Source organism: Candidatus Methanoperedens nitratireducens (assembly GCF_900196725.1).
GTDB classification, from domain to species: domain Archaea; phylum Halobacteriota; class Methanosarcinia; order Methanosarcinales; family Methanoperedenaceae; genus Methanoperedens; species Methanoperedens nitroreducens_A.
On sequence record NZ_FZMP01000009.1, the window covers coordinates 1 to 57671 of the forward strand.

The 57671-nt window shown below is 46.7% G+C and carries 46 protein-coding genes and 1 pseudogene (1 of these 47 running past the window's edge); 29 read left to right on the forward strand and 18 right to left on the reverse strand.

Annotated elements, in window-relative coordinates:
* A partial coding sequence (locus tag MNV_RS00840; RefSeq protein WP_143311553.1) for an EFR1 family ferrodoxin occupies positions 1 to 812 on the reverse strand: 812 nt, incomplete at its 3' end.
* A gap of 10 nt (positions 813 to 822) precedes the next feature.
* A complete protein-coding gene (locus tag MNV_RS00845; RefSeq protein ID WP_096203533.1) occupies positions 823 to 1782 on the reverse strand; it encodes a tyrosine--tRNA ligase in 960 nt (319 codons plus the stop codon).
* Positions 1783 to 1914: 132 nt separating this feature from the next.
* On the opposite strand from MNV_RS00845, the gene MNV_RS00850 reads away from it, so the two are divergent.
* Entirely contained in the window at positions 1915 to 4365 is a 2451-nt protein-coding gene (locus tag MNV_RS00850) for a DUF5814 domain-containing protein (protein ID WP_096203468.1), read from the forward strand.
* A 62-nt stretch (positions 4366 to 4427) separates the two neighbouring features.
* Positions 4428 to 5102 carry a type I 3-dehydroquinate dehydratase gene (aroD, locus tag MNV_RS00855; protein ID WP_096203470.1) on the forward strand — a complete coding sequence of 225 codons (675 nt, stop codon included), beginning with the start codon at positions 4428 to 4430 and terminating at the stop codon, positions 5100 to 5102.
* Between the two features lie 12 nt (positions 5103 to 5114).
* Here aroD and MNV_RS00860 read toward each other — a convergent pair whose 3' ends face one another.
* Positions 5115 to 6041 (reverse strand): helix-turn-helix transcriptional regulator, encoded by a 927-nt coding sequence (locus MNV_RS00860; protein WP_096203472.1) that lies wholly within the window; start codon positions 6039 to 6041, stop codon positions 5115 to 5117.
* Positions 6042 to 6123: 82 nt separating this feature from the next.
* Positions 6124 to 7401, reverse strand: coding sequence for a DUF5667 domain-containing protein (locus MNV_RS00865; RefSeq protein WP_143311555.1), 1278 nt, complete (start codon positions 7399 to 7401; stop codon positions 6124 to 6126).
* 253 nt (positions 7402 to 7654) lie between these two features.
* Here MNV_RS00865 and MNV_RS00870 point away from each other — a divergent pair, with 253 nt between their 5' ends.
* A complete protein-coding gene (locus MNV_RS00870; RefSeq protein WP_096203475.1) occupies positions 7655 to 9172 on the forward strand; it encodes an AMP phosphorylase in 1518 nt (505 codons plus the stop codon).
* A 2-nt stretch (positions 9173 to 9174) separates the two neighbouring features.
* Here the strand turns inward: MNV_RS00870 and MNV_RS00875 are convergent, their stop codons facing one another.
* Together MNV_RS00875 and rnz are read right to left on the reverse strand one after the other, a co-directional pair.
* Entirely contained in the window at positions 9175 to 9513 is a 339-nt protein-coding gene (locus tag MNV_RS00875) for a hypothetical protein (RefSeq protein ID WP_096203477.1), read from the reverse strand.
* A 34-nt stretch (positions 9514 to 9547) separates the two neighbouring features.
* A complete protein-coding gene (gene rnz, locus MNV_RS00880; RefSeq protein WP_096203479.1) occupies positions 9548 to 10465 on the reverse strand; it encodes a ribonuclease Z in 918 nt (305 codons plus the stop codon).
* Positions 10466 to 10618: 153 nt separating this feature from the next.
* Here rnz and thrC point away from each other — a divergent pair, with 153 nt between their 5' ends.
* Both thrC and MNV_RS00890 read left to right on the forward strand, forming a co-directional pair.
* On the forward strand, positions 10619 to 11893 hold the full coding sequence (thrC, locus tag MNV_RS00885) for a threonine synthase (RefSeq protein ID WP_096203480.1): 1275 nt from the start codon (positions 10619 to 10621) through the stop codon (positions 11891 to 11893).
* An 11-nt stretch (positions 11894 to 11904) separates the two neighbouring features.
* A complete protein-coding gene (locus tag MNV_RS00890; protein WP_096203482.1) occupies positions 11905 to 12180 on the forward strand; it encodes a ubiquitin-like small modifier protein 1 in 276 nt (91 codons plus the stop codon).
* A gap of 81 nt (positions 12181 to 12261) precedes the next feature.
* On the opposite strand, the pseudogene MNV_RS21065 reads toward MNV_RS00890, so the two are convergent.
* The 3 genes and pseudogenes from MNV_RS21065 to MNV_RS00905 form a co-directional block, all read right to left on the reverse strand.
* Positions 12262 to 12609 (reverse strand): annotated as a pseudogene (locus MNV_RS21065) (HepT-like ribonuclease domain-containing protein).
* A complete protein-coding gene (locus MNV_RS00900; protein WP_096203484.1) occupies positions 12596 to 12919 on the reverse strand; it encodes a nucleotidyltransferase family protein in 324 nt (107 codons plus the stop codon). The pseudogene MNV_RS21065 and the gene MNV_RS00900 overlap by 14 nt, the downstream one beginning before the upstream one ends.
* Positions 12920 to 12947: 28 nt before the next feature.
* Entirely contained in the window at positions 12948 to 13490 is a 543-nt protein-coding gene (locus MNV_RS00905) for a phosphatase PAP2 family protein (RefSeq protein WP_096203486.1), read from the reverse strand.
* A gap of 210 nt (positions 13491 to 13700) precedes the next feature.
* Here MNV_RS00905 and MNV_RS00910 point away from each other — a divergent pair, with 210 nt between their 5' ends.
* The 3 genes from MNV_RS00910 to MNV_RS00920 are packed head-to-tail and all read left to right on the forward strand — an operon-like array spanning position 13701 to position 16683.
* Positions 13701 to 15011, forward strand: coding sequence for a protoporphyrinogen/coproporphyrinogen oxidase (locus MNV_RS00910; RefSeq protein WP_096203534.1), 1311 nt, complete (start codon positions 13701 to 13703; stop codon positions 15009 to 15011).
* Entirely contained in the window at positions 15011 to 15988 is a 978-nt protein-coding gene (locus tag MNV_RS00915; RefSeq protein ID WP_096203488.1) for a glycosyltransferase family 4 protein, read from the forward strand. The genes MNV_RS00910 and MNV_RS00915 overlap by 1 nt, the downstream gene beginning before the upstream one ends.
* Positions 15985 to 16683, forward strand: coding sequence for a glycosyltransferase (locus MNV_RS00920; RefSeq protein ID WP_096203489.1), 699 nt, complete (start codon positions 15985 to 15987; stop codon positions 16681 to 16683). Before MNV_RS00915 ends, MNV_RS00920 begins: the two co-directional genes overlap by 4 nt.
* A gap of 30 nt (positions 16684 to 16713) precedes the next feature.
* Here MNV_RS00920 and MNV_RS00925 read toward each other — a convergent pair whose 3' ends face one another.
* Positions 16714 to 18561: a S16 family serine protease gene (locus MNV_RS00925; RefSeq protein ID WP_096203491.1), complete on the reverse strand. Its 1848-nt coding sequence runs from the start codon at positions 18559 to 18561 to the stop codon at positions 16714 to 16716.
* Between the two features lie 51 nt (positions 18562 to 18612).
* Here MNV_RS00925 and mmp11 point away from each other — a divergent pair, with 51 nt between their 5' ends.
* From mmp11 to MNV_RS00955, 6 genes are all read left to right on the forward strand, one after another.
* Positions 18613 to 19497 (forward strand): methanogenesis marker protein 11, encoded by an 885-nt coding sequence (gene mmp11 / locus MNV_RS00930; RefSeq protein ID WP_096203493.1) that lies wholly within the window; start codon positions 18613 to 18615, stop codon positions 19495 to 19497.
* Complete coding sequence (locus MNV_RS00935; RefSeq protein WP_096203495.1) at positions 19494 to 20942, forward strand: thiamine pyrophosphate-dependent enzyme; 1449 nt, start codon at positions 19494 to 19496, stop codon at positions 20940 to 20942. Before mmp11 ends, MNV_RS00935 begins: the two co-directional genes overlap by 4 nt.
* Before the next feature lie 161 nt (positions 20943 to 21103).
* On the forward strand, positions 21104 to 21730 hold the full coding sequence (locus MNV_RS00940) for a flavodoxin family protein (protein ID WP_096203535.1): 627 nt from the start codon (positions 21104 to 21106) through the stop codon (positions 21728 to 21730).
* An 18-nt stretch (positions 21731 to 21748) separates the two neighbouring features.
* The gene (gene afpA, locus MNV_RS00945) at positions 21749 to 22306 is read left to right on the forward strand and encodes an archaeoflavoprotein AfpA (protein ID WP_096203497.1); all 558 of its coding nucleotides are present in this window, start codon (positions 21749 to 21751) and stop codon (positions 22304 to 22306) included.
* A 6-nt stretch (positions 22307 to 22312) separates the two neighbouring features.
* On the forward strand, positions 22313 to 23797 hold the full coding sequence (locus MNV_RS00950) for a sensor histidine kinase (RefSeq protein ID WP_096203499.1): 1485 nt from the start codon (positions 22313 to 22315) through the stop codon (positions 23795 to 23797).
* Between the two features lie 387 nt (positions 23798 to 24184).
* Positions 24185 to 26926, forward strand: coding sequence for a hybrid sensor histidine kinase/response regulator (locus tag MNV_RS00955; RefSeq protein WP_096203501.1), 2742 nt, complete (start codon positions 24185 to 24187; stop codon positions 26924 to 26926).
* 30 nt (positions 26927 to 26956) lie between these two features.
* Here MNV_RS00955 and MNV_RS00960 read toward each other — a convergent pair whose 3' ends face one another.
* Positions 26957 to 28279 (reverse strand): cyclic 2,3-diphosphoglycerate synthase, encoded by a 1323-nt coding sequence (locus tag MNV_RS00960; protein WP_096203503.1) that lies wholly within the window; start codon positions 28277 to 28279, stop codon positions 26957 to 26959.
* Positions 28280 to 28484: 205 nt separating this feature from the next.
* On the opposite strand from MNV_RS00960, the gene MNV_RS00965 reads away from it, so the two are divergent.
* The 11 genes from MNV_RS00965 (at position 28485) to MNV_RS01015 (ending at position 48684) form a co-directional block, all read left to right on the forward strand.
* On the forward strand, positions 28485 to 34388 hold the full coding sequence (locus tag MNV_RS00965; protein ID WP_096203505.1) for a hypothetical protein: 5904 nt from the start codon (positions 28485 to 28487) through the stop codon (positions 34386 to 34388).
* A 17-nt stretch (positions 34389 to 34405) separates the two neighbouring features.
* The gene (locus MNV_RS00970) at positions 34406 to 35833 is read left to right on the forward strand and encodes a PGF-pre-PGF domain-containing protein (RefSeq protein WP_179293722.1); all 1428 of its coding nucleotides are present in this window, start codon (positions 34406 to 34408) and stop codon (positions 35831 to 35833) included.
* A gap of 218 nt (positions 35834 to 36051) precedes the next feature.
* Positions 36052 to 38772 carry a PGF-pre-PGF domain-containing protein gene (locus MNV_RS00975; RefSeq protein ID WP_096203509.1) on the forward strand — a complete coding sequence of 907 codons (2721 nt, stop codon included), beginning with the start codon at positions 36052 to 36054 and terminating at the stop codon, positions 38770 to 38772.
* A gap of 33 nt (positions 38773 to 38805) precedes the next feature.
* Positions 38806 to 41301 carry a S8 family peptidase gene (locus MNV_RS00980; RefSeq protein ID WP_096203511.1) on the forward strand — a complete coding sequence of 832 codons (2496 nt, stop codon included), beginning with the start codon at positions 38806 to 38808 and terminating at the stop codon, positions 41299 to 41301.
* Positions 41302 to 41303: 2 nt separating this feature from the next.
* Positions 41304 to 42452: a PGF-pre-PGF domain-containing protein gene (locus MNV_RS00985; RefSeq protein ID WP_096203513.1), complete on the forward strand. Its 1149-nt coding sequence runs from the start codon at positions 41304 to 41306 to the stop codon at positions 42450 to 42452.
* Between the two features lie 33 nt (positions 42453 to 42485).
* Positions 42486 to 42983: a homoaconitase small subunit gene (gene hacB / locus MNV_RS00990; RefSeq protein ID WP_096203515.1), complete on the forward strand. Its 498-nt coding sequence runs from the start codon at positions 42486 to 42488 to the stop codon at positions 42981 to 42983.
* Positions 42980 to 43840 (forward strand): DUF7714 family protein, encoded by an 861-nt coding sequence (locus MNV_RS00995; RefSeq protein WP_096203517.1) that lies wholly within the window; start codon positions 42980 to 42982, stop codon positions 43838 to 43840. The genes hacB and MNV_RS00995 overlap by 4 nt, the downstream gene beginning before the upstream one ends.
* A gap of 175 nt (positions 43841 to 44015) precedes the next feature.
* Positions 44016 to 44321: a UPF0175 family protein gene (locus tag MNV_RS01000; RefSeq protein ID WP_179293723.1), complete on the forward strand. Its 306-nt coding sequence runs from the start codon at positions 44016 to 44018 to the stop codon at positions 44319 to 44321.
* Positions 44318 to 44827 (forward strand): DUF3368 domain-containing protein, encoded by a 510-nt coding sequence (locus MNV_RS01005; protein WP_096203521.1) that lies wholly within the window; start codon positions 44318 to 44320, stop codon positions 44825 to 44827. Before MNV_RS01000 ends, MNV_RS01005 begins: the two co-directional genes overlap by 4 nt.
* Positions 44828 to 44857: 30 nt before the next feature.
* Positions 44858 to 45844 (forward strand): isocitrate/isopropylmalate dehydrogenase family protein, encoded by a 987-nt coding sequence (locus MNV_RS01010; protein WP_096203523.1) that lies wholly within the window; start codon positions 44858 to 44860, stop codon positions 45842 to 45844.
* A gap of 149 nt (positions 45845 to 45993) precedes the next feature.
* Positions 45994 to 48684: a PAS domain S-box protein gene (locus MNV_RS01015; RefSeq protein WP_096203524.1), complete on the forward strand. Its 2691-nt coding sequence runs from the start codon at positions 45994 to 45996 to the stop codon at positions 48682 to 48684.
* On the opposite strand, the gene MNV_RS01020 is transcribed toward MNV_RS01015, so the two are convergent.
* The 3 genes from MNV_RS01020 to MNV_RS01030 all read right to left on the reverse strand — a co-directional run bounded on the left by MNV_RS01020 (position 48667) and on the right by MNV_RS01030 (position 50774).
* On the reverse strand, positions 48667 to 49635 hold the full coding sequence (locus MNV_RS01020; RefSeq protein WP_096203525.1) for an inorganic phosphate transporter: 969 nt from the start codon (positions 49633 to 49635) through the stop codon (positions 48667 to 48669). The two genes, MNV_RS01015 and MNV_RS01020, sit on opposite strands and share 18 nt — an antisense overlap.
* Before the next feature lie 83 nt (positions 49636 to 49718).
* A complete protein-coding gene (locus tag MNV_RS01025; RefSeq protein ID WP_306453607.1) occupies positions 49719 to 50477 on the reverse strand; it encodes a tRNA(His) guanylyltransferase Thg1 family protein in 759 nt (252 codons plus the stop codon).
* A gap of 3 nt (positions 50478 to 50480) precedes the next feature.
* Complete coding sequence (locus MNV_RS01030; protein WP_096203526.1) at positions 50481 to 50774, reverse strand: PRC-barrel domain-containing protein; 294 nt, start codon at positions 50772 to 50774, stop codon at positions 50481 to 50483.
* A 101-nt stretch (positions 50775 to 50875) separates the two neighbouring features.
* Between MNV_RS01030 and MNV_RS01035 the strand changes: the two genes are divergently transcribed.
* The 4 genes from MNV_RS01035 to MNV_RS19215 are packed head-to-tail and all read left to right on the forward strand — an operon-like array spanning position 50876 to position 53318.
* The gene (locus MNV_RS01035) at positions 50876 to 52576 is read left to right on the forward strand and encodes a glutamate--tRNA ligase (protein WP_096203527.1); all 1701 of its coding nucleotides are present in this window, start codon (positions 50876 to 50878) and stop codon (positions 52574 to 52576) included.
* 25 nt (positions 52577 to 52601) lie between these two features.
* A complete protein-coding gene (locus MNV_RS19210) occupies positions 52602 to 52937 on the forward strand; it encodes a DUF4258 domain-containing protein (protein WP_179293724.1) in 336 nt (111 codons plus the stop codon).
* Positions 52915 to 53136 carry a DUF2283 domain-containing protein gene (locus tag MNV_RS01045; protein WP_179293725.1) on the forward strand — a complete coding sequence of 74 codons (222 nt, stop codon included), beginning with the start codon at positions 52915 to 52917 and terminating at the stop codon, positions 53134 to 53136. Before MNV_RS19210 ends, MNV_RS01045 begins: the two co-directional genes overlap by 23 nt.
* 29 nt (positions 53137 to 53165) lie before the next feature.
* On the forward strand, positions 53166 to 53318 hold the full coding sequence (locus MNV_RS19215) for a hypothetical protein (RefSeq protein WP_179293726.1): 153 nt from the start codon (positions 53166 to 53168) through the stop codon (positions 53316 to 53318).
* A 15-nt stretch (positions 53319 to 53333) separates the two neighbouring features.
* Here MNV_RS19215 and MNV_RS01050 read toward each other — a convergent pair whose 3' ends face one another.
* The 4 genes from MNV_RS01050 to MNV_RS01065 all read right to left on the reverse strand — a co-directional run.
* Entirely contained in the window at positions 53334 to 54227 is an 894-nt protein-coding gene (locus MNV_RS01050) for a TIGR00269 family protein (protein WP_096203529.1), read from the reverse strand.
* Between the two features lie 175 nt (positions 54228 to 54402).
* On the reverse strand, positions 54403 to 55272 hold the full coding sequence (locus tag MNV_RS01055) for an Ig-like domain-containing protein (protein WP_179293727.1): 870 nt from the start codon (positions 55270 to 55272) through the stop codon (positions 54403 to 54405).
* Between the two features lie 358 nt (positions 55273 to 55630).
* Positions 55631 to 55993 (reverse strand): ArsR/SmtB family transcription factor, encoded by a 363-nt coding sequence (locus MNV_RS01060; protein WP_096203531.1) that lies wholly within the window; start codon positions 55991 to 55993, stop codon positions 55631 to 55633.
* A gap of 169 nt (positions 55994 to 56162) precedes the next feature.
* Positions 56163 to 57671, reverse strand: partial view of a PINc/VapC family ATPase gene (locus tag MNV_RS01065; RefSeq protein ID WP_096203532.1) — the 3' portion only. It continues 339 nt past the right edge of the window; the window shows 1509 of its 1848 coding nt (coding positions 340–1848); its start codon lies off the right edge, out of view; the stop codon is at positions 56163 to 56165.

Sequence of the window (57671 nt, forward strand, 5' to 3'; positions counted from 1 at the left end):
TACTTAAAATCAGCGGAGTTAAGGTTTAACTTTTCTTTCAACTGATCGATAGGTTGTGGGTAATGACCTGCATTCCTGAACTTAGCGGTGTATATCGCTTTGGCAGAACAATGATTATAACACGTCCAGCACCCAAAACACTTGCTCATGTTAAAAATAGGCTTCGGAGAGCATTTAATTGCTTTATACGGGCATAATTTTTCACACAGACCGCACCCTGTACAAAGCGACTCGTCAACGTATTTTTCTCCCATATCTTCCCGTGCTTTGGTAAAAGAATAAGCTGGCATTAGACTGTTCAGCAAACCAACTCTTATTTTCTTTATCTGGAGTTCATTGCGATTTTCAAGACAATATACGAGATAATCTAATTCAGAAATAAATTTGTTAAAATTATTTATTTCATTTTCGTTTGGCGCCTGCTCATTACCCCTACCTCTGGCGATCATAGGAGGATAGCTTTCCGGTGTATGAAGCGAATGACCTGCAATAACTTTAAACCCTTTAGCTGTAACTGTTTTATCAAGAATTTTAAGGGTCTTCCCGCTGATGAGACCATATGTATTAAAAACAAACGCAGGTTTATTGCTCTGCTGTGGCAATTTTTCTATAAACATCTGGACAATATACGGAATACCTAAAAAATTTGTGAATGTGGCAAAGCCTGCAAGATCATACTTTTCTAATGAAGGGATGCCGTCCGTAATAATATTGAAAAGGTCAAACTCAATATTTTTTACCTTTCCCTTGATATACTGGCAGGATAATTTTGTATTGCCTGAGCCTGAACAGTAGCAAATAATCCCTTTCATAATAAAATAATTACTTCTCCACCATCAGCTTCCTTACAGGCTCAAGTATCTCGTTCATATACTCAGCCGCCGCCGCCTTCAAGTCCATCGGGTGAAGCTGCCGCGCCGCAAAGTCGGATTCAAGCGCCTCGTAGCTGTTATAATGCAAATCGCCGCCGTATTTTTCGGGGCGTTTCACCACTATTTCAGGATAGCGCGGCATTATATGGTACTTCAAAAGGCTCAATATGGGATTGTCCTTAACTTCACCCTCCACGCAGAACGCCCCTTTCATTTTCTTTTTGATATCCTCAGGCGCATCGTCCACTGAGATGTAATTGCCCTTGCTTGAGGACATCTTCTTGCCGTCAAGACCGGGGAGGATAGGGGTATGTATGCATATCGGCGAAGCGTATCCAAGCTCGGGCAGCCCTTCCCGTGCCAGCATGTGTATTTTCCTCTGGTCTATGCCGCCAACTGCAACGTCCACGCCCAGGTGGGCTATATCAAGCGCCTGCATAAGGGGGTATATCATCTGCGATACTTTGGGGTCCTCGGCATTGCGGCTAACCTCATCCATGCTGCGCTTCGCCCTGTTCAGCGTGGTGCTGCGCGCCAGTTTCAGCACGTCCAGCATGTAGCCGGGCTCTAACTGGTATGATGAGCCAAGGACGAAATTCGTATTCTTCTCATCAAGACCGAGAGCGATAAAGCATCTCTTATTATAATCCGCTATCTTCCTCACTTCGTCCATTGTCCCTTTTTCGTTAAGGTATGCGTGTATATCCGCAAGCAGCACGGTTAGTTTAAAGCCTGCCTGCTGAAGGTCAAGGAGCTTGTTCACTGTGAGCACATGACCCATGTGTATCTTTCCGCTGGGCTCATAGCCAGCGTAAGCTGAGGGTTTTTTATCCGAACTGATCAATGCTTCCAGCTCTTCTTTTGTTACAACCTCTTCCGTATTCCTTGTAATTAGCGCTAATTTGTCCATAATCTCAAACTCCTCTGGCTCAAAACCTGCGGTTCTATGCGGGGCATACACATAAATTCTGCGGATTGTAGCATGAACAAACATTTAAACCGTACTAATGCTTAATAACCTGATTCTCATTAGGAAACACAGATGCTTTCTATCATCATACATCCGCAGGATTCAAAGCTTGCAGTCCTGCCTATCAAAGACAATGCTAAAGAGCCTGTATTCTACGGGATACTGACTTTAAAGAAAACCCCAAAAGGCTCCCGCGCAGGCAAATTCAGGATAAGGAAAGGAGAAAAAGAGGAGTTCAGGGCGCCGGCTGAGGTCATAGAACTCCTGCGCCTTGCCGATGGGATTCTTATTGCTGAAGGGAACGAAAGATCCGAAGCAGAATTTAAGGAGTTGCTTGCAGCGTACCAGCTTGATTACGGTTATACGAACGCATGCCGCCTGTGCCTTCTTGCAGGCAGGTATACCCGGGTAAATAGTGATTCCATCCGGTTCCATGATGAGCATGTGTGCGAGGATTGTGCGAAAAGAGAGGTGATGAAGGAAGCAAGTACTCACAAGATCGGAAAGCATGGGCAGGAACGGCTTATCCGGATATTGCTCGGCACAAGGGATCTTGACAGGGTGCTTGCGATGCTAAGCCCTGAAAAACTGGATTCCGGGTTGACAAGGTTTGATACGATGGAGGCGAACTGGGTTGAGAGTTCAGTAAAAGTAAAAGACCTGCCTGTGCATGAAGAACTAAAAAAGATACTCCTTCATCAACTTGAAGAACTTATGCCTGTCCAGGCGCTCTCGGTAAAAGCCGGGCTTCTTGAAGGGAAAAACCAGTTGATAGTCTCAGCCACGGCAACGGGGAAAACGCTTGTCGGGGAACTTGCCGGTCTTCAGAACATCCTCTATAATAAAGGCAGGATGCTCTTCCTCGTCCCTCTTGTCGCGCTTGCGAACCAGAAGTACGAGCAGTTCACAAAACGCTATTCTTCCATCGCTTCTACGTCCCTTCGCGTGGGGACAAGCCGCATAACAAAAGGTACAAAAGGTGTACGGACTTCACTTTCTTCCGATATAATCGTGGGTACGTATGAAGGGGCAGATTTCATCATAAGGTCTGGCAACGCAAAAGCGCTGGGGAAAATCGGTACTGTGGTGATAGACGAGGTGCACATGCTTGAGGACAAAGAAAGAGGGCACAGGCTTGATGGTCTTATCGCGCGCCTGAAATTCATTTCCCCGGACACACAGTTCATTTATCTCTCAGCCACGGTCGGGAAGCCGCAGTGGCTTGCAGAAAAACTGGGCGCTGCGCTTATAGAATTTGAGGAAAGACCGGTCCCAATCGAGCGCCATCTTATCTTCTCGCCTGAATATGAGAAAAAAAGACTGATCGAGCGGCTTGCAAAGCAGGAATACGATAAGAGTTCCTCCAGGGGTTTCAGGGGACAGACCATCGTATTTACCAACTCGCGCCGCAACTGCCATATGCTTGCTGACAGTCTCTCTATTAAAGCGATGCCTTACCATGCAGGGCTTTCTTATAACGAGAGGAAAAGAGTGGAGGAGCAGTTCGGGAAAGGGAAACTGCCTGTAGTGGTGACAACTGCGGCGCTTGCTGCCGGTGTTGATTTTCCCGCCTCGCAGGTGATATTCGAATCCCTTGGGATGGGCATAGAATGGCTGACAATACGCGAATTCCAGCAGATGCTCGGGCGCGCCGGGAGACCGGATTACCATGACCGCGGCAAGGTTGTGCTGCTGGCAGACCCTGAGAAGAGATTCGGAAAAGGAGACACTGAAGACGAAGTCGCTTTTAAGCTGCTTAGGGGGGAACTTGAACATTTCGGCGTTGAATACGGGGAAGACGAGATGCTTGAGGAGACGCTTTCCAATATTGTGGTTGCCCGGAGGCTTTCTGATATAAGGAGGATCAACGGATTGCTTCTCGGTAGCGGCGATCTTGATTATTTGCTGGATAAACTCACAGAGTACGGATTTATTGAAAAAGCCAGCGGGGGATTATCCCCGGCGGAACTCGGGCGTATTGTGGCGGCGCATTTCCTGAGCGTGGAGCAGACATTCCTGATAAAGGATGCCGTACTTAAGGGACGTGAGCCACTGGATATAGTTACAGGGCTTGATGTCATTGATGCTGTTTATTTCAAGTATGCCTCGCAGTTGTCCGATGCCCTCGGGACCGATATCCCGACAAGGGTTTTCGGCGCGGGGCTTGACATCGTTTTCTCAGCCGACGGGATATCAAAGCTTAAAGAGAACCTGCGCCGCAGCGCGCTTGATTTTGCACGGGAGTTCATGGCATGCAGATGTAAGGATTCGCCTTACTGCGGCTGCGCTGAGAAGAAATTCTCGGCAATGGTCGTTGAGCTGTGTGCCGGGGGACTGTCGCCTGATGGGATTATCTCCGAGCTTACGAAGCGGTACGGGGTTTATGCGTATGCAGGTGATATGCTCAACTACCTTGACCAGGCAGCGAGGTCTCTTGAAGCTGTGGAATTGATCGCAGGGATATATGGCAGGAAGGAACTGAGCATGAAGGCAAGGGAACTGAGGGAGAAGATGGAAGGGTAAAGTCCGGGCTTTTGTTACGTACCCCGGAAAACTTATCACATTATAATGACATTAATTGAATCATGGTGCGTATAGGCAGTCTGGCTCTTGACAGGTCAATAGTGGCGTCTTTAGGGAAAAATCCCGTTAATTCGGCAGCCGGTGCCAAAAAGCTCGGCGCAGATATCCTGGAGTTAAGGATCGACCTCCTGGATTCGGATGCACGCCAGGCGCTTCTGGATGTAAAGAAGACCGGCATGCCGGTCATTATTACCAACCGGATGAGAGAGGAAGGGGGCGCATGGGCGGGGAGCGAAGATGAGCGCATCCGTACCCTGGTCTCTTTGCTGCCTCTTGCCGATGCTGTCGATATAGAACTTTGTGCGGAAAAAAGGGAGCATGTCGTTGAAAAAGCCAGAAGTGCCGGCAAAGCCGTTATAATATCCACGCATGATTTCAAGAAGACGCCGGAAACCAGGGTTATGACCGGGATGCTCAAGGAATCATTCGAGGCGGGAGCGGATATCGCCAAGCTTGCTGTTATGCCGGACTCGCTTGAGGATGTGCTGCGCCTGCTGGAGGTCACTCTTCACGCCAAGGGAGCGGTTTGCACGATAGCGATGGGCGATACCGGGCGCCACTCGCGCATCATTGCGCCGGTTTACGGCTCGGTCATGACGTACGGGTACGTGGAGAACGCCACAGCGCCCGGGCAATTGCGTGTAGATGAATTAAGGGCTATCCTGAAATTGCTCTGAGCCGCGCTGTATTCACGATTGTACGAGCCTGATAAGGTTCTCGCGACCTTTTTTTATTTTCTGGATTACATTCTTATCATGAAGCTGGTTCAGCGCAGCGCTTACTGTTGACCTGGGGATATCAAGCTTTTTACCTATCTCGGACTGGTAAAGGGATCCGCCGCTTTCGTTTAAGAGTTTTATTATCCTTTCCCGGACATCCATCATAGCCTCTTCTGTGAGAGCTTCCGCGACAGGCTCGATAGCAGCATCTATTACCGTGTTTTTCCCGCGGGCTTTACGCTTATAAACGAACGCGGCTATGATAAAAATAACAGAGACGGCGATTACCGGCGGCATCCAGGACGAGGAAGGCATGGAAAGGATAACCGCAGGTTCGCCTGCTTTGAACGAGCGAAGACCGTACCACACCATGCCGTCGCGCACCTGGTCAGGCTGCGGCTCTACCTGCTCGATAGTATAGCCGGAAGGATACTGGATTATCAGGGTGTTGTCCTTTGACAGGTACAGCCCGCCGATGAAAACATCGCCGATATTGAGGTTTTTATCAGGGTCAAGCTTTGCAAAATTTACCCAGGTGAATGAGTAGCGTACTACACCGAACGTTCCAGTGGGCGCAGATTCAACTTTTGCATCCCCTGTAAAGCCCCCGGCTGCCATTTTCCTTGATGTGGCGTTCGCCGCCTCTGAAACCGACTTCTGCATCAGTTCTTTGAAATCGTTGAGATGAACCGGGTTCAGTTGTTTTGTATAATTATCAAAAGAGTCAAAATCTTCCGTTGATACGAGCGGGGTCCTGTATTCGACATACCATACTGCATTGCCGCCCTCGTTGACGTTGATCGTATATGTTATCTTATAATCGTTCACGGGCGCAGCACTGGCAATGTGGACTAACAATAAAAAAACCAGAGAAATATACAAAGCCTTCAGTATCATATTTCACAGGTGTATATATTTAGTAGTATAAATACTCAGCTTTGAATATTGACTTAAAAGGATGGAAAGATAGGTGAAAAACTCACCTATCTTTTTCCTTGTTTTCACGTCTTTCTTGTTTTATTGCCGTTTTCTCCTCTCTTATCTCCTCTTGCAAATCCTCCTTCTCCTCTCTTATCTCCTTCTTAATCTCACGAGTCGCTTGTTTTATTGCAGCTTTCTCATCTTTCTTATTTTCTGATACTTTTGTCATATTCTCAATTTCAAGCGCATTTGTTACACTCTCGATTGTTAGGGCATGGAGATTCATATAAATCCCATCAACGATACCATCCCTGCTGGTAGTGTTCAACAACGGGAACTTATATTCGGCTTCGACCAAGGAGAATCCTTCCCCAATCTTGGCTTCAGCTTCAAGTTCGGTATTTAACTCTCCGTCGTCCATATTTTCGATGGTCAGTAGAGTGTTGATATTCTCTGCACTCAACTGGAATTTATCCAGGATTTCATTCGCTATGGTAAAATTCGTGACGTTGTCGGACCTGAAATTAACTTCGACTTTGACTTCCGTATCATTACCAAGGATTTTTGCTTTAATCTCTAAACGTCCTTCTTTACTTTCTTTTCTCTCCTTTCGCTCCGATATCTTCTTCTTAAACTTTTGTTCAAGTTTCAGGCTGTTATTGTAAGCTCTCTGAAGTCCTGTACTGTTGGGGTGTGAAGCAAGAAGCTGTTCCAGAATTACCTGGTGTTTTGCAATCATCTGCTGTGCTTTGATAAGTCCAGTATCTTTATCGGAAAGTTTAGACACTGAATCGTTTATATCATCGGATTTTGCTCCGTACTCAGCAAGTGCTTTGTTTGCTGCATCAATATCATTCCTTTTGAGTGCTGCTCTTGCTTCAGCTATCCTCTTTCTTGCATGTGCTACCTGCTTTCCGAGTTTTTCACTCGTATTGTAGGTAAAGGTCTCACCGATATTCTCAAATGCTATTGTTAATCCGTATAATGCATTTCCAGGGCCGACTAGACCTTCATCTAATGTTCCATCATCTGCTGCTCCTGCAGTTGCTGTACTAGTTGGTGTAGCAGTAGCAGTTAATGTTTCAGTTGGAGTCCCGGTTGTGTTTGCTGTTGATGTCTCGTTGCTCGTAACATTTTCTGTGGCGCCAGCCATGCCCATAGTAAAGGTTAGCACCAACAGGATTATACCTGCCAGAAGTATGTTACTTAATCCCGCCTTAAATATTCTTGACCATGTGTTATTTGTTTCTTTATGGCTCTCATCCCATTGCGGGTGGAAGGGATTAAAGCCCGAAGAATTCTCAATCTCATATCCTTTTTGGATATTTTCTGCCATATTATCACCTTGCGGCATGTCGCCGTGATACCTGATAAAACTCCCCGGAATATAAGCATACTTACTGTCTTAATAGTATTATAAAGTACAGGATTGTCCTAAAAAGCTACAGAACGTTCATGATAGTCCGGAATACTTTAAATGACGCTAATAACCAGGAAAATAACCAGAAAAGCTATTAAAACTTTGGTAGAATATATTATCAATAGTTCTAAATATTGTAAACACTAACTAAGAGTAAAAAGGAGATACGATGGAACTTAAAGTACAACCGCTTCAAATCAAAGCAGGGAAGTATAAAGTAGTGCTTAATACGGAAGATGCAAGGGAACTGGGGGTTCATGCCGGCGACCGCGTGCAGCTAAAAGACCACAGCTACCTGACCGCGATCGTGGAGACAGGAGATATGATTCCTGCCGGTACCGTCGGGGTATACCAGGAGTGCTGCGAAAAGCTGGGGAAAGTATGTCCTTTGACTATAAAGCTCGTCCCTACTTCCAGACCGAATTCCGTCGGTTTCATTAAAAAAATGATGGACCGGCAGAAGCTGACACAGGAAGAGATTTACCAGATCATACAGGATATGGTAAGAGAGAACCTTACGGAGATAGAATTGGCGGCATTTGTTACAACTTCATACATTCACGGGATGACCTCGGATGAGGTCGAGTGGCTCACAAGAGCCATGATCGATACGGGTGAAAAGATCGAGTTCGATACCCACCCTATTATGGACAAGCACAGCATAGGCGGTGTGCCCGGGAACAAAATATCGTTGCTCGTCGTGCCTATAGTTGCAGCGAACGGGCTTCTCATACCCAAGACCAGTTCAAGGGCGATAACAGGCGCCGCAGGGACAGCAGACCTCATGGAAGTGCTTGCGCCGGTCGAGTTCACAGCCGAAGAGATAAAAACCATCACCGAGAAAGTAGGCGGCGTGATAACGTGGGGAGGCGCAACGAATATCGCCCCTGCTGACGATAGACTGATACGCGCTGAATACCCTCTTTCCATCGACCCGCGCAGCCAGCTTCTTGCATCCATAATGGCTAAAAAAGGCGCTGTCGGGGCGGATTGCGTTGTTATTGACATTCCCACGGGCATAGGGACAAAGGTTCCGACGATGGATGAAGGAAAAAAGCTCGCCAGGGACTTGATCGAGCTGGGCGAGAGGCTGGGGATGAAAGTAGAATGTGCAATGACGTACGGTGCATCCCCGGTCGGAAGGACGGTTGGTCCTGCCCTCGAAGTCCGGGAGGCGCTGAAAGTGCTGGAGACCATGCAGGGACCGAACAGCCTTATCGAAAAGAGCACAGGTCTTGCGGGTATTTTACTTGAGATGGGCGGGGCTGCTGCAAGGGACCACGGGAAGGAGCTTGCGATGGAAACGCTGCGCTCAGGCAAGGCGCTCAATAAACTGAAAGAGATAATAGAAGCACAGGGCGGGAACCCGAATGTTACGCATACCGATATCAATCCGGGTGAGCACAGGGCGGAACTTGCTGCGCCGGCTGACGGCTACGTCATTGAATTCAATAATAAGCGCATCGTCGAGATCGCCAGGCTCGCCGGCGCGCCGACAGATGATGGAGCTGGCGTCTGGATTAATAAGAAAAAAGGCGAGATTGTTAAGAGAGGCGAGCCGCTGATAACGATATTCGCAGACAAGGGCTGGAAGCTCACCAATGCCATAAAAAACGCAGAGAGCGATTATCCGATCATCGTGGAAGGCATGCTGCTTGAGCGCGTCCAGTCAGTAAGGGTCATATAGAGCTATTTCACAAAATCGCTCTCAAGCTTGAGCGAATAGAAGAAGATGACATCGCCCTCAGGCACCTCTTTCCAGAGACCTTTATCAACGCAGCCTTCGCCAAGCTCCTTGACCAGTCCTTCATATGTGACCGCGCCGATCTTATCGATGTTCACAGCCATGCTCTCAAACCTTCCATTGCTTGCATTGCGCACCCTGTAAATCCCTTTGTTGAAGAACCTGGAAGATATCAGGGTGGTCTTACCGCTTTCCATCGCTTCCTTTATTTTAAGCTCATCAATGTCAAGGACGTTCCCTATCCTCTCGATTTCAAGTTTGAATTTCAATGTAGTGTAGTTCAACCCGATCACCTTTTGAGTATGTAATTGCGTGTATTTAATGTTTATCGGAAAGTGGTATTTCGATTTCCATAAATTCCTGTGCGATTTTCACGTTTCCAAATATGTTTTTTGCATCCCGCATAAGCAGCTCCGTGCTTTCGGAGTACCTTGAACTGATATGGGTCAGCACAAGTTGCTTTACTCCTGCTTCTCTGGCAAGATGAGCGGCTTCCCCGGCTGTCGTGTGCTTTGTTTCAAGAGCCCAGTCGTGAAGTTCATCAGCCAGCGTCCCGTCATGGATGAGCAGGTCTGCACATTCGCTCTCTTTTGCAAGAGATTCGCAAGGACGCGTATCGCCGCTGTATACGAGTTTCCTGCCGGGTCGCCCCGGTCCCACCACTTCGGAAGGCATTATTACCCTGCCATTTATGGTAACAGGCTCACCTTTCTGTAACTTTGAGAACAGGGGTCCGACCGGGATCCCAAGCTCGATAGCTCTTTCCCGGTTGAACCTGCCTGTGCGTTTTTTCTCTTCAAGGACGTAGCCAAGGCTTGGAACACCGTGGTCTGTGGCTACAGCCCTGATGATATAATCCCCTTTATCGATAACATCCCCGCCCTCAAGCTCGTACGGGTTTATCTGGAAGCCGAGTTTGTAATAGCCAAGTTCAATAAGTAGCCTTACGAATTGCTTCGTCCAGCGCGGACCGTATATATCCAGGGGTTCGGTGCGCCCGTTGAACGACATGGTCTGGATAAGCCCGGGTATGCCTAAAAAATGGTCAGCATGGAAGTGCGTAATAAATATCGAGGTGAGCTTCATGCCCGTCTTTGCGCGCATCATCTGCTGCTGCGTTCCTTCGCCGCAGTCAAACAGCATCATCTCCCCGTCCCTGTTGATAAATATCGCAGAAGGGTTGCGATTTATGGTAGGGAGCGTCCCGCCTGTCCCGAGAAAAATTACACGAAGCATAAAGTGCTTAATTGCGTTGGGGATTTAAATAGGTCACTTAGCTTTAAATGAAAAATTACTTCTGTACATTAAATTATCATATTACTCCCAGTTATCTCTTTCGAGGGTAAATATTATATATGGTAATGTTCTATTATGCACTGGTGAAGTTTAATGAGTCGTGTCATCGGTTTGAAATGCAGGGAATGCGGTGCGGAATACCCTGCTATTATCCAGAATACATGTTATGAGTGCTTCGGGCCTCTTGAAGTCAATTACGACTGGGATTATATTTCAGATAATATCAGCAAGGAAAAAATCGCGGCAGGACCGAAATCCATATGGAGGTATGCCGACCTCCTGCCTGTTGAATCGGAGAGGCGCATTGATCTGGGTGCGGGTTTTAACACCCTTCACCATGCAGACCGCCTAGGCGCAGCGCTCGGTCTAAAAGAACTTTATATCCTTGACGAATCAGTGAACCCGACAAATTCATTTAAAGACAGGGTTACTTCAGTGGCTCTTTCAAAGGCTCTTGAATTCGATGTCAAGGCTGTGGGATGCGCAAGTACGGGCAACCTCGCAGCGGCAGTTGGCGCGCACGCGGCAAAAGCCGGATTACCTGCATACATCTTCATCCCGGGTACAATAGAGCTTGGCAAGATAGTCCAGATGCTGGTATATGGTCCCCATGTGATCGCAGTGGAAGGGACATACGATGATGCCAACCGCCTTGCAAGCGAAGTGGCGGATTCTCATCCGGACTGGGCTTTTGTTAACATTAACATCCGCCCGTATTACACGGAAGGCTCAAAGACACTGGCTTATGAGACTGCCGAGCAGCTCGGCTGGCAGACACCGGACCACATCGTTGCACCGCTTGCAAGCGGCGCGCTACTTTGCGCTATCTCGCGCGGCTATAAAGATCTTGAACGCGTCGGATTGGTGGACGGGGCAGATGTAAAGTTATCAGGCTCACAGCCCCTTAACTGTTCTCCCATAGCGACCGCGGTACAGAACAACAGCGAAGTCGTGCCGGTCAGGAACTTTGAGACCGTGGCTCACAGCCTTGCGATAGGCAACCCCGCAGACGGCTACTATGCCAAGAAGACTATCCTGGATTCAGGCGGTTATGCAGCCACACCAACAGATGCCGAGATAATCGAAGCCATCCATCTCCTTGCAAGAACAGAGGGCATATTCACCGAACCCGCAGGCGGCACGACCGTTGCCGGCTTAAAGAAACTGGTGGAAAGCGGTCACATACAGCCTGATGAGCGTGTGGTCGTTTACGTTACAGGGAACGGTCTTAAAGCACAGGATACGCTCCTCAAGTCGCTGCAGCGCCCGCCCGTGATCAAGCCTATGCTGGGCGAGTTCGAGCAGCTTGTAGCACCAAAATTTGATATTCATAAGCAGCAGGAGATAGCACCTCTTGCGCGGACATAAAGGTGATATAAATGGTAAAAATAAGATTCTCTTCTGCATTAAGCAATGTTACGCATGCACGTGAAACGACCCTGGAACTTGGTGACACGAATGTAAAAGCCGTGCTGGATAAGCTTATTGAGCAGTACGGAGCCGAGCTTGAGCGCCGCATACTTGATAAGGGCGAAGTGAGAAGGTTCGTGAACCTGTATGTGAACGGTGAGGACATAAGACACTTAAGCGGTCTTAACAGCCCTGTGAAAGACACGGATGAGATATCAATACTACCCGCGGTGAGCGGAGGATAATACTCACTTTAAGTTTGTATTTATTTTTGTGTTATCAGTCCTTATAATAGAGATTTTACGCTAGCTTGATAATAGTTTGCTTCAAGTCTTGCTTTCACTTGGAATAATCTTCTCAAGCCCAGCTATCAAAGGTGGAAGATCTTCGGTAATGGTTTTCCAGAGAATATCCAGATTGATGTCAAAATATGCATGAATTAGACGATTCCTCATACCTATGATATTCTGCTAGGGGATATGCGAATACTTATTTTGGCTTTCTTTTGTTACATTAGCGGCAGCTTCTCCAATGATTTCAATTGATTTTATGAGAGCAAGTACAAGTTTTCGGTCTGTGTCGAGTGATTTTCTGGATTTATTTTGGGCAAAGGACATAGCTTCCCTAGCAGCGTCAAGCATGTGATGCATGCGTACAGAATCATCCTTCCACATACTGCTCCTCTGCCGAATTAAGAACCTCTTTTCGGAAATAAGAACTCAGGTCTTGCGGCGTTCTTAGATCTACTTTTCTCCCAAGGATTTCAGACAACTCAATTTCCATACCAGCAAGTCTAATAAGTCCGGGTATATGGTCCGGGTCAAATTCAACAAGCAAATCAATATCACTGTCTGGTCTGAAATCGCCATGGAGAACGGAGCCGAAAAGCGATAATTTACGAATGTGGTTTCGCTTGCAGAATTCGGCAATCTTTTCTTTAGGCAGGTCAATGGTTTTTTTATCTGATTCATCGATTTTGTACATTCTAACTATATATTATTATGAATAACTATTAAACCTCTTCCTTTTCAAAAATCTTTATCTTTGTCTGCGCCAGCAGGATAATTTTTCCTATTAATATCCCGATAAGCATGCCGCCTATCACATCCGTCGGGAAATGCACCCCCACGTATATCCTGCTCAAAGCCACAAAGAAAGAAAAAGCACAGAGATATTTACCGTACTCGGGACGGAACCTTGACGCGATAGTAGCCGCAATAAAACTCAGCTCCGTATGCCCTGAAGGGAAGGACAGGTCGGATTCGGGTGGCGTCAATAACCTTGTGGACTCTATCTGTTCATAAGGCCTTGTCCTGTCAAAAATAATTTTTAACGGATAGGTAAAAATCACCCCTGCAGTAATCCCGAATGCCATAAGCAGGGCGAGTTTCCTCTCTTTTCTGAACCAGAAATAAGCGGTGAGGAGGCTCCAGAAAACATACGTAAGTAATTTCAGGCTCGGAAAGACGGTATCAAAAACCGGGTTCGTGATATCGTGATTGATGTACAGAAAAGTCAAGCGGTCTACTGATTCAAGATATATTAAAAAGTCCATTGTTATTATTCCTTAATACCATGATATTCTCTCAAACAGCTCAGAGGCTATATTTTCACTTTTTCGACCCTTTGATATTTTTTTGCCATATCAGAAAATTGCATCGTCCTTTTCCTGAACCTTATATCATTCAGCAGGATATAAATTTTTTCAAAATTAAATTGATTGGCTAACATCACTTATATAAGCAATAATAACAAATTAAAGGATGTGAGAACGGCAATACTTGGTGGTGGTCTTACCGGTATTACTCTTGCCCGTCTGCTTCAGAAAAAGGGTGAAGAGGTGACAGTCCTTGAGCGAGAACCTGATTATGGCGGATTATGCCGTTCCATGAGCAATTCCGGATTCACTTTTGACAGGGGAGGCTCGCACATCATTTTCAGCCGTGATACAGAAGTCCTCACATTCATACGCGATGTGCTCGGAGAGAACAGCCAGCAGAACAGACGCAATACAAAAATTTTCTATAAGGGGCTGTATATCAAATATCCCTTTGAAAATGGGTTGTACCAGCTTCCCAAAGAAGATCTCTTCTTCTGTATTAATGAATTTATCAGGACAATGATCGCCGTTGAAAAAGGTGAACTGGAACCACCAAAGAATTTTCGTGAGTGGATCATCTATACCTTCGGGAAAGGCATTGCTGATTTGTACTTGATTCCCTACAATGAAAAAATCTGGAAATTTCCAGCAGAGCGGATGTCATTGCACTGGGTAGAGGGGCGCATTCCCCGCCCTCCCGTGGAAGACGTGATAAAGTCAGCCATAGGTATTGAGACAGAAGGGTACACCCACCAGGCAGTTTTCAGTTATCCCAAAAAAGGAGGGATAGAGGCATTAATCAGGGCAATTGCCCTGCCCATCAAAGAGAAAATACGCACAGGGTTTCCCGTATCTTCTATCAGGGAGAAAGACGGGATTTTTACTATCACTGACGGCACTTACAAAGTCACTGCTGACCGCTGTATATCGACCATACCACTACAAGAGCTATTAAGATGCCTTGATGACGTCCCCGAACGTGTCCGGATATCCTGTGATGAGTTAAAGTATAATTCACTCGCCTGTGTTTTTATTGGCATAAAGGGAAAAGTTCCAGATATTTCATGGCTGTATGTCCATGAAAAAGATTTAGGCTTATTTAACCGGGTCTCATTTCCCTCTAATTACAGTCCTGAGGTGGCGCCTCCAGGGCACTCATCGATGCTCGTCGAGATAACTTATCACAAAGGAGATCATGTATCAGCCATGCCAGACCGGGAAATTATCAACCATACTATAGCAGCACTAAAAAATATGAATATTATCAAAACTCATAACGAGGTAGTGTATACCGCACTGGAGCGGCAAAAGTATGCATATGTTATCTATGACCTTGATTATTTAAGGAATATCGCCATAGTTAAAGACTTCTGTATGAAGAGAAGTATTATGCTTGTCGGACGTTTTGCAGAGTTCGAATATCTTAATATGGATGGTTGCATTAGTAATGCCCTTAATTTTACGAGGAACAGATAATGCGAGTGAACATTTTTGCTGAGGATATTCTTTCTCTTAAATATATCGGATGTTCAACAGTAGCAAAGACGCTTTACAATCAGTTATCCCTGATGCCGGACATAGATGTATCATGGAATTCGGGTAGCTATGACTTTGATGTTGTTCATTACCACACTTTCGGACCATTATCTCTTCTAAATAGGAAATATTCCCACGGTGTCAAAATATTAACCGCGCACTCCACACCTCGTGTCAATGAAGGAAATCTGGCATTCAGCAGATCCATCAATAATTATTATCCCGATATCTATCGAAGGTTTGATCATATCATCAACATTTCAGCACCATGCCAGCGCGAAATCGAACAAATGCTGCCGGATATTCCTACCACGCTGATACCCAATGGAATTGATCGGGATTATTTCAAAAGAGATGAAGATAAACGGAAGAGTTTCAGGGAAAAATTAAAAATTAAGGATGATGAAAAAGTAGTGCTCACTGTGGCACAGCAGACGCCGCGCAAGGGGATATATGATTTTATTAAACTCTCAAGAACGTATCCCGGAATACGGTGGATCTGGATTGGCGGAGTTCCCTATGGGGCGTTCTCAAAAGATTATTTTCAGATAAAATTAATGAAAAGCCTTTGCAAAGATAATACTACATTTACCGGGTTTATCCCTGATATCATAGAAGCCTACAGTGGAGCAGATGTATTTTTCATGCCTTCTTATGCGGAAACTTTTGGACTGGTAATACTGGAGGCATTAGCCTGCGATCTGCCTGTAGTTGCCCGTGGGATACCGGAATTCAGAGAGATTTATGGAGGCGTGGTGCAGTTCTTTAATAATATACAGGAGGCTGCAGCGCATATCACAGATGATGATTCATTAGGGCGCTATTCTATCGGCTCACGCGCTTTCACCGAGCAGTATGATATTAAAAATATTGCAAATATGCATTGCAGTCTTTATAGGAGGTTAATCGAAGCATGATATCTGTAATTGTCCCCACCTACAATGAAGAAGCCAGCATTACAACCTGTCTTAAGTCCCTCAGCCATCAGACACTTAATAGGAATGAATATGAACTTATAGTAGTTGATGGAAATTCGAAGGACAGAACATGTGAACTGGCACGGGCATATGCGGATGAAGTTATAACCCAGACAAGCAAAAAGGTAGGAGGGGCCAGGAATGACGGTGTATTACGCGCAGAGGGAGATATCATTGCTACCACCGATGCAGACTGCATTATTCCTCCCGGATGGCTTGAGATAATAAAGGATGATTTTGAGTCAAATGATATTGTTCAACTTTATGGGACTGTTTATCCGATTGAAGAGGGGATAAAACATAAGCTCTCACTTATGGGTGCAAACACTTTCTCACGGATCGGATATTATACCCGCGCCCTGTATTATACGCTGGGATGCAACACTGCATTCGATAAAAAAGCTTTCGTCAAGGCTGGCATGTACCGGTGCATCGATGCAGGCGATGATCTTGAGGTCGCTCAGAGGATGCGAAAAATAGGGCGTGTGATGCTGGATGATCGTATGAAAGTCGGATTCTCAATGCGCAGGTTCCAGCAATTCGGGACGATAAAATCGGTCTATGAATGGCTATACATAGTTACTAATGGGGGCAAAGCTTCAAAATACTCATACTCGAAACGAAATTACAAATAACCGAAAAACATATCCTGTGGACCTATCCTGCTAACCCTTATTCAGGCGTCTTGCAATAAATATTACTATGATCGCTGCAATAGCCTCAAAAGCCGGGACCTGTGTTGTTTGTGCTGTTGCATTTGCGGTCGGGACAGGTAGAGGCGTCTCTTCCATAAACGGTGTAAGAGAAGGCTTTATTGGCGTCTGGTTGGTAGATACCGCATAGGAATTAAGAACCATTGAGGTCTTTGCGACCATTTTGGCATAAGTATACTGGTAGATCTTGTCAAAAGGCTCGGTCATAGTATCGGCATATTCATACGCGCTGACTGCGAGCGTGGGCTCGATCCCGCTCCTCCTGGCTTCATTTATTGCCGTTTCTGCAGCACCGGCGCTCTGCTCGACCTTTTGGGTGGCATCGACCTCGCCTAATAATCCTATGGTGGCACTGGATTTCACTGTAGCCTGCAGGGCATCAAAAATCGCGCCCGCATAATATCCCTGCATCATTTCTTTCTGGGCATGGTCAATATCCTCACTTGAGATTCTTATAATGTCAGGATGTGACGCGCTTTCTGCCATCAGTGTCTGCATGTAAGTATTTATCGATTGCGCCTGGCTCAGGTACCACCCTGCACGGTCTTTCAGTATGCTTTCCGGTACTATCTTCCCGTCAGGTGATGCAAGCGTCAGCCACCACTGCGCCGTGCGCGCCCTTTCATTTGCAAGAGCAAGCAGGGGAATCATTTCCTCAGAACCATTGAGTTCCTTTGCATCATCAAGCCTTGCCCTTGCAGTAGTTATCCTGGATTCAGCCGCGCCGACAGCGCCCACATCTGTTACATCGTACATTTTGAAGTTTTCAAGATCCGTCTCTGAGCTCTGCATCTGTTTTTCCACTTTACCTGCCAGATCGTTAAGATACTGCTCTTTATCCGCTGCTTTGCCGTACCCGTAATTCCACTGCGCCGTGCGCATGTTAATCATCGTATTAAAGTACAATGAGGTCGCAGCATAGTATTTCTTGTTATTGTACATGTCATCTGCCTGTCTCTGGACATCCTTAGCCTGCTTCAGGAATTTATCGTCCTGCGGCACAAAAGCAGCTGTCCCTTCGTACATGTCGCTGGATTCTTTTTTCAATTTGGTCGCAAGAGGTTCAAGCAGTTCAAGGTAACCCGGGGTAAGGATGGTATCGTTATACTCCGGTTTTTTCATCTCGTTTCCCGTAAAAGCCAGAACAGCATCCTGTATCGTACCGACTTCCTTCACAGTGACATTTAATTTTTTCCCAAGTTCAACAACATCAACGGTTTCCTCTTTTACCTGGCTGATTATGAAAGTGCCATTTGTACTGCCGGTGGCCTTCCTGACGGTGACGGTGCTTTGCCCCTGCGGGACCAGGAAAAGAGTGGCGTTTTTAGCAGCGGCAGCCTCTAACTTATAAGGGATACCGCCGACCGGACCTATAGATTCATCCGGGTTGATCATGCCTGTCATCACAACGTCCGGCTTCAGCGTCCAGTTGTTCATGGCTGCAATAGTTGCTACAGTGAGTGCTCCACCTGCTGATGGTCCTCCTATGATAGGGGAGCTTATATCGATTATATAGTAAAAATCATATGTCCTCTGATCAATTCCCATTACGTCGGAAGCTACCATCGCGGCAAGTCTTGCCGAGCCCTGAAGATCGACCTGGGTGTAAGGGTTTGTATCTACGAAAACATGCCCTGTCCCGTTTGTGACAATTATCCGGGCTCCAAGCAGGACCCCCTCATCTACCCCATCTGTGCTGCGGTCTGCAACAAGCGGGATTGTAACCCCATCTTCCAGGGCTTTAACGCTGCTCAATGCAATTAAAAGTATTAAGATAACCCAAATGAATTTCTTGTTCATTTCCTCACAAATACTAATATATTAGATAAAATACTTAAAACCACTGTAATTATGCGCCTATCAGACCCCTATACAATCCCCTATAAAGGCATTTATGCCGTAGCAGATGCGAAAAACGAACTTGTTGAGATAATGGAACATTCCAGTTGCTACGGCGGCTCTGCCTGGGCGCTGTACCATTATTCCAAGAGCCCGCTTGTCATCAAAAGCCGCTCTGTCGGAGATATGATGCGCTACCTCGTCAGGACGGGGAACTCGGATCTTCAACTTCAGTCCTCGGTTGCAGCTGCCGGCATTGAATCTGTCATTGTCAGTAACAAGGAGATAGAGATAACCTACAGCGGTCTCGGGGGCGGAGGCGTCGGCGCAACTACGTGCAGGGCTTATGCAAACGGTGTCCTGCGCTGCCGGATATCGGAATCAGGCGGCGGAAAGCGCGCAAGCGGAACAATAGTTGTGCCGAGAAGGGAAAGGGTGCTGATAGGCATTGATAACACCGACTCAAAAGAGGTGGGTGCGACATGGACTCTGGCACATAATATCGCGGCAGCGGTCGATTCGCTCGAACACAGGTACATCTCCCATACCCTTGTCCAGCTTTTTCCCGTGCCTGACAAGACCCAGAACTGCGTTGCGACCGTGCTTGAATTCGCGTGTATTGAAGGCGCGAAGAAAGGGTTGCTTGAAGGAATTAAAGAAGGGCTTATGGAATACAGCGTGTCCGGCGAAACGGGCATGGTCGCATTGTCGGATTTTGATGCCGCCTCTCTCATGGAATACAGCCGGCTTTGCAGGAGCAGGATGATAACAAAAGAGCTGACGTTAAAAACTGCGAAAGAGAACGGGGTAAAGATATGCATCGGTGGAAAAGGCATCATAGGCGCTCTTGCAGCACTTCCCTGGTTTTCGCGCAATAATGAATCGGTGACGCTATGACCGGAACGGATGCTGCCGTTCATGCGCTTCTTGACAGCGGCGTAAAAATAGTGACAGGCGTTCCGGGCTATCCGGTAACCGGGCTCATGGAAGCTCTTGGGAAGAAAATAAGGCACGAATGGTCTGTCAATGAAAAAGTCGCACTTGAGCTAATGCTTGGCTCATCCGTATGCGGGGAACGCAGCGCTGTGATAACAAAGCATGTGGGGATGAACATACTTGCTGACCCTCTGGTAACGTCTGCGACCCATACGATAGGCGCAGGCGTGGTGATATTTGCAGGGGATGATCCCGGTGTGCAGAAATCCCAGAACGAGCAGGACTCGCGGTTCTACGGTCTTATTGCAGAGGTTCCTGTATTTGATCCCTCGACGCCTGAAGCTCTTTACCTCAGCATCAGGGAAGCGTTCGGATTATCGGAAAGAGTAAGCACACCCGTAATAATCAGGCTTACAGATAGACTTCTTAAAAGCGAGGGGAACATCAACAGGATAAATGAACCTGATCACAAACCGCCATCGTTCGATAAAAAAATATGGCATATTACTATGCTCGGCAAGCACCAGCGCTTTCACGGCGCGTCGTTTCCTGAAATGTGCAGATATGCAGAGAGCTGTCAATTGAACGTATATAAAAAAAGAGGGACGGTAGGAATAATATCCTCAGGCTTCCCGTCATCGCTGGTAGAATCCGTAATCCCTGAAAACGTCTCGCACCTTTCTCTTGGGATCGTTAATCCCCTGCCCCTGGATATGGTCAAACGCTTCCTGGATGAGCATGAGCATGTACTGGTTGTGGAAGAAACCGAGCCTGTTATAGAAAAACAGCTACCGGGGAAAGCGCTTGGAAAACTTACAGGTCATATGCCTTACGGGCTTGTTGAAATCAGGGATATACAAAAAGCGATCGAGAATATCCATAAGGATAAAGCAGCGTATAATATCACGCCGCAGACTGTCGAGGAAAGGGGGGAGCGCCCTGTATGCGAGGACTGCCCGTATATCCCCCTGTACAACGCGGTAAAAGAATTGGATGTGCCTGTTGCAGGCGACCTCGGATGCGCCATACTGACCTCACAGCCGCATTTTTCCCTTCTTGATGCGGCGTTCTCCCTGGGTTCAGCCATCGGTACCGCCTGCGGATTTAACAGGAAGGGGATTGCGATAATCGGCGATTTCGGTCTTGCGCATTCGGGGATGGCGGGGCTTATCAATGCAGTCCATAATGAACATGAAGTGGTGGTGGTAGTACTGCAGAACGAGATTGCAGCTATGACGGGAGGGCAGAAGGTTCCTGATCTGACGGGGTTGGTTGAATCTTGTGTTCAGGATACGGAGATAATAGACCCGCAGGCGGATGTTGATATTAAGGTTTTACTTGAGGAAAAGCTCAAAAAGAAGGGGATTTCGGTGATCCTGGCGCGGGCGAGGTGTCCGAGGTATTGAGTAGTTTATAATGTAGTAATGGAAGTCACTATACCCCGTACTTGAAGGGTACGGGGGTTAATAGCGTTTTCCATATCAAACAATCGATAAACAATATTATATAAATCGTGCACAAAAGTTATTTGATAAAATAGCTCCTCTATATCCATACAAAGGTGACCATAGTGGGTGAACAGAAAATAAAACTCTTCGGCATCTCAGGCAGTCCGAGAAAAGCATCAACGGATTACATCGTGAGAGAAGCGCTGAGGTACGCCAGCGAAAAATATCCCGCAGAAACCGAATACTTCTCAGCCCAGGGTAAAAAACTCAACTTCTGCATCCACTGCGACTACTGCATACGGGAAAAGAAAGGCTGCATCCATAACGACGATATGGCGCCAGTCTACGAAAAGCTGAAATGGGCAGACGCGCTCATAATCGGCACGCCTGTTTACCAGGGAATGGTGAGCGGGCAGACCAAGGTCATCATGGACAGGTGCAGAGCAATAGCAGCGCATGACCTGCACTTCATCCGGAACAAACCCGGCGCCGCACTCGCAGTAGGGGGCGACCGCATAGGAGGACAGGAGCCATCGATACAGGCGATACTGAACTTTTACGTCATAAACGAAGCAATTCCCATCGGTGGCGGCTCATTCGGCGCGAACCTGGGCGGTACTCTGTGGTCAAAGGACAGGGGCGCAGAGGGCGCAAAAGAGGATGAGGAAGGCTTAAAAAGCATGCGCAAGACGGTGAACAGGCTGATGAACATGGCTTTAATGATCAAAGAGAATAGATTGGTATAATGGCGGAATGGTGAATAAATGACTCTAAGGATAGCATGGGGAATCACAGGCTGCGGCGACTACCTTAAAGAAAGCGTCGATATAATGAAAGAACTCACAAAGGAACATAACCTGGAAGTCAGGGTGTATCTTTCGCAGGCAGGCGAAACAGTGGTAAAATGGTACAAGCTCTTCAACGAGCTAAAATCCGGCTTCCCCAGGACTTTTGTTGAGAAATCCCCGAATATCCCGTTCTTAGTGGGGGATTTGCAGCTTGGTAAATACGATTTTCTACTTATTATGCCATCCACCTCAAATACCGTCGGGAAAATCGCGGCAGGCATATCCGATACCCTGCTCTCTAATGCGGCAGCGCAGGCTATGAAAGGAAAAGTGCCGGTATATATTTTCCCCGCCGACCAGAAAAGAGGCGAGATCACCACGGAGCTGCCCGGTGGAAAAACGCTCACCCTCACAATGCGGGATGTTGATATAGAAGCTGTTGATAAACTCAGGAAAATGCCGGGGATAACCGTGATTGGACAGCCTGATGAGATAAGGGATATCGTTAAGAAGCATCTTGAAGGCAGGAAGTAATTCAGGGTGTTTACCGAACGCAACAGAACGGAACAGAGGCTGAAGCTTCTCTCTGAAGCAGTTGAGGAAGCTGCTGATGGAATCCAGATTATCGGTCTTGATGGGCGTATTATTTTCTCTAACAGGGCAGTAGAGACGATATACGGCTTTTCACCTGAAGAATTAAAGGGAAAGCATGTCGATGAGATGAATGCAGACCCGACGTTTGCAAGTTCAGTAATACTTCCAAGTCTAAAAGAGACCGGACGGTGGGTTGGGGAACTGATGGTCAAGCATAAGAGCGGAAGGATATTTCCCATTTTATTAACTACTTCTATGGTTAAAGATAGTAAAGGCGAGCCGATAGCCATGGTAGGTATTATCCATGATATCACAGAGCGCAAAAGGATTGAGGAGGAACTGCGAAGAAGTATTCGCCAGCTAAATGCTATTCTTACTAATATACCTGATATCGCCTGGTTGAAAGATAAAGAGAGCAGATTTATAGCAGTAAATAAGCCGTTTGCAGATACAGCCGGAGTAAGACCTAAGGATTTAGTCGGCAGAACGGATTTTGATATTTGGCCGAAGGAGTTGGCGGAGAATTATAGGGCTGATGACTGGGAGGTTATGGCAACCGGCAGGCGTAAACAGGTTGTAGAACCTCTGGTAGATAAAGAGGGTAAGAAGACGTGGATAGAGACAATCAAAACACCGATTTATGATGACAGGGGTAATATCATAGGTACGACCGGGATTGCACGTGATGTGACCGAACGCAAGCGGATAGAGGAAGAGCGCGAGAAGTGGACTGCTGAGTTAGCCCGCTCGAATGCCGAACTTGAGCAGTTCGCCTATATTGCCTCCCATGACCTTCAGGAGCCGCTGCGCATGGTATCGGGCTTTACTCAACTGCTGGCAAGAAGATACAAAGGCAAGCTGGATAAAAATGCTGATGAGTTCATTGCTTATATTATAGATGGAACTACAAGAATGCAGAGAATGATCGAGGACCTGCTTGCATACTCTCGGGTCGGTACACGCGGTAAACCATTTGAACCTGCAGATATGGAGGTAGTACTTAACCAGGCAATTACCAACCTTAAAATAGCTATTGAGGAGAATAAAGCTGTATTGACTCATGATCCTCTGCCTGCTGTAATGGCCGATATTTCGCAAATGGTTCAGTTGTTCCAGAATCTTATCAGTAATGCCATTAAGTTCAGAGGAGAGCAGCCGCCGCGTATCCATATCTCGGCACAGAGAGAAGGAGACGATTGGGTTATCTCTGTGAAAGATAATGGAATAGGCATATCCTCCGGGTTCATGGGTCATCTTTTCCAGATATTCCAGCGTGAGCATACCACAAGTAAATACCCGGGCACAGGCATAGGTCTTGCAATTTGCAAGAGGATCGTAGAACGCCACGGCGGCAGGATTTGGGCTAAATCCGTACATGGTAGAGGTTCGATCTTCTACTTCACAATACCTGCGAGAAAAGAGAATCGGTGAATAAGGACTGCAAAGTTGGATAGCCCGGTACCGCTTCAAAATTGAGATGAGGTCTTCTGGAAGGCGCGCCAGCAGCGATTGCCCCGGTTTGATATGCGTGCCTGATATGATGGTGAGCTTCATATGACCCTTTCCAATGATTATTACGATAACGATTATTTATGACATATATCCGTTAAGTTAATATAAGACCTGTCTCATTTCAATTAGACAAATATATAATGTAAATTGAAACTCAGTTAATATAAATCGAGTCCAGATGAGAGCGTCCTGAATAAACCTGTGTTTGAATGCGAAGGTGGAATGGGAGGAATGGAAAGCATTTAAACCGCGTTTAAATATGAAAATGATAGGATAAATCGTAGCTGATTCCATGTGGTAAAAACGATGATAGATAAAGATAAAACTAAAGAGCAGCTTGAGAAGGAGAAAGCCAGAACTGAAGCGATTATTGCAGCCATAGGTGATGGTATAATCATTCAGGATGCTGATTTTAAGATCATATACCAGAACCGGGTCCAGAACGAATTATGCGGAGACCGCATTGGTGAGTTCTGCTACAAAGTGTATGAAGGCAGGGATTCTATCTGCGAAGGTTGTCCTGTTGAATTATCTTTCAGGGATGGGAAGGTTCACAGGGCAGAAAGAAGTTTAACTACTGAGAGCGGGGTAACATACTTTGAACTTACTGGATCGCCTCTGCGGGATACTGAAGGGAAAATCATTGCAGGAGTCGAGGTTATCAGAGATATTACCGAGCGCAAGCGGATCGAGGCGGAATTGCTGAAAAGTTATCGCCAGCAAAATGCGATCCTTAATAATATTCCCGATATCGCATGGTTAAAAGACAAAGAGAGCAGGTTCATAGCAGTAAATAGACCATTTGCAGATGCATGCGGTATGAACCCTGAGGAACTGGTCGGCAGGACAGATCTGGATATCTGGCAGCAGGAGCTTGCGCAAAGATACAGGGCTGACGATATGGAGGTGATAGCAACAGGCAGGCGAAAACAGGTTGAAGAGCCGATGGTAGATAACGAAGGCAAAAAAACATGGATAGAGACCATCAAAACACCGATATACGATAATAAAGGCGAAGTTATAGGTACGACCGGAGTTGCCCGTGATATCACAGAGCGCAAACTGATTGAAGAAAAGCTGCAAAGGGCACACAATGAATTGGAAATACGGGTCCGGGAACGGACCGCAGAGCTGGAAGAGGTCAATAAAGCAATTCAAGAGTGGACTTCCGAGCTTGAAAAAGCCAATGAAGCATTGCTGGAGAACGAAGCGAGGTACAGGGAACTTGCAGAAAGCGTTGGCGAAGTCTTTTATGCGCTGGACAGAGACTTAAGATATACTTACTGGAATAATGCATCCGAAGCTCTTACAGGGATATCAGCAAAAGATGCTGTTGGAAAATCTCTCTTTGAGCTTTTCCCTGAACTGAGGGGGTCAAAAGCTGAGAAGCTATATAAAGAAGTATTAAAAACACAGCAACCCCAGCATTTTGTGAATAAGTACCGGGCAGGGAACAAGAATCTTTTTTTTGAGATCAATGCTTACCCCTCCAAGTTCGGTATCTCCATAATAGCCAAAGATATCACAGAGCGCAGGCGGGCGGAAGAGACAATACAGGAGCAGGCAGCCCTTCTTGATAAAGCGCACGATGCTATTGCAGTTTATGATATGGAACACCGCCTCATCTACTGGAATAAAGGTGCACAGCGCCTGTATGGCTGGACAGCAGAAGAAGTTACAGGCAAGAGCCATAATGAGTTTCTATATATGGAAGATTCACCACAGTTCATCGAAGCCAAAAAGAGGGTCGTAGAAGAGGGTGAGTGGACTGGCGAGCTTCACCATGTGACGAAAGAAGGTAAGGAGATCATTGTTGAAAGCCGCTGGACCCTGGTGCACGATAGCAAGGGAAAACCGAAATCAATACTTGCCATTAACACGGACATAACGGCGAAGAAAAATCTGGAAACACAGTTGCTGCGTGCACAGAGGCTGGAGAGCATAGGCACGCTTGCCAGCGGCATAACGCACGATATCAACAATGTGCTGTCACCTATAATGATGTCTTTGCAATTACTACAGGAAAAATTCCCGGATGACGAAAGCCGCAAATTACTTGATATACTCGAGAGAAGTACCCAGCGCGGAGCTGATCTGGTAAAGCAGGTCCAGTCGTTTGCGCGAGGTGTAAAGGGTGAACGCATAGCTCTTCAGGTAACAAGTATCATGTCTGAAATAAGACAGATCATAAAAGAGACATTTCCAAAATCCATCGAAGTCAGAACTGATGTACCCGGAGATCTCTGGACGATATCGGGAGATGCCACACAACTGCACCAGGTCATGATGAACCTATGTGTGAACGCCCGCGACGCGATGCCTGGTGGTGGAATCATTTGCATCTGCGCCGAAAATCTTTTCATCGATGAAAACTACGCCCGCATGAACATCGATGCAAAAATCGGTCGGTACGTAGTTATTACAGTCTCTGACACAGGCAGCGGCATTCCACATGAAATAATAGACAGGATTTTTGACCCGTTTTTCACGACAAAAGGGCAGGGCAAAGGCACAGGTCTTGGTCTTCCTACAGCCCTTGCGATCGTGAAAAGCCACGGCGGATTTATAAACGTGTATAGTGAGGTTAACAGGGGAACTACATTCAAGGTTTATTTACCTGCTGTTAAGGCGAACATAGCACAGGAAGTGGAAGAACATATTAAATTGCCAGCAGGGCAGGGGGAGTTGATACTGGTTGTCGATGATGAGACCCAGATTCGCGAGATTGCCAGTTTAACACTGGAGACACACGGATACGCAGTGCTCACGGCTAACGATGGGGCAGAGGCAATAGCAGTGTACAAGCAGAATAAAGATAAGATCAAGGTTGTTCTTATGGATATGATGATGCCCGTTATGGAGGGAGCGGCAAGCATCCGGGCTATCCGGAGAGTTAATCCTGAAGTTAAGATTATCGCATTCAGCGGGCTAACCGAGAGGAACAGGCTCGCAGGAGTTGCGATAAACCATATACATGCTTTTTTGTCAAAACCTTTCACATCGGAGAGATTATTGAAAACAATATACGAAGTTATAAGTGCTAAATAGAAGCTAATACGGGAAGGATAAACTGTAGCATCATCGGAGTTTCGATTTTAACCATTTCTCAATCACATCTTCCAGCTTAACGTCCACTTCCTCAATCCTGTACCTGGCTCTCACAACAGGCTTATTAAGCTTCAGCAGCCCTCCGAGGTCAATGGGAGTCCCTGCTATCACAGTATCGCAATCAACAGCGTTTATGGTCGTCTCCAGTTCCTCTATCTGTTCCGCGCCGTAACCCATGGCAGGCAGCACAGCGCCAAGATGCGGGAAATCCTCATAGACCTTAGATATCGAGCCCACTGCATGCGGGCGCGGGTCTATCACTTTTTTTGCCCCGTATTTTTTCGCAGCTATTGTCCCGGCGCCAAAAGCCATGCCGCCGTGGGTTAGGGTAGGTCCGTCTTCCACGACAAGGACACGCTTTCCTTTTATCAACCCTGGTTTATCGGCAGCGATTACAGACATGGCTTTTATGATCATTGCCCTGTTGTTAATAGACCTGACATTATTGATGACGAGTTCCACGTCCTCTTTTCTTGCTGAATCAACCTTGTTCACGATTATGATGTCCGCAAGCATCACATTCACTTCCCCGGGATAATAGGTAAGCTCATGCCCGGGCCTGTGCGGGTCAGCAATAACTATATGCAGGTCAGGCTTATAGAACGGGATATCGTTGTTTCCGCCATCCCAGATGATTATATCCGCCTCTTTTTCCGCCGAACTCAGGATTTTTGCAAAATCAACACCGCTGTAAACCACAGTTCCGCAGCAGATATACGGTTCATATTCTTCTCTCTCTTCGATAGTGCACTCATTAGTAACGCAATCTTTCATCGAGGAAAATCTTTCGCACTCCTGCTTCAATAAATCCCCGTAGGGCATGGGATGCCGCACTACGACGACTTTGAACCCTTTTTCCTTCAAAATATCTACCAGTTTTTGCGAGGTTGGGCTTTTACCAGAACCTGTCCTGACAGCGCATACAGAAATCACGGTTTTTTTTGACTTGAGCATGGTAGTTTCAGTTCCCATCAGCCGTAAATCCGCCCCGGACGCCAGGACCAATGAGGCTTTTTGCATAACAGACTGGTGCGATAGGTCAGAGTAAGCCAGGACAACCTGTTCTATATGGTGCTCTTTTATCAATCCCGGTAATTCTTCCTCCGGATAGATGGGGATACCTTTTTCGTACAGCGAGCCTGCCAGTTCCTTTGGGTAAGTGCGCCCCGCAATTCCCGGTATCTGCGCCGCTGTGAAAGCTACGACCTCGTAATCTGCATTATCCCTGAAAAAAACATTGAAATTATGGAAATCCCGTCCTGCCGCACCCATTATTAAGATTTTTGTTCTCATGGACTAACATCACGAATGAATGTATTAATTTTAGTACTATAAGAAGGTGATGCCAGAGCTATCGGGATTGCAGATGACGGTGAACTAAATTGCATGCTCATATAAATCATCATAATGATTATTATTATTGTGATAAGTATATATAGTATAAACGTACTATTCTTAATACCATAATCCTGAAAAACTCTTTTAAGGTGATGTTGATATGAATAAAAACAATTCTATACCATACTTGAACGGGATAAAACATTTTCTTATTTTTTGTATATCAGGCCTGATATTGCTTTTATCGGTATCAACGGCCTCGGCAATATACACGATACAGGAATTCGGAACTGACAGCTTCCGTTATCTGAACGGTACGAATATTACCGTGTCAGGAAAGTTAATGAACGACAGCGCGGGAGAGCCTGACGTCAATATAACTATAGGGATATATATAGATAGTACGCTGCAAGACTCTCTTAATACTATCACAGATTCAACCGGTGCCTTCTCCCAGATAATCCCTACCGGTGTTACAGGTAGATATTCCATCATAGCTTCAGCGCCGGATATTGGTCTTGTATCTCCGGAAGTCTATCTGCTCGTTTATGGTGAAGATGCTATCCAGTCAGTTGCGGCATCTTTTACAACGGGTACGATTTATCCTGTAACCCTGGATGACACAGGCTATGGAAGCATTCCTATCAACGGAACTCAATACAACTTTAATGTCTCATCGGGCGACACGGTCTCTGTGAACGATGGTGTAAATACAGTTGATAACCTTATGAAAAATTCCAGGGTAAAGCTTGGAAATGATACATATACCGTATTTTTTGTAAACAGGACAAGTGAAGTAATTATCCTTGCAAGAATAGTAAAGCCTGTATTCACAGGTTCGGAGGGTAACCGCAATTTGACTCTGCTTGCATTAAATGCCAGAGATATGCCCCTCTCAGGAAAATCCCTCTCAATTATAATAAGCAATAACAGCGGAACTATCGAAACCAGCAACTTAATTGCAACAGATGAATATGGCATAGCGATTTCAAATATCAGTATTCCGACCGTAAGCGGGATATATAAAATCCAGATACTGGAGAGCGATGAATCCCTTGGCACGATCACGTACAGTGTAAACCCGTACGATGTCGCAGGTGACGTGCTCTCCTCTGAATGGACGCAGCAGCATACCTTTGCAAGAGGCAAGGACGCCACGCTGTCTGTGAGCGTGAAGACGAACGAAGGAGCAATTATTAACGATACCCAGGCGAGCGTGAGCGCGAATGTGCGCGGTCCCGGCGGCTTCTCACGGCAGTACACATTATCGTTCGATAGCAATAGGTCCCTTTTCTATTATGTTCACCAGATCCCGGACGATGCAGCACGGGGCACCTACACAGTGGAGTATGTAACAAACATAAGCAGCCAGACATTAAGGAACTTCGCCAGTTTTGAAGTAAAGGGTTACAGCATTTTCCTGAAACCCATAGGCAATAAAGTCGCTGAACTTGAGGGTTTCTTCCCCGGAGAAGAGGGTTATATCCTGGTGAGCGGGACAGACCTGAGTACGGGTGAGACCGCAGATATTAACCTGTCAAGCGGAGGCAGTAACAGGAGCAACTTCACTTTAAGTATAAAAAATTCCGCTGGCAAAGATATTGCGGTATCATGGGGAGTTATGAGCCTGGATAACTTTTTCAACACTGCAGGGGTAGAGCCGTGGCTGCAGAATGAAATAAGGGCCAGGGCGCCAAACGCAAGCGTGATCAACCTCACCACACCAGGCGCGGTAGGCATATACGACGCCAGAGTAACAATAAACCTTAACGGCAACACCGAAGAAGCCTTCACGAGCCTGGGAATCCAGAATATCTTCCTTTATGCTTTCCCGGTGAGCAGTGATGGAAATCCTGCCATGAGCGTTTCTTCCCAGGAGAACATAACACTGCGCATCGAAGCGTTCAATCCCAGGACAATGAGCATAGAGACCAATATAACAAATGCAGGTATAGTAGAATCATTTGCCATGGATGCGGGAGAAATGGTGACCGACCGCATGTTGAATGCAACGGTTGTAACACTGCCTGACGGTTCAAAGGGTCTGAAGTTTTATAACAATGACTCTAATCTTGGTTTCCATATGGTGAAATTCTGGGCGAACGTTACTATGGGCGACGGCAATACCACCCAGGCGATAGGAACCGGTTTCTTTGATGTAAGGCTGTATTTCATATGGGCGAACCCGGCAACGGCTGGAACAGGTAATTTCATGACCTTCACATCAACCTCTAATATCTCGCTGAGCGTCCAGGTAATGAACACCGGATTCAGCCCGCAGAGAGGAAAACAGGTCAGTATAGATGAAGTGCGCCACGGTCGGACATGGGAGAAGATCGACTTTAACAAAAATTTAAATAATAACTGGACCGGGACAACAGATTCTAACGGAACAGTAACTCTTTCCTTCACACCCACCAGTCCCCTGAAATCTGGCTGGTATGATGTGAGAATAAAACTCACGACCCAGGATGCCTCAGGCAGCACGGTGACAGACTACGGCAGGGGCTGGTTCGAAATCAGGAACTTCATGTTCTGGGTATATCCCGATAGCTGGAACGTAAAGTCGGGAGCGGATATACCATTCATTGTACAGGCTGTAGATTCTGCGAATATGAGCCGTACCATCAATGCAACCGTACAGATTAAGAAAGTCACGGTAAGGACAGACTGGTCGCAGCCGCCAATTGAAGTGAGCGGGCCGCATACCCTGGATACAGCGACCATCGCCACCAATATGAGCCGGTCAGCCATGATAAATTATACCGGCGGAAAGACAACTAAATCGGGCATGTATGAGTTCGTGTTCGAGGCAACTTCAGGCGGTGCCATTGAGGAATCAAGCGCATGGCTGGAAATAAGACCGTTCGTTGCATGGGTTACACAGCCAGGTAACATGTGGAACAACAGGTTCGGGGTGAATAACACGATATACCTCATCGCGCACGCCGGCAATAGCTGGGGTGGAAGCCCTATCCGGCTGGATGCAAGCAGGACAAACATCACATCGGTCACCAAGATGGGCATGTTCGGAGGAAGCAGGTACAAGACCCAGTCAGAACTCAATATAACAAGCGTGACCCAGGATAACGATGGCAATGCAGTCAATATTACCCTTACCCTGACAGACTGGCAGGAAGGAAGCTACGACGTGGTGATAAATGCCGTCGATACCGAAGGCAAAGAGGTAGTAACCCACTTCTGGATAGAAGTTGAGGATGCTACTATCGGACTGCCCCAGCTCCATATGGTCGGTATTCCTGATGGCAGGATGTTTACCAATAAGGCATCTTTCAACCTTACCGATACTCCATCTGAGAAGACTTCTGACTCCTTTAATTATCCACAGCTCAACTACAGTGTAGCTTCCAACTCAAAGGTAGGGCATGATATAAGCTTCCTAAAAGACGACTGGGGCGGACCCGGCGGACAGCGCAGGTTCTGGGCGCTGGTGAACCTGACCGAGCCAAGAAGGCTATATGTGACCTACTATGACGCCAACTTTTCTAACACTACGGGCATCCCGGTTGGCGGATGGTTCAATGAAACAGACCAACAGGACAATATCATCAGGCGCTGGAACGTAACATCGATAAGCTCGGATGGCACGGTTAACCTGGAAGGCATAAATACGCTGAACAACGGCTATATCATTGATACGTCCATAAGCAAATCGGGCACATTCATTGTGGGTGACTTCTGGGATAGCGAATGGCTCAAAGTTGACCTTGACGGCGATGGGCAATACCAGAGAGACTGGATGAATCCCAACGATTTCAACAGCACTTACCGTATAGTTCTTGCCGACAATGCCACTCCGGGAATTTACGATACGGTGTTTGTGTCCAATGTTACCAGTAGAGGTACGAACTTCACTAAGAACGGGATAAACGCCAGCAACGGGGATCCGGTAGCCTTCGGAGGAAAGCCGGTTTACCTTGTCAGCCTGAAGAAAGAAGGTGAAAACTACAATGTAGCGTTCACCAGCTATACCACAGGCTTCGGAGGCATGTGGCTGGGCACATTTGAGAAGGGCAAGAACCTGACGGTGCCTTTCCTTGTCCAGTACCCGGGTACCACAGCAGGCATCAGCGATGCTAATGTGATAGTTGACAGGCTCACCTGGTACGGACCTAATCCAGATGTGACCCTGAATCCGGCCGCAAGTGCCACGACCGATGCCTACGGCCTTGCAAGGGTAACTATTAATACTACAAATATTCCCACAGGTCAATACCTCATCAGCTATAAGGTTACACTGCCGGATGGTAAAGAGAAGACCGCCACAGAGAAGTGGAGAATGCCCGGACTTGAGATCAGGAAATTCATAATAGAAGCGGATATCGGGAACATCGGAACTATATCCACTCACCTGATAACCAACGATAACGGTCTCACAGTGGCATACGGCACTGAGATCGAACCTAAAGGCGTGGCATCTGCATATCGGATAACTGGTCCGGACAGCACTGCCGTATTCAGGGTGGGCTGGCCGTTTGATATGGAGAATGATTATTACTACAACGCCTCGGACGGGAGGTACTATACAGGGTTTGACTGGGATTTGCAAAACACTACAGGCAGCCCGGTAAACAACAACAGCATCAACCTTACCAGGAACGGTGCGAATACAACGTATAACTTCACACAGTTCATCCGGGACGGTTCGGACAGCAATATTTCTATACCCATAGGCCAGACTATGGGGGGTGTCTATAACTACTGGAACATTACCGCTGCCAGCCCTACTCGATTAGAAATAGATTATCTGCTGGGAGACATGCCTCCACAGCCCTGGGACGTAGGAGTAGATAGCCAGATATTCTGGGGACCTGGTGAACTCAACATAAGAATAACAGCTAATGATGCAGGTGCGGTCAATTTCACATTGATGCAGCCCAAGATCGTGTATCAGGTCGAGAACCTGAACGTTCTGATGGACGGCGATACATCTAACGGTGAATGGGCGTCAGGCAGGGTAACAAAGGTATCCTATAAGGGATATGATGTGTACGGCTACGATGATAGGAATCAGACAGAGGTAGAGAAGCAACCCTCTGGCTGGAGCCCGACACTTGACCATGTACTTGTGGCAAACAGCGCATGGAACCGTACATACCCGATCGGTGAGAGAATACCTGAGCTTGATAACGAGTATGCCGGACTTGCAGCACGCTGGGGCGGCAAGATTCTCTTCATCAATGATAGCATAGGGATATATCCTTTCCAGGACTGGGCGCCGGATGGTGACTCCTATTATGTTGGCACATTTAACGAATCGGACGTGAATGTTGACCTGAACAACAACTTCGATGCTACGGACAACACTACATATTACATACGGCTGGAGGATAACAATCCGAACGGGGTGTTCAACGTGACCAGCGGTATGTTCGATGATGACAGGGACTTTACGCAGAGCTGGGGTGAATCCGGTTCGAGTGATCTGTATTCATCCGAGCAGGGAAGTACCGATATGATGGGCTGGAAATTCGATGAGAGATGGATAACTCTCGGGAGCATGTACGGCTGGCCCTTTGGCGTACCTGAGGTAAATTATAATGGCAACTTTGCCAACCTTACAACGTTCAGTCCGAGATGGGAACCCTTCGGACTGGATGATGAAGTTACAACGTACGTCAGCGCCAGGAGCTTCTCGAACCAGCCTGTAAACGGCAATATATCCCTGGACAAGCTCATAGTCCTGTTCAAGTCCAACCAGAGCGACGAAGGCATGATGATGGGAGGCACTTCTACTGAAGTTAAACCCGGAGATGGAGGAGGCGGATTCGGAGGAGCACCGCAGGTATATGATATCCCGGGCATGATTTCACCGATCACGGACGGCATAGGGATATGGAGCATCAACTATAGCGTACTATCGCCGGTGGTAGGAAGCTTTGACAGCGGCAACTTTGTCGCAAGGCTGAACATCACTGATAGTGACGGTAACTTCGAGACTGTTGAAAGGTCCTTCTTTATGCAGAACCAGACAGCCTTTGGATGCAAAGACCCTGCGCTGTGCGGCGGTGGCGGAGGCGACGGTGGAGGCGGGTTCAAATAGAACGGAGGCATAATAAAATGATAAAAAAAATCATACTGGGTATAATCGCGCTTATGGTACTGATCACGACTGCGGACGCTACTTCCTCGCTCACGCTGGGAAGCCCTAGCTACAGCTCAAGCGTGCTCAAGGATGATACATTTACAGTCTCAACCTCACTTGAGGCTGCAAGCGTATCTTCCACCATAACCGTTACCGTAACGCTCACAGACAATACCGGTGCACTTTCTATCACCAGTGCTCAGAAGACTCTTACATATACCACTGACGGGACGCAGAGTATCCAGTGGTCTGTGAGAGCGAACAACCCCGGTACGTATAGCAATCCTTTTACAATTACAGCTACGGCAACCGATGGCGGGACCGCAACAAAAACGGCTACGACATCCCTTTCTGTAAAGGACAGGCCGGTACTGGAAGTAAATGTTTCCCAGGATGCCACCACGGTATCCTCAGGCGGCTCTGTGAGACTGGACTACTTAATTAAAAATATAGCATCTGCAGGAGCGGCAAGTGCTACCAACATAAACGCCTCTATAACTGTGCCGTCCGGGTGGACACTGGCTACCCCGGACAAGTATAACATCAATTCTCTTGCTGCAGGAGCGCAGAGTTCCGGCTATTTTACAGTTAGTGCCACATCTTCCTCGACATCAACCACATTTAACCTTGCTGTCACTTCTGCTGAAGGTGACAGTATTTCCAAGAGCTGGAGCGTGACTGTTTCGTCCAATGGCGGCTCAAGCGGAAGCGGAGGAGGAGGCGGTGGCGGAGGGGGCGGCGGAGGAGCATCAGGTGAAAATTACACGAATATAGAGACTAAAGAATCCAGAGAGGAATTCATAAGCAAGGATATTCCGGTTACCTATAATTTTACCACTCCGGGACTTCCTGTGTACGGTATTGTGATTACAGGCAATACCAATGGCGGCTTAATTACAGCCCAGGTTGAACTCCTTAAAAATACATCCACCCTTGTAAAAGAAGCACCGCCTGGAACCGTTTATAAGAATGTTAATATCTGGGTCGGTTCATCGGGTTTCGCTACACCCAGGAACATAAAAGAAGCTGTCATTAAATTCAAGGTCGGGAATTCATGGATCACTTCTGGCGGCTTTAAGGATTCGGAAATAGTCATGCTGAGATGGGACGGGACACAATGGGTAAGACTGGAAACCCGACCGGGTAACAAGGATGATAATTTCACATACTATGAGGCAAAGACATATTCTTTCTCGCCTTTTGCAATAACCGGATTAAAGGGCGGGGTAGTAGTACCAACTGAAAACTCCGTAACCGGGACAACAGGAACACCTGCTGCGGCTAAAACTACAACTCCGGTACAAAAATCTGAAGGGAATACAAATAGCCTGATTGTAACAGCGATTATCCTGATAGTAATAATAGCAATACTTCTGGTATTGTACAGGCAAAAAAGAAGATGAGCAATCATCTTCTTTTTTTTATGTTAAACAAACTTTTTGTAAAGAATTTCTGTCTCAAAATCGCTTGCAGCAGAAAAGTGCACGGATGTCAGAGGATTTACAGAAATATAAACTGTTTTTATATTAATACATAACTAATATTTAGTAAGTTATATATACAGTAAATTTCATCATTATCATGCTTATAATAATAAATCTATTGGAGGAGAAAACCGATTATGGTTAAAAAATCGAATAGCGTAAAAGGAACTGTATATTTTGTATTGCTGGGTCTGTTGCTCTTTGTAGTTGCGGCGGGAGCAGCGGATGCGTTTATATTTAGAGGATACACATTTAATGAAACGAATGCCATATTAAATAACACCAATGTCACCATCGAAGTTTATACTATGGGCGGCGGCGGGCCTCCATCAGTGGTTGGCTCCTATTCTAATATAAGCAATGAGTCCGGATATTTTAGCGTAAATGTCACTCAAAATAGTCCTGAAAATTATTTTTATAGACCAATATTAAGGCACTTTAACGAGACAACCCAGAATCTGGATTATATCGGGCAGTCATTACCGCAATTCCCGCATGAGATGATCTCAATGCTTACGGTAGGCAGCCCGATGAATTTCTACTTGAGGCGCGGCGGTACGATAAACATAAATGCGGTCAACGAGACTGGTGCCAACCAGCAATTCAGGTATATGATAAAGGATACAAGACTGGGCTACCCGATAGCAGAGAACTTCAGCGTTGAAGTAGAGAATGCAAATAACATATACGTTCCTCTGGAAAGGAGCTACTCTATCATGATATTCCCTAACCAGAGCCTGCCTGTAAGCTATGATCTGGACAATCTCTCCACCAAACCGAATAACACGGCAAATATAACATTCAACACATCTATCAGGCTGAGAAGGGTGAGCGGTAATGCAAGTTTATCCAACGGCTCGGCAGGCTTCAACAACCTGACTATAATAGCTTACCTGATGGAACCGGGAAATATGATCGGCAAAGACCACCCGATGCCTGCCAACATGAGCGCATTTAACTGGCAGAATCCACAGTCTGATATGTTTTATGCATCTAACGGCTCCTACAACATGACTCTGCCAGGTTCAGCAATGGATCCGGGTGCGAACATAATGCTCTTTGCAGTGGCGAACTTCGGCGACACTTATTACGGAGCGTTCAGGAATATAACCATGAATTACACGCCATCGGCAATAACTGATTTTAACTTCACGTTACAGCCGCTGTTAGGAGTCGTAGAGAACATTACGGTAACGGATGCAGGTCGTTTTGGACCTCCAGAATCCCAGAACGTGAATGTAACAACCCTTCAACTGCCTTTCCTGCTGAAGAACGGAAGTGCCCCTATAACCGGCTTTGCACATATCGAGGTTGAGGTTGATTACTCAACAGTATATGAACACGGACCAAGTTTTAAGTGGATGTTAGATGTTCAGCAAGCAGACAGCGGGGCATTTTCTTTCCCTGCCATCAATGCAGGCATAAAGAAGATCAATGTATTCACCCAGGATTTCGCACCGCTTAAGACCTCAAGGAATGTCTCTCAACTGCAATCTCAGCCCGTGAATATCGGCTTAACGCAATTTAAACCGGAAAAACCTGATGGAACCGACTTTACAGATATTATGATGGATATGCTGCTGAGCAAATCCGAATGCGACGTTCCAGTTCCAGGCTCCGGCTGTTCTTTAATGCCAGATCCAAATAACGGACAGAGCATAGAGGATTTCAACCCGTTCAAGATAGTGATGGGCGGCGGCAAGATAAGCATGAGGATAAAGAAGCCGAGCCAGGGAATAACCGTGCATTACAAGAATGTCGATATGTTAGCCTCAGGACCGCCTGATGCACTGTTCGACGAGAGCGCAAGCCAGTCGCAGAGCGGCTCATCAGTAGAGCAGGCATGGAGGTTCGGCAGCAAGGGTCCTGAGATATACGATGAGGTCCTTATCGGAGTACCTATCAGTTCAAGTATCAGCATTTCAGGAGTTAAATTAGGAAAACTTTACGACGAGAACTGGAACCCGGTATGGGATATGAGCGCAGGGAATACATCTGCGGACAGGCCCTCTGAGTATAGCAGCTTTCCCGACGCCTGGTTCGGTTCATCAGGCATGTCCTGCAGCACCAGTAATGCCTCCTCAGAATGCTATATCGACTCAGCGAACAACACACTCTGGCTCCGGATACCCCACTTCTCCGGTGTTGGTCCCACGATAGTAGGGACGACCTCTTCAAGCAGCAGTAGCAGCGGTGGCGGCAGCACAGGCGGCGGTGGAGTAACAACTTCAGAGCCGATTTCCAATATAGAGAAGGCTGAAAGCCATGATAAGAGTCTCACCGCCGGCACTCCGGTTACCTATTCGTTCAGTGCAGCCGAGCACGGAATATCCGGGATAGTCATTACTGGCAAAGAGAACGAGAATGCGATAACAGTAAGGATTGAGGCTCTTAAAGGCACCTCGAACAACGTGAAAACCGGTGCTCCCGGAACCGTATATAAGAACCTGAACATTATAGTCGGAACCCAAAAAATAAAGGAAGCTATAATCAAATTCAAAGTCGAGAACTCATGGCTTGATAAGAATAAACCTGCTGGCAGTGATATCAGGCTTGTAAAATGGGACGGAAGCAACTGGATACAGCTTGAAACTGCGGAAAAAAGTAAAGATGGGGCGTTCACGCACTTTGAGGCAAAGACCGGCAGCTTCTCAAGTTTTGCTATAGTTGCAATGAAGGCTTCCGAATCGCAGGCTGTACCGGGGCAGACAGGCGCGAATGTGACCTCGACCGCCGCCGGCCAGGCGGAAACAACTAATGCTCCGTCGACGGCTCCGGAAGAGACCCCCGGGTTTGAGCCAATGCTTGCCGTGTTCGCACTTTGTGCGGTATACCTGTTCGGTAAAAAGAGAAGATGATTTTTCATCTTCTCGATTTTTTATAAGATAGATATGATTTTTAAAAAAGTGAGTCCATTACTTTCAGAGAAGGTCGTATTTTTAATATTTGTATTTGTACTCCTGCTGTTTTTATCAGGTATATTTTCAATATTAGCTGAAGCTAAAAGCGATAAAATAAAAACGGATGTAAAATCCGGCATGTTAAAAGGAGAGAACGTCCCTGTAATAATCATACTGAAAGACCGTTTTTCTCTTAAATCAGTTTCAAAAGACAATGCAGTAATTATGAAGGATGCAGCTTCAGGCAGCCAGGGGAAACTTTCGGCTGTACTGGATGAGGAAAAGAAAAGAGGAAAAGCGAATAAAATAAAACAGTTCCGGATCGTGAACGCTATTGCCGTGAACGCATCGCCCGACCTTATCGAAAGCCTCTCCATGCGCGATGATGTGGCAAGTATAGAACCTGATACCCGGGTTCATATCACAGTCGACTATTCAGCGCAGATACCGGGAGACCGGATAGCTGCCGCAACCGCCGCGATAAAACATATAAACGCTACAGGCGCCTGGGAACAGGGGATTGACGGGACCGGGATCAACGTATCAGTGATAGATACCGGGATTTATTCTTTGCATCCCGATATTTCAGGGCGCGTCATCAAATGGGTTGATCTCGTGAACGGGATTAGCATACCTTATGACGATAATGGTCACGGGACGCATGTCGCAGGAACAGTTGCCGGGAACGGGAGCCAGGGAACTACTACAGGGGTAGCGCCGAATGTGAGCTTATTCGGAGTGAAAGCGCTTAGCGCGGAAGGCTGGGGCTATGAAAGTGATATAATAAGTGGAATAGAATGGTCCGTAGATAACGGGGCTAATGTGATCAGTATGAGCCTTGGAGGAGGTAGCTGGACAACAGCAAACTGCGACACAGATAATCCAGCCATGGCAACTGCAATCAATAATGCTGTTAACGCAGGCATAGTAGTTGTGGCAGCTGCCGGAAACGACGGGGTCAGCGTATCCTCACCGGGCTGCATCCAGAATGCAATTGCCGTTGGTGCGGTTGATAGCAATGATATTATAGCATCCTTCTCAGGCAGAGGTGCGGCTATGGCGGATCATGGGGTTGTTGCGCCAGGTGTCAGTATCACTTCATTGGATCGCTCTAATGGCTACACTATTATGTCAGGCACATCAATGGCAACTCCGCATGTTTCAGGCGCGGTCGCGCTTCTTCTTCATGCCGCAGGAAAAAATGGCTCAACGCTTTCGCCGTCCCAGATAAAAAATATACTTGAAACCACTTCGGTGGATATAGGCACTGCCGGAAAAGATAATACTTACGGAGCAGGAAGACTAAATATCTTTACTTCAATCGCCCCGTCTGTTGTTGCAAATCCCACCGGATATGAGGCAACAGGTGCAGCCAGGAATGGCACTGCAATAACCCTGAATGCAACGATAACTGATAGCCCGGCAGGAGTAAAGAATGCCAGTGTGAATGCCTCGATAATAAATGCCTCTCTAACAAATATCTCACTATCCAATGTCTCAGGCTTCTGGATAAACAATAGTGTAATTGTAAATACCTCAGATGGCACATACAACCTGAATGTTACCGCGTATAATTATATGGGCCTTGTAAATGATTTTGTTCAGCTAGCTGTAGTCGTGGATAGCACCCCTCCTCTTATCATCAACACCAGTTCAACTCCCTCGCAGATAGAAGCCGGCTCAGGAAGCTCCGTATTAAGAGCAAATATAACAGATAACTTAAGCGGCGTTACACAGGTAACGGTGAACCTGAGCGCTATAGGCGGCCCCTCAGCCAGTCCAATGCAGAATTTAAGCGGCATCTGGCAGCTATCTGTAAATACCACAGAGGTCGGGAACTTCTCGCTCTCAGTGAATGCCACAGACGGTGCCGGGAATTTTAAGAACACGAATGTCCTGCTGAACGTGACCGACACAACCCCGCCCGTGATAAGCCGTGCCGCAGCCATTCCGGATTCGATAAGAGCCAGCAGGATCGATTATGCCATACTGGAGGTCAGCACAAGCGACTTTGCCGATGTGAGCAGCATTAGGAACGTTACAGTTAACCTCAGCAGTATCGGTGGAAGCTCCAACCAGGAGATGCAGAACTCAGGCGGTTTATGGCTGTTTAATGTAAGCACGAATACAACAGGCATAGATGGGACATTGATAAGTCTTCCTGTAAATGTAACAGACTCCCGGAATAACAGCAATGCTACAGCCGCTATACTTCTTGGGATCAAAAAGACATTCACTGCAGTTATCGGGACCCCGATATCGTTGAATCTTACGATAGGTACTGTGAACATCAATTTCTCTATCACCATCCCCGAATCTGCCGTGCTGTCGGGTGAGCCGCTATTTGCCCCTGTCGATATTCCTGCGTACGGTGACATGGACTATGCCGGGGTTGCTCTGAACATATCTAACCTGAGTTTGATGCGCCTCTCAGGATCGAAGTTGCATATAATTCCTCTCTCACTACTGAAAATGAATCAAAACTGAGATTGTGGACTTACAATACGACTGCAAGCAGATGGGAAATCACAGATAATTCCAGTGTGGATACCATTAATAAAACGGTCACGGGATACACAAGCCATTTTTCAATATTCGCGCCCCTTGCCGATGTCACACCGCCTGTCATTTCAGGTATTGCGGCATCCTCAATCACCACAGGCTCAGCCGCAGTAACATGGACTACGGATGAGGCGGCGCAGGGCACTGTAAGATACGGTACAGGCAGCGGTGTCTATACATCAACCGAAGAAGAGACCTCCAATGTAACATCCGGCAGCGTGCAATTAACTGGATTGTCTGCAGGCACCAGGTATTATTATATCGTGAGCAGCAAAGACCAGAGCGGCAACACAGCCAACAGTACCGAGATGAGCTTTACAACATCCTCTTCCGGGGGAGGCAGCAGTAGTGCTTCAGGCGGCGGTGGGGGAGGTGGAGGCGGCGGTGGAGCCTCAGCCGAGAACGCTACAAATATTGAAGTAAAAGAAAAATATGACCTGCATATCTTCAAAGATAAGGTGACTGCGTACGCTTTCACCAACCGCAGCAACCCTGTTCTGTTTGTCAATATAACAGGCAATATCAGCGCAGGGGAGATAAATACAGCCGTGGAGATTCTCAGGAACACGTCCTCCTTAGTAAAAACACATGCCCCCGGCCCGGTTTATAAGAATATCAACATCTGGGTCGGAACATCGGGTTTTGCTGTACCAAAAAATATAAAAGATGCAGAGATCACTTTCAGGGTTGAAAAAGAATGGGTCAATCAGAATGAGCCCGGTACAATTACCCTTTACCACTACGATTCCGAATGGGTGGCGCTGCCAACCAGAAAAATAAAAGAGGATGATATATTTGAGTATTATGCGGCTCAGACCGGGAAGTTCTCTCCTTTCGCGATAACCATGTTAAGAGCCGCAGCTCAGGAACCTGCAGGCAGTGTCGCGGCAGCCCAGGTCACTCCTGTGGTAACTGCTGACAATCCTGCAAAACTGAACCAGGGACCGATACCGGTTGCCCCGGAAAAGGGAACGGGCATTATGCTGATAGCAATGGCAGTTTTAGTAATAATAACGGCAATACTCGCAGCAGTCTATATTTTCGAGAAAAAGAAGATCGTATTCTCACCAAAATGATTATGCTTGCCGTGAACAAATACGCAGCCAGTAATGAGCAATAAAAACATTGACAGAATATCCGGCAGGGTATGGAAATTCGGCGATAACATAGATACCGATGTTATCATCCCGGGCAAATACCTGCGCACTACAGATATGAGCGTATTCGCATCTCATGTCATGGAAGGAACAGACCCGCAGTTCTCAAAAAAGGTGCAAAAAGGCGATATAATAGTCGCAGGCAAGAACTTCGGGTGCGGCTCGTCAAGGGAGCAGGCGCCGCTGGCACTGAAACATGCGGGCGTTGCATGTATAGTCGCAGAATCGTTCGCCAGGATTTTTTTCAGGAACGCGATCAACGTGGGTCTCCCGATAATCGAGGCAAAAGTCGATTGTGAAGAAGGAGATATTATTGAGATCGACCTCGGAAAAGGATTCGTAAAAAACAAGGACCAAAGCTACCAGGGAACAAGACTCCCCGATTTCCTGCGCGAAATACTGGTGGACGGCGGGCTTGTGGAGCACCGGAAAAAGAAGGCTTTGCAATGATATTCCCGGCAGATTATAAAAGTGTGGGCGTAACGAGGACCGACCCGGAAGAGCGGATAGGTTGCCCCGTTTATTTCTCAACCGAATACCTGATCGCCGACCTGCCCTCAGGCTATGCGATATACAGGGTGAAAAGTGAGGGCGAAGGGTTATTGAAAAAGCTTGTATCCCTTGAGTTGATCGTAAAAGGGGAACAGATAAGGAAATTCCAGGAAAAACTTGATGCGCACGACAGGACGCGGCTTATAGAATCGGCGATCCCGCTGTGCAAAGGACGCATGAACACAGTGATTTTTGAAGGCATGGACAGGCACATCACTTTCGTGCACGAGCCGAGCCTTCATGAAGTGATGGAGATAGAGATCATCGACATCATGCCCCCGGAACCGCCGTGGCTTGCTTCTGCCATAGAGAGGCTTGTTAAAAGCGGCATACTGGGAGAACTTAATATCAGGTTCACCAAAAAACTCATCGACCTTCGCTCATTCGAGGGTGAAAAAGCGGTCTTTCCCTGCTATGCTTCGGAACTTAAAGGGAAATACCTTGATACCGATACCGATATTGAGAATAATTCCGAGCTTATCGGCTGCGATATCTCAAAACAGATATTCGAACTTCGGTTCCCCAACCTCACTTACAGGCATATAAACATGTGTCCTCTCAAGGCGGAGCTGTACATGCCAGCGAAGCCTTTTATCACAAGATGCTGCCAGAGCAAGAAATCGGGCATGGTGAACATCAATGGCATAGACGGCGCAGTTGTGCACTGGGGAGCGTCCGAGTATGATATCGTGGATGCGATAAGGATGCTGGTGAAGGTTTTGAAAGGCAACAATCATTCAGTCAGTAAACAGTAAAAAATCAAGTTTTTCAAGATTTATATATCGGTTTTTCGATGTTGCCTATTTTAAGGATGTCCATCTCCCGCACCAACCTGAGACGACAGTAAAGCGTTAGCAATGAGTGATCAGCAAAAACCTAATAACCATTAAATACATGTTGTCTTACATACCTATTAAAGAGGTATTAAAGATGTATGTCAAAAAAACCATAACTCTTCCAAAAGAACTGGAAAAAGATGTAGAGAAGTACCTGATAGGCAGGCATTACTCGAATCTCTCTGAGGTCATAAGGGACGGCATAAGGAGGATTCTAAAAGAGTATGGGAAGAAAGAATCCATAGATGAGGCTGCTGAGCTTTATAAAGAGGATAGAATAACCATAAGACAAGCAGCCGACCTTGTGGGCCTTACCCTGAGAGAAACATTGGACGAATTTGGAAAGAGAGGTGTATATATCCGCTACGGTAAAGAAGAGCTTGCTGAGGATACTTCATGATAGTAGTGAGTGATTCTACGCCTCTAATTCATCTTGCCAAAGTGGGATGTATGGAACTTCTCTTTTCTCTATACAAAGAAGTTCTGATTACAAAAGAAGTCTACAGGGAAGTAGTTGAAGAGGGAATTATTCTAGAAAAAGATGATGCAGGGATTATTCAGAAATATGTAGGAAAGAGCATTCATGTAAAAAGTCCCAAGTCACCTTCTGATCTACTGGTAGATAAATATCGCATCCATAAAGGCGAAGCAGACTCAATTCAGCTTGCAAAGGAGATTGGTGCTCAACTTATTCTTATGAACGAAAGGGATGGGAGGAACGCAGCTAAAAATGAGGGATTTAAGGTCAAGGGCAGTATAGGAATCCTATTTGATGCATTAAAGGCAGGAACAATCAATGAAAAAGAAGTTTTAACAATTCTCAATAAATTCAAAAAGAACCCGCAGGTTTTTTGGATAGAACCAGACATTATAAAGTCCGCAATAGAGAAAATACATACAAAATGAATCTAAATATGCAAATAAAAATGGAGCATAATGAAAATAGCTATAGTTCCCGGTGACGGCATAGGAAAGGAAGTAATACCCGCCGCCCTCTCCGTGCTTGACGCTTTTGGTCTTGATATCGAAAAAATACCTCTTGAAATAGGCTATGGAAAATGGAAGCGTACGGGAAGCGCGCTCACTGATGATGATATAAACCTCATTAAAGATTGTGACTGTGTGCTTTTCGGAGCCATCACCACCCCGCCTGACCCGAATTACAGGAGCGTGCTTGTCCGTTTGCGAAAAGAGCTTGATCTGTATGCTAACATCCGCCCGTTCTCACCGCTGAAAACAGTAAAATTACCCTGCGCTAAAAAATTCGATTTTGTTATCGTCAGGGAGAATACAGAGGGCATGTATTCAGGTGTGGAAGAGCTTCACGAAGATGCGGCATATACCACGAGAGTCTTGACACGGAAAGGCTGCGAGAGAATAGCGGAGCGCGCCTGCGCCCTGGCAAAACCCCGCAAAAAGAACATAACGGTCGTGCACAAGGCTAATGTGTTAAAGTCCGACTCCTTTTTCCGCGATGTCTGTACTGGCGTTGCAAAGCGAAATGGCATATCGTATAATGAAATGCTCGTGGACGCCATGGCGTATGACCTTATCCTGCGCCCTGAGAAGTACGATGTGATAGTGACCACCAACCTCTTCGGGGATATCCTCAGCGACGAAGCCGCTGCCATAGCAGGAGGGCTTGGTCTTTGCCCGAGCGCGAATGTGGGCGACCGGTACGCGCTTTTTGAGCCCATCCACGGCAGTGCCCCTGATATTGCGGGAAAAGGCATAGCAAACCCGATAGCGGCTATACTGAGCGTCAGAATGATGCTTGAGTGGATGGGAGAGATGGAAAGTGCGAAATCTATTAGCAGGGCTGTTGACAACGTTCTCCAGCAGGGGATAGTGACGCCTGACATGGGGGGTTCATATTCGACGGTTGATGTATCGGATGCTATAGCAAAAATGGTCAACAGATAGAGAGCATAAAAGATGCTGTTCAATGACTTACGAACAAAACCAAAAAGCATAAATGTGCCTTGTTAGTAAAAGATTATGGATAGGAAGTAAAATAATATTCAACTTAATAAGTTAATCTCTTAATATATTCGTTATATATAAAGTATCTTATGAAGAATAAAAACGAAAATATTATAACATCGCATGAAGATTTGCAGCGAGAAATCGCCGAGCACAAACGGGTGGAGGCACTTAAAGCAGCAAAAGCAGAGGATGAAAAAAACAAGTCAAACGCGATTATTGAAGCCATCGGCGATGGTATCATCATTCAGGATACTGACTTCAAGATAATATATCAAAATCAGGTTCAGAACGATTTACACGGCGACCATGTTGGTGAATACTGTTACAAAGCGTACGAAAGCAGGGATTCCATATGCGAGGGCTGCCCGATTGAATTAACTTTCAGGGATGGAAAGATCCATAAAGCGGAAAGAAGCGTCATCACAGATACCGGAACATTTTACTTCGAACTTACGGGGTCGCCTTTGAGAGATTCTACGGGGAAAATCATAGCAGGGGTCAAGGTTGTCAGAGACATCACCGAAATAAGGCGAAATGAAAAAGCCCTTCAGGAGAGCGAGAAGCGATACCGCAGTCTCTTTGAGACCATGTTGCAGGGAGTGGTCTATCAGGATGCTGAGGGAAAGATAATCTCTGCCAATCCTGCCTCAGAGAAGATATTGGGTTTGACAATCGACCAGATGCAGGGCAGGACCTCCGCAGATCCCAGATGGAAAGCGATACACGAAGATGGCAGGGACTTTCCGGGAGAGACCCACCCATCAATGGTTGCTTTAAGAACCGGAAAAGAAGTAAATAATGTCGTTATGGGGGTTTTTAATCCCCGGGAAGAAAAATACTGCTGGATAAATATTCATGCAGTACCGCAATTCAGATCCGGGGAAAATAAGCCCTACCAGGTATATACAATCTTCGACGATGTCACAGAGCGCAAACGGGCGGAAGAGGAGTTGCGTGAAGGAGAACGTTTCTTAGAAAGCGTCTTCGCAAGCATCCAGGACGGGATCGGCATCATCGACAAAGATATGAACATCCTCCGTGTCAACCCGACCGCTGAAAGGTGGTACCCGTATGCTGTACCGCTTGTTGGCAAGAAATGCTATGAAGCCTACCACAGGCGGAGAGAGCGATGCGAAGTCTGCCCTGCCTGGAAAACACTTAAAACTGGCGAATCAGCCTATAAAGTAGTTACCAAACACGGACAAGGAGGAAAGGAAGTTGGGTGGCTGGAAATCTATAGTTTCCCTATGATCGATACGGCAACGGGGGAAATGAAAGGAGCGATTGAATATGTACGCGATATTACAGAGCGCAAGCGGGTTGAAAAAGAGAAAGACAGGCTCCTGAAAGCCATAGATAACACTACCGACGGAATCACGATTGCCGATGAAAAAGACCGGTACATCTATGTAAATGCAGCATATGCTAAGATTTTCGGTTACTTGCAGGAAGAGTTTATTGGAGAGACCTGGCGGAAAATCACGCCGCCTGAGCTGATAGCTCCAACTGAAAAGGAATTGACAAGGACCCTGCATAACAAGGATTTCGGCACATTCAGGGGAGAGGTTCCTGGTCTTCGGAAAGACGGGACTATAATCCCCACAGAAGTACAGGGCACAACTCTCTGGGATGGGGACGGCAACTACCTGGGACATATATGCGTCGTAAGAGATATTGCAGAACGCAAGCAGATGGAGGAGACTCTGAGGCTGTTCTCAGAGGCTGTGGAGAATGCACCGGACAGTGTTCAAATAGTCGATCTCAACGGTCATATAATCTATTCCAACAAAGCTACTGAAGAAATATACGGCTTCTCTCCAGAAGAGTTCAGGGGAAAGCATGTCAATGAATTGAATGCCGACCCGGAGTTTGCCGGCAAAATTATACTACCCGCCATAAAAGAGAGCGGACGGTGGGTCGGGGAACTCACGGTCAAACACAAAGATGGGAGTACATTCCCTATCTGGTTAAATGCTTCAATGGTCAAAAACAGCAAGAATGAACCCATAGCTATGATGGGTATCATTCACGACATCACCGAACGCAAGCGGGCTGAAGAAGATATTAAAAAATACGCTAAAGAACTTGAGGAATCCAACCGCATGAAGGAGCTGTTCATTGATATCATGCATCACGACCTTATAAATCCCCTGACTGCTGCCAGTGGCTTTATCGAGCTTCTCAAAGAAGATGAGATACAATCCCGGAAAAGGATATATCTGGAAACAATTGAAAAAAATCTGGTCAAGATGCTGGAACTGATGGATAGTGCCACCAAACTTTCTAAACTTGAAAGCTCAAAAAGCATAGAGTTAATGGCTATGGATTTAGAGAAGGTAATTAATGAGGTTATTGGGAACCTGTCTCACCTTGCTGCAGATGCCGGGATGAAGATTGAGAACAAGATAAACATGAGCATGCCTGCCAGGGCAAATAAAATTATAGAAGAAGTGTTTACCAACATAATATCCAATGCAATAAAATACGCTTCAAGCGGTAAAAGGATCGTACTGGAATGCGAAGAGAGGAAAGGATGCTGGAATATCAGGGTTACGGACTTCGGGGAAGGTATAAAAGATCGTGATAAGACGGTAATCTTTGGCAGGTTCCGAAGGATGGCAAAGAAAGGCGTTAAGGGTTCGGGTCTGGGCCTGGCGATTGCCGGTAAGATCATGAAACTGCATAACGGCAGGATATGGGTTGAGGATAATCCCGAAGGTGGGGCGGTTTTTATTGTAGAGATACCAAAGCTTGAGTCACTATATCAACATCATTAGCCCGAACGCCAGTGCTCCTGCCAGGAGAGGCGATATCACCCATGCAATTACTATCTTCTTTACGACCTCGCCTTTTACTATATGCATCCCGCTGTTTGCGCATCCGATGCCGATAACGCCGGCTGCAACGATCTCGCCAAGAGATACAGGAACGCCAAGGATAGAGGCGATGTGGACAATGATAGCAGATGTGAATTCCACGAAAGTGGCCCTGACCACGCAGAGTTCCGTGATCTCCTTTCCTACCGTATCCAGCACCCTGCCTCCCATAAGTAGAGCGCCAAAACCGATCGCCATGCCTGCGAAGACAGACCCGTAAAATTGCGAAAACCCGCCTGCACCTACTATAGGACCTACGGCATTGGCTGCGTTATTGGCTCCGGCAGAGTAGGCTACATAGCAGCCTGAAATGATGAGAAGACCGTTCAGGAGTTTTTTTATCGATGCTTCTGAGTCGCTGTGATCTGCAAGCCAGACAAGGATATCGGCATAAAAGTATTTGCCTAAAATATATGCGAGCAGCCAGGCGAGAATGGGCGTAACTATCCACCAGGCTACAATGTATCCAAGAAGTGGTACATTTAATTTTGAAGCTCCGTAGAAAAGTCCGATCCCCACAACAGCCCCTACAGCCGCCTGACTTGTAGATATAGGGACACGCAGCATGTTTGCCACAAACATAGTTATACCTGCAGCCGCGACCGCGACGATAGCGCCTTCAAGCAGTATTGTTCCTTCAGGGAGAATCCCTTTGCCCAGGGTCTTTATAACTTCTCCGCCGCTGAACACCGCTCCAAGAAGAGAGAATATACCGATCAGCATCACAGCCTGGTACTTTGTCCGGACTTTTGCCCCGTATGCTGCACCCATTGCCGCAGCGGCATTGTTGCCTCCTATGTTAATCCCCATAAAAGCAGCTACAATGAATGCCACAATCAGTATTGAATCCATAATAAATCTCTTAAATCCGACTGGCTACTATTTTTATAGTTAATATAATGTAATGATACAGGCAAAAATTGACTCAAACATGTTCAGGCTTCCGATACCAGCCTGTCGATCAGCTTTCGCCCTTCCTCTGTCTTGAATATCGGCGTGTCCCATTCCTGTATTATCTTCGTCCTTTGCGCTTTTACTTCCATTTTTTTAACAGGATCGTATCCGGTTTTTTCGTAGGTTTCTCTGTAGATCAATATTCCGCATCTCTGCCAGGCAGGCGTCTCTGCGATGTTGATGCCGTGCCGGAACACAAGCTCATGAACATCACTGGCTTTCATGTTCTTCAGGCGTTCTGCGGCTTCGTTTTCACTCAGTCCTGATTTTAGCAGCGTATAGTATCCGTAAGAACTCACATGGTTCCTCCACGTCTCCGCCTGCCTCCATAGAAGATACCTGTAAATATCATCTTTTCCAAGGAGTATGACCCTTGAATCAAATGCTACGGGAGTCTTCATATCCAGGCTGATCGTAAGCGCGGAAGAAAAATAACCCGGGATGACCGAATCTATTTTCTCAATCCTGCTGTTGTACGGAATATCGCAGAAAAAAAAGCTGACCTCATCCGAGAACGTGAAGGCGAACAGCGGGTTCAAGCCGCTTTCCCTGAAAAGGGATTCAACCGAGTCCGCCATCGCATGCGCGAACTTCTCGTCATATGGTTTCTCAAACCCTAATGCAGCAAGCGCGCGCCTGAAACCCCGCCCGTCAATCCTGACAGCAAAAGGAGGGAAGACCCGCAGGTCGGAATAGAGCTCCCTCTCTTTCATTTCTTTTTCTAAAAAAGCATTGCTCAAGATCTATTGTTCTTCCTCGCTGGATATATTATAATCCTCAGGGATCTCTTCAGGCTTCTTGAACTGGTCTTTCACGTGCCTGATAAGGACGACATCAGCGACGGCAGTGACCCACCTGTACGGAATGATAACTCCTCTGTCAGCGTTATCAAACATTTCAGGGTTCAACCGTGAGGCAGCAAGACCCGATACTTTTCTCTCACTTACATCAAGCTGAACGTCACTTACTTTTCCAATGTAAACTCCTCTGTCGGTATAAATGTTCAAACCAAATAATGTCGAAACCTCTGACTGCATCGAATCACCTGACCTGAATATGAACGGGAGAAATATATACTTTATTGATTTTGGCGGTTATTCCGAGAAGTTTAATATGATAATGGATTATTTAGGCGCAGATGTTAACAAATGATGAAATAAAACTACTAATAAAGAAATATGCCCTGCAAAATGCGGTCAAATACAAAAAGACGCCGCAGGCAGGGGCGGTGATGGGAAAGGTCATGGCTAATCCTGAACTTCGCTCGCGGGCAAAGGAAATAACCGGTCTTGTGAACGAAGTCCTTGTCGAAATAGAACAGATGAACCATGAAGCGCGCGAAGAGGAGCTGAAGTCGCTTGCACCCGAGCTCATTGAGGAGTTGAAAGAGAAGAAAGAGCCTGATAAAGGCTTGCCTCCTCTTGAGATGAACGGTCCGCTTGTGATGAGGTTCGCGCCAAACCCCAATGGTCCCCCCACGCTCGGAAGCGCAAGGGGCATAGTTGTGAACTCGGAATATACCAGAAAATATCACGGGAAGCTCATTATCCGCTTTGATGATACCGACCCTGCGACCAAGCGCCCGATGCTTGAGGCTTACGATTGGTACCTTGATGATTGCAGGTGGCTTGGGGCAGTACCCGATGAGGTAGTTATAGCATCGGACAGGATACCGTTATATTATGAGGTCGCAAAAGAACTAATAAGAAAAGACGGAGCCTACGTCTGTTTCTGCGAGCAGGAAGTGTTCAAGGCACTCAAGGACGAAAAGGAAGCATGCCCGCACAGGGAGCAGGGAGTGGAGAAAAACCTTGAATTCTGGAGAGAGATGCTTTCAGGCTGTCGCAGGGAGCAGGAAGCGGTGCTTCGCATCAAGACCGATATAGCCCATAAAGACCCTGCCATCAGGGATTGGGTAGCTTTTCGCATCATCAAGACCCCGCATCCAAGACCGGAAGTGGATGAAAAATACTGCGCATGGCCGTTACTGGATTTCGAAGGGGCTGTTGAAGACCATCTTCTTGGAACGACCCTGATAATTCGCGGCAAGGATCTTGCGGACAGCGAGAAAAGGCAGAGGTATGTATATGAGTACATGGGCTGGACTTACCCGAAGACCATGCACTGGGGGCGCGTGCAGATACACGAGTTCGGGAAGCTAAGCACGAGCGGCATCAAGAAAGCGATCGCTGAAGGGATTTACACAGGATGGGATGACCCGCGCCTGCCCACAATCCGCGCCATCAGAAGAAGAGGCATACAACCTGAGGCGCTTCGGAAGTTCATGATCGACCTCGGTCTTGGCGAGACCGATATAAGCCTGAGCCTGGATACGCTGTACGCTGAGAACAGGAAGCTCGTTGATCCTGTAGCGAACAGGTATTTCTTTGTCTGGGACCCCGTTGAAATGAACATCGAGGGCGCAGAGCCGAAAATAGCAAAGGCGCCGCTCCATCCTTCGCGTGGAGGGATGAGGGAGATACCTGTGGGAACAACAGTGCTGGTTTGCAGGAATGATGTTGATACGCTCAAGGCTGGCGAACGCCTGCGCCTGAAAGACCTTTGCAACATCCAGATAACCGGCATCTCACCGCTGACAGCGAAGTTCATTGGCACCGATATGGACCTTGTCAAGAAAGAGAAGGCACGCATCATCCACTGGGCGCCGCCTGACGGGCTGAAGGTCAAAGTGCTGTCGCCCGACGGAGAATATACAGGCATCGGGGAGCGCGGGATAGAGAGAGAGGTGGATAAGGTTGTGCAGTTCGAGAGGTTCGGGTTCGTGAGGATCGATAGCGTTAGCGGGGATGAGGTCGTGGCGTATTTTACGCATAAGTAAGAAAAGAATTTAGGAAAAATAACCTATGAATATACGCTTATCTCAGGAAACCCCTAAAGGAAAATATCTGGAGGTAGACTGCGAAAATCAGCTTGTACAAATAATATTTACGTGGCATTCTTTGGATGCAATCGAAGACTATGAAATGACACTTGAAAATATATTAAATTATTTATTATATCCAGAAGAAGTAGTAAAGGGGCATGCAAACAGATATATTGCGCATCGAAGATTAAATCATCATTTAGCAAGAGTAGTCTATGAATATGACGGGCGCAATGTTATCGTAATAACTTTTTATATAAGTTATGTTAATAGATACTTTAGAGAAGGAAAATATGAAGATAAAATACTATCCTGATGCCGATGCGCTGGTTGTGAGGATACTTGATGAAAAACCAGACCATGGTGAGCAAGTAGGCGAAGAGATGATTCTTCATTATACCAAAGACAATAAACTTGTTAAGATAGAAATACTTGATGCTTCCAGAACAGTGATTGATTTTCTCCAGCCAATACTCAGCCAGAAGCCTTTGAAAGCATCAAGAGCGACAGCATAATACAGAGTTCCTGGAGAGGGTATATACCAATGGTGTTATCGCCCGATGGGGAATATACAGGCATCGGGGAGCGCGGGATTGAGAAGGAAGTGGACAGGGTCGTGCAATTTGAGAGGTTCTGGTTCGTGAGGATCGATAGCGTTAGCGGGGGTGAGGTCATGGCGTATTTCACGCATAAGTGAAATAATGCTGGAGGTTTACCCCCGCCCCAGCAGCCTGCACGTCTTGCATACCGCCTCGCTGCCCGGTTCCCCGCAGAGCCTGCACTGCACTATCTTCGTATCGGGCGGACGCAGCGCCGGGGCGAGCACATCAAACCCCCCAAGCAGGGAGTATTTCGTTCCCGGATGCTTTACCTCGTAGTTATTGACCATTTCGCGAATCTCGTTGCGGAGCGCCTCACCTGCATAGGGGCACTCATCCGTGCTCACGGGCAGGTCATTTAAGAACCCGTAAAGCGCCACCTCTTTTTCAGGGATGCTTCGGAGCGGTTTTATTCGCATTACAAGACCGGGCTGGATTACGCCGGGCAGCATTCTCTTTAATCTGTCCATATCCCCGCGCAGGTAGTTCATCAGGATGGTCTGCGCCTCGTCATCAAGATTATGACCTATAGCGAGTTTATCAGCGCCAAGCTCCCGTGCGGCTTTATTCAGGAGGTTTTTCCGGAGCACGCCGCATAAAGTGCAGGCGGCGTGTTCTTTTCTTTTCGTAAGCTCATCAAGAGTAGTGCCGAACCCTTCCTCGAACGTTTTTATGGTATGGGGAATCCCAAGCTCCCCTGTGAGCTTTACAGCATGGGATAATGTATGTTCCCTGTATCCTTTGATGCCTTCATCTATCGTGATCGCCAGAAGTTCGATATCAGGTCTGTTTTTAAATATCTTATGCAGGACATAGAGAAGAGCAACACTATCTTTTCCCCCGCTAAGCGCGACTGCTATCCTGTCGTTCTTTTCGACCATCCTGAGTTTTCGGATATCACGTTTTATCTTCCTTTCAACGTCATCTATAAAGTGCACCCTGCACAGGTGAGCATTTGAGTATTTCTGGAATACAACCGCGCTTTTGTTGCATCGCTGGCATTTCATGTATTTGCATAAAACGATCTCATTTTATTAATAATCTGTCCAGAGATTAGCTAACTCCATATAATCTATGTAATGTACGTAGCAGAAAAAAAGAAGGGAAGGGTTAGAACCGTTTTGGAGGTTCTAATCCCGTCCATTAGAACTGATGGGTTTTAGCGACCATCTATTCTTCGTCTTATTTACCCTCTCCAGCGTGTCCACTATTCTGGATGCCTGCTGTAACACCTGTGCAAGGATTCTCCTTGAATATATTTTCGAGCCAGTGAATGATCTCCACATGCGTAATATCTTCATCATCTTCATCTTCCTCAGTTTCTGGTACTAATTTTACAGTCACTGTCATATCGCCGGTCACGTTGATATGGTCTTTGCTTTTCTCATATTCTTCCGCACTTACTTTATATTTATAGTCTCCAGGGATTAAGTTGGTGAATATTGCAGTTCCTGTATCGTCTGTTTTGATTTTACTTCCGTTCATTGAGACTTTCGCGCCAGCGATTGGCAAACCCGTCTCGTTGTCAATGACTGTGAAAGTTACATTAACAGCAGTTGATGGGGGCGTATCTGGCGAAGGTGTCTGTAGACTGTAAGTCACATTTACCGAGGTTTCTGTAGTATTTCCAGATGTGTCTGTTGCTCTTGCATAGATAGTATTCGAACCTGATGCAAGGGTTACAGGTGAGCTCCATGATGTGTTTCCGGTTGCTTCCGCATAGCTTCCTTCTGCTCCTACTTTCACTTCCACTTTGCTGACACCGATATCATCAGAAGCAGTTCCGTTGACTGTTATAGCGTCAGTTGTGAATGTCTGTCCATCTGTCGGAGAGGTTATGGCGATGACCGGAGGAGTATCTGATGTTGGAGTTGGAGTATCTGGTGTTGGAGTTGGCGCAGGTGGAAGTTGTCCATTCAGTTTATAGTACTCACCAGCAGGAGTCAATGTTCCTCCTCCGTTGGGATCTACATGACACGTGCCACATGAAGCACCGGTTTCAGTTGCATAGGATGGATATGCTGATGCTTGAGGTGCCAATACCAGAGCCATTACAGCTAAAAGCAATAGCCCGATTTTCATTTTATTATTCATCTGTTTATCTCCTTTTATTCATTCAGATCCGCTCTGTTTATCATTTTCGTTCATATAATCGGGGCAAAAACGCAGACAGTTTTATTCACTGCCTGTATTTACGTCCTGACCCATGGCGAGGAATATAAAACATTGCGAAATCTTATGTTACGTCCTTGGCTCCCCTGGTAAATAAAAGGTATAATCCGTAATCAGTAATGATTCTCATCGATGAAAACGACAGAAAATACGGTATGCGTAGGATACTGAACATTAAAAAAAGACATACGATTATCTATAGGATGAGCCCCTGCCCAATCTTAGTGGCTATCCACCCTTATATGCTGACTTCATTGGAACAAGGCTTGGCAAGCCTTTTCCACAGCCTGATGATCTTGTCATTGCAATCCTCCATTTTCAGGCTGACTGAAAGCATACCCTTATGGAAATTAACTTTAACTTCACGAACTACGCAGCGGTAATATTTTTCTTCATTACCCGAGAGATGTATGATCGTCTTGACGTGCTTTATCAGCCCAGAATCTTCCAGGAGCTTCAACTTCCTGTACACGGTTGCAAGGGGTATACCGAGCTCCGTGCATAACAGGAGGGCAGAACATTCCATGCTGGAGGTCATGGATAGTATCGCCCTTGAGTACTTATCTCCCAAAAGTTCAATAAGCATTTCTTCCGTCTTCATTTTTTGTACCCTGTTATCAATTTTTTAATCCGCATTTGATAGGATTTTACAATATAAGGTCATAAATCATACAGCATAAACCTGCCGACGGTTTCGATGGTTTTGATAGTTTCATTTTGATTAATTTATAAAAGCTTTTATGTAGCCAGACTTACAGGAAATTTTTAGCTTATGACTTCGCGCTTCGCCGCATCGTCACAATAGAAGGGTTCTCCATTATGCGGTAAGCTGCATCCGTATCTTTGCCTATTTTCACATCCCCTTTCCGTCCCACTGTGGCGGTAAAAAGATAATCCTCCCCGCTGTACACATCCACGGTCTCACCTGCTAACCCGGCGACCGTAAGGACCGCATATTTCTTTGTGCTCTCAACCGCTGGTATGAAGCCCGATACTTCGGATTTTCCAGCCTTTTTTTCTTTCTTTTTACCTTCCCGCCTCTCCCGTATTTCCAGATGGATGCCCAGCTTTTTCTCGATCTGGTCTATATTCTTCCCCCCTCTCCCGATAACGTTCGGTATATCTTCCTCATTCATGTACACTGTGGCACTTGAATCGGAAACGACTTCAATTTCAATAGCGTCCCGCGTGTATTTCTGCAATTCCCTCTGCACTGCTGCGGCTCCAAGGTCCCATATGCCCGGACGTTTTGCAGCAACTTCCCCGACCGGCATTACCACGACCTGTTCGCCGTACGTGTATATCTCGTACTCGACTTTCCTTGTCTCAAAATCAGTTACTGTTATAACTGGTCTTGAAAGGTCCTGCTCAATCATTCCATGCGGCACTTTCACTGTGAAACCGATATCATATACCTTGGAAATCTCGCCTTTTTCTATGAAAACAACCGTGTCCACGACCTGCGGTATGATACCGAGTTCAACCCTTCCTATGAGCCTCTGGATAGCATCAACAGCCCTTGTGGCATGCACTACCCCTATCATACCGACGCCTGCCATCCTCATATCCGCAAAAACATAGAAATCTTTCGTCTTTCTGACCTCATCGTATATCGTATAGTCCGGCCTCACGAGCAGCATGATATCCGCCGTCTTTTCCATATCGCGCTCAAGCGGACCGTACTGTGTTATCGCGTCCCGTACCTGCAGGTCGCGCGGCGATTCCATGGTTTTCACGATAAATCCTTTGTCGTGCAGGAACTCAGCAACACCGGCTGCGAACGTGGATTTTCCCGCGCCGGGCGGACCGGCTACAAGAATGCCCCGCTGCCTTTCGATGATCCTGCTTTTAAGCTCCTTGCTCAGCCTGTAATCCTCAAGACGCACTACGGCTATAGGTCTTACAGCCGTTATCTCCATGCCGTCTGAGAACGGGGGCTGTGCCGCCGCTATACGCATCGAGCCTATCTGGAACACGGTCGCACCCGTAAAATCCATCTCTAAAAATGAATCTGGGTCGCGTTTTGCTCGTTCGATAAGCTCGCGTACGATAGCATGAAGCTCGGTGTCCGTACAGACCTCGTCCCTGATCTTTACAAGCTTCTGGTTACCGATAGTGCCCCTTTTCGCCATGGGAGGAACATTGACTTTAAGATGCACAGAAAGCGTATCGTCTGTGAAGAATTCCGCGATGTGGAGAGGCTTTAACTCTTCTACCCTGGGATACAGGTATTCCACATCCAGTCCTTTGGCGCGGGCGACCTCTGCCTGTACCTTATC

Bases quoted from the DNA above. Each gene is read 5' to 3' on its own strand.
- MNV_RS00845 (WP_096203533.1), bottom strand. From the start codon at position 1,782: ATGGACAAATTAGCGCTAATTACAAGGAATACGGAAGAGGTTGTAACA.
- MNV_RS00850 (WP_096203468.1), top strand. From the start codon at position 1,915: ATGCTTTCTATCATCATACATCCGCAGGATTCAAAGCTTGCAGTCCTG.
- aroD (WP_096203470.1), top strand. From the start codon at position 4,428: ATGGTGCGTATAGGCAGTCTGGCTCTTGACAGGTCAATAGTGGCGTCT.
- MNV_RS00860 (WP_096203472.1), bottom strand. From the start codon at position 6,041: ATGATACTGAAGGCTTTGTATATTTCTCTGGTTTTTTTATTGTTAGTC.
- MNV_RS00865 (WP_143311555.1), bottom strand. From the start codon at position 7,401: ATGGCAGAAAATATCCAAAAAGGATATGAGATTGAGAATTCTTCGGGC.
- MNV_RS00870 (WP_096203475.1), top strand. From the start codon at position 7,655: ATGGAACTTAAAGTACAACCGCTTCAAATCAAAGCAGGGAAGTATAAA.
- rnz (WP_096203479.1), bottom strand. From the start codon at position 10,465: ATGCTTCGTGTAATTTTTCTCGGGACAGGCGGGACGCTCCCTACCATA.
- thrC (WP_096203480.1), top strand. From the start codon at position 10,619: ATGAGTCGTGTCATCGGTTTGAAATGCAGGGAATGCGGTGCGGAATAC.
- MNV_RS00890 (WP_096203482.1), top strand. From the start codon at position 11,905: ATGGTAAAAATAAGATTCTCTTCTGCATTAAGCAATGTTACGCATGCA.
- MNV_RS00900 (WP_096203484.1), bottom strand. From the start codon at position 12,919: ATGTACAAAATCGATGAATCAGATAAAAAAACCATTGACCTGCCTAAA.
- MNV_RS00905 (WP_096203486.1), bottom strand. From the start codon at position 13,490: ATGGACTTTTTAATATATCTTGAATCAGTAGACCGCTTGACTTTTCTG.
- MNV_RS00915 (WP_096203488.1), top strand. From the start codon at position 15,011: ATGCGAGTGAACATTTTTGCTGAGGATATTCTTTCTCTTAAATATATC.
- MNV_RS00920 (WP_096203489.1), top strand. From the start codon at position 15,985: ATGATATCTGTAATTGTCCCCACCTACAATGAAGAAGCCAGCATTACA.
- MNV_RS00925 (WP_096203491.1), bottom strand. From the start codon at position 18,561: ATGAACAAGAAATTCATTTGGGTTATCTTAATACTTTTAATTGCATTG.
- mmp11 (WP_096203493.1), top strand. From the start codon at position 18,613: ATGCGCCTATCAGACCCCTATACAATCCCCTATAAAGGCATTTATGCC.
- MNV_RS00935 (WP_096203495.1), top strand. From the start codon at position 19,494: ATGACCGGAACGGATGCTGCCGTTCATGCGCTTCTTGACAGCGGCGTA.
- afpA (WP_096203497.1), top strand. From the start codon at position 21,749: ATGACTCTAAGGATAGCATGGGGAATCACAGGCTGCGGCGACTACCTT.
- MNV_RS00955 (WP_096203501.1), top strand. From the start codon at position 24,185: ATGATAGATAAAGATAAAACTAAAGAGCAGCTTGAGAAGGAGAAAGCC.
- MNV_RS00960 (WP_096203503.1), bottom strand. From the start codon at position 28,279: ATGAGAACAAAAATCTTAATAATGGGTGCGGCAGGACGGGATTTCCAT.
- MNV_RS00965 (WP_096203505.1), top strand. From the start codon at position 28,485: ATGAATAAAAACAATTCTATACCATACTTGAACGGGATAAAACATTTT.
- MNV_RS00970 (WP_179293722.1), top strand. From the start codon at position 34,406: ATGATAAAAAAAATCATACTGGGTATAATCGCGCTTATGGTACTGATC.
- MNV_RS00975 (WP_096203509.1), top strand. From the start codon at position 36,052: ATGGTTAAAAAATCGAATAGCGTAAAAGGAACTGTATATTTTGTATTG.
- MNV_RS00980 (WP_096203511.1), top strand. From the start codon at position 38,806: ATGATTTTTAAAAAAGTGAGTCCATTACTTTCAGAGAAGGTCGTATTT.
- hacB (WP_096203515.1), top strand. From the start codon at position 42,486: ATGAGCAATAAAAACATTGACAGAATATCCGGCAGGGTATGGAAATTC.
- MNV_RS00995 (WP_096203517.1), top strand. From the start codon at position 42,980: ATGATATTCCCGGCAGATTATAAAAGTGTGGGCGTAACGAGGACCGAC.
- MNV_RS01000 (WP_179293723.1), top strand. From the start codon at position 44,016: ATGTATGTCAAAAAAACCATAACTCTTCCAAAAGAACTGGAAAAAGAT.
- MNV_RS01005 (WP_096203521.1), top strand. From the start codon at position 44,318: ATGATAGTAGTGAGTGATTCTACGCCTCTAATTCATCTTGCCAAAGTG.
- MNV_RS01010 (WP_096203523.1), top strand. From the start codon at position 44,858: ATGAAAATAGCTATAGTTCCCGGTGACGGCATAGGAAAGGAAGTAATA.
- MNV_RS01015 (WP_096203524.1), top strand. From the start codon at position 45,994: ATGAAGAATAAAAACGAAAATATTATAACATCGCATGAAGATTTGCAG.
- MNV_RS01020 (WP_096203525.1), bottom strand. From the start codon at position 49,635: ATGGATTCAATACTGATTGTGGCATTCATTGTAGCTGCTTTTATGGGG.
- MNV_RS01030 (WP_096203526.1), bottom strand. From the start codon at position 50,774: ATGCAGTCAGAGGTTTCGACATTATTTGGTTTGAACATTTATACCGAC.
- MNV_RS01035 (WP_096203527.1), top strand. From the start codon at position 50,876: ATGTTAACAAATGATGAAATAAAACTACTAATAAAGAAATATGCCCTG.
- MNV_RS19210 (WP_179293724.1), top strand. From the start codon at position 52,602: ATGAATATACGCTTATCTCAGGAAACCCCTAAAGGAAAATATCTGGAG.
- MNV_RS01045 (WP_179293725.1), top strand. From the start codon at position 52,915: ATGAAGATAAAATACTATCCTGATGCCGATGCGCTGGTTGTGAGGATA.
- MNV_RS19215 (WP_179293726.1), top strand. From the start codon at position 53,166: ATGGTGTTATCGCCCGATGGGGAATATACAGGCATCGGGGAGCGCGGG.
- MNV_RS01050 (WP_096203529.1), bottom strand. From the start codon at position 54,227: ATGAAATGCCAGCGATGCAACAAAAGCGCGGTTGTATTCCAGAAATAC.
- MNV_RS01055 (WP_179293727.1), bottom strand. From the start codon at position 55,272: ATGGCTCTGGTATTGGCACCTCAAGCATCAGCATATCCATCCTATGCA.
- MNV_RS01060 (WP_096203531.1), bottom strand. From the start codon at position 55,993: ATGAAGACGGAAGAAATGCTTATTGAACTTTTGGGAGATAAGTACTCA.